Genomic DNA, 56,759 nt, shown 5'->3' on the forward strand with positions numbered 1-56,759 from the left:
GGTTGAGCGTGTTGGCGACGGTGGCCTCGATCAGTTTGGCCGCCTCGCCCAACTGCGCGAGGGACGCGGGGTCCGCGGGGTCGACCGTCACGCCCAGACGGGCGGAGAGCCCCTCCAGGAGCGCGGCCACCGGAGGCACGATCCGCACCGGCCAGCGGTGCGCGGCCAGCGCGGCGAGGGTGGCCGCCAGGGTGGCGACGGCGTTGTCCGTGTTGGGCCGGGAGCCGTGGCCCGCCGCTCCGCGTGCCGTGAGGTCCATCCAGGCGCTGCCGCGCTCGCCGACGGCGATCGGGTAGAGTCGGGAGGCGTCCGGCAGATGGACCGAGTAGCCGCCGGACTCGCCGATCGCGGTGGTGACGCCCTCGAAGAGGTCCGCGTGCCGGTCGACGAGGAAGCCCGCCCCCAGCTCGCCGGTGTCCTCCTCGTCCGCGACGAACGCCATCACGATGTCGCGTGCCGGCCTCACCCCGCGCCGCGCCCAGGACCGGGCGGCCGCGAGCATCATCGCGTCCATGTCCTTCATGTCCAGCGCACCGCGACCGAGGATCGCGCCGTCGCGTATCTCCCCGCAGAACGGGTCGAAGCTCCAGTCGGCGGGCTCGGCCGGAACCACGTCAAGGTGGCCGTGGACCAGCAGGGCCGGGGCCTCGCGGTCCTCGCCGGGGATGCGGACCACGGTGCTGGCCCGGCCGGGCGCCGATTCCAGCACGACCGGCTCGTAGCCGGACTCGGCGAGCAGTCCGGCGGTCCACTCGGCCGCCTCCCGCTCACCTCGGGAGTCGCCACCGCCGTAATTGCTGGTGTCGAAACGGATCAACCGGGCGCACAGCTCGGTGACTTCGGAGATCAGTGCGGAGTCCTCGGCGGGGGAGAGAGCGCCGCCGTCCTGGTAGAGGGTGGGGTCGTTCATGAAGAGGTACCACTTGCTTTCCCGGCGGCAGGGCGCGAGGACGGGGCCTCTGCCGTCGATGGCTCAGCGAGACGGACTCGCGGAAACGGGGAACAGGCGGGACGAGGGAGGGAGGAGGGCGGTCACCGCGCGGGCGGGGGCTCGTCCTCGGGAGCGGTGGGTAAGCCGGACGGGTTCGTGGCGGGGGTGCCGGGCAGTCCGGTGCCTGGAAGACCGGTGGCGGGAAGGTCTGCGGCGGGCAGTCCGGTGCCGGGAAGGTCCGCGGGGGGAAGTCCGGTGCCGGGAAGGTCAGCGGCGGGAAGGTGTGCGGCGGGTCCCTGGAGATCCGGCGCGCCCTCCGCTTCCTCGGCGGCCGTGACGGACGGTGTCCGGCCCAGGCCGTAGCTGCCCAGGGAGCGGAAGAGCTCCGCCCGGCGCCGGTTGCGCCGGGCCGCCCCCTTGGCGCCCGCGGCGGCCAGCGCCGCCAGCACATGGGCCGCCGCCGCCACCGCCGTCGGCGAGTGGTGCGGCGACTCGCTGCGGGTGTCCACCGCCAGGACGTGTGTGGCGAAGGAACACACCGGACTGGTGTAACTGTCGGTCAACGCGATCACCGAGGCACCCAGCGCGTGGAACTCCCGGGCCACGTCCACCGTCAGCCCGCTGTAGTTGCGGAAGCTGAACACGACCAGGACGTCCTCCGTGTGCGCGTCGCTGATCGCGTTGACGGCCGCGCCCGTCGCAGGCGGTACGAGGAACACGTCCCGCATGCTGCTGGTGAGGTCGCTGGTCAGCAGAGACGCGTACCCGGCCGACTTCAGGTCGCCGAGCACCCACCGCCGCCGCGCCCGCAACAGGGCCGCGGCCGCCAACTCCAGGGCGCCGTTGGCCTGGAGATCGGCCAGCGTGCGACGGAGGTTGCCCTCCTCCGCGGTGATCATCCGGCGCAGCGCCGACCGCTCGCGCGGCTCGGACTCCGGATCGCGGCTGGTGAACCGCAGATCCGGCTCGGCAAGGCGCAGGCCGCTCTCCCGGGCCGCCAGTTGACGCAGGTCGTCGGTGGAGGCGACTCCCGCCGCCGCCAGCAGTCCGTCGAGGTCCGCGGCGCTGGCGTCGGCCGCCCGCAGCAGTTGACCGGGGCGGCGCTCCAGCGAGGCCGGGTAGTCCTCCGCCAGCACCTCGAACAGGCGCTGCGCGGCGGGACCGCAGAGCTCGGCCGCGGCACGCAGCAGTTCGAGGGTCGGCGTAGGCGCCAGAGGACCGGTCACTGCTCACCCCTCCCACTCAGGGCAGCCCACACCCGGGAAACCGGGTGCTGAACTGCATCTCTGCTGACAGTTAAACGGCGGTGTCAGATTGCTTGATCTAAGCGATGCGTGAGTCTTACTGTCGCCGCATGACCTCGTCAAGAGCCACCGGCGCGGAAAACTCTTCGGCCGATCCGCCCTCCTCGCGGCAGAACTCGCGTCGCGCCGCCGACGATTCCGTACAGCCCGACGACGAATCGGGGAGCGGGGCGGGAGGGACCGCCTCCGCGGACGCGGGCCGGGGAGGGCAGTCCGACCGTGCGGATACGGGTCGGGGTGCGTCGTCGGTCTCCGCGGAGGCCCGTCAGGGCGTGCCGCCCGACAGCGCCGACGCGGAGCGGGGTGCGTCGCCCGAACGGGCGGACACCGGAGACGTGCTCGCCGCCTCCGTCGCCCGCGTCCGCCGGGCCGCCGGGCTCACACTGAGCGCGGTGGCGACCCGGGCCGGCGTCTCACCGGCCTACGTCTCGCAGATGGAGTCCGGCGCCGCCAACCCCACGGTCCGGACCCTCGCCCAGATCGCCGACGCCCTCGGCGCCACCCCCGCCGAACTCCTCGGCGGCACCACACCGGTCGCCGCCGCGGCCGCCCCGGCCTTCCCGCCGCGCTTCGCCCCGGCACCGCTGCTCGCCCAGGCCGACGGGCACCACGGCATCTGGGACCTCACGGCCCCCGGCGCCAGCCGAATCGGCGCCCGGCTGCTGCACGCCGACCTCGGCGACCACGACCACCCGACAGCCCACCCCGGCGAGGAGTTCGCGCTCGTCCTGGCCGGCTCCTGCCGGGTCTCGGTGGGCGGTGTCGTACGGCTCCTGCGCCGCGCCGACAGTTGCCACTTCGCCGCCACCGACGAACACCACTTCACCGACCCCAGCGACGACCTGCTGATGCTGGTCGTCCTCACCGAGGAGTAGCCCCGTGTCCACCGCTCCCTCCCTGCCCGCACCCCGGGCGGGGACCCCGCTGCCCGACGGACTGGCCGAGGCCGCCTCACCCGAGACGGCCCCCGAGGTGTGGCCGCTGACCGCCCGCACCGTCGAGGGCCGGCTGCACGTGGGCGGCGTCGCCCTGGACGACCTGGCCGACGCCTGCGGCACCGCGCTGTACGTGGTGGACGAGGCCGACTTCCGCCACCGGGCCCGGCTGTGGCGCGAGTCCGGCGCGGACCGGGTGCACTACGCCTCCAAGGCGTTCCTGTGCGCCGAGATGGTCCGCTGGGTCGACTCCGAGGGGCTGCACCTCGACGTGTGCAGCGGCGGCGAACTCCGGCTCGCCGTGGACACCGGCTTCGACGCCGCCCGGATCGTCTTCCACGGCAACAACAAGTCCGTGCCCGAACTGGAGGCCGCCGTCGCCCACGGCGTCGGTGTGGTGGTCGTCGACTGCCTGGAGGAGATCGACCGGCTCGCACGCGCCGCCGCGACGGCCGGCCGGGTCCAGGACGTCTACGTCCGGATCGCCCCCGGCGTCGCCGCCGAGACCCACGACTACATGGCCACCGGCGGCGACGACGTCAAGTTCGGCTTCCCGGTGCGCGGCGGCCACGCCGAGCGGGCCGTGCTGGCCGTCGCGGCACACCCCTCGCTGCGGCTGGCCGGCGTCCACTCCCACATCGGCTCACAGATCACCGCGACCGAGGGACTGACCCTCGCCGCCGAGCGGGTCGGCGCCTTCGTCGCAGCGCTCGCCGAGCGCCACGGCATCACCGTGGACGAGATCGACCTCGGCGGCGGCGCGGGCATCCCCTACCTGCCGGGCCAACCCCGCCTGGACCCGGCCGCGTTCACGGCCGCCCTGCGCGCCGGTCTGGAACGGGTCCTGCCCGGCTCGGCGGTACGGCTCGCCGTCGAGCCCGGCCGGTCGATGATCGGTACCGCCGGGGTGACGCTCTACCGCGTAGGCGCCGTCAAGGACGGGCTGCGCCGTCGGTTCGTCGCCGTCGACGGCGGCATGAGCGACGCCCTGCGCCCCTCCCTCTACCTCGCCCGTTACACCGCGTGGACCGCCAACCGTCCCGCCGAGGGCGATCCGGTGCACGCCGTGGTCGTGGGCCGCCACTGCGAGAGCGGGGACGTGGTCGTGCCCGACATCGCCCTGCCGGAGGACATCGCCGCCGGCGACCTCCTCGCGGTCCCCGCCACCGGGGCCTACCACCACGCCATGGCCAGCAACTACAACGCCCAGCCCCGGCCCGCCGTCGTCGCCGTACGCGACGGCAGCGCCCGTCTCATGGTCCGCCGGGAGACCCCGGAGGACCTGCGCCGCCGCGACGGGCACGGCGAGCCGGTGCGACTGACCGCCGGGTGACCTCGGCGGGGCACCGGTTCCCCTGGTCCCGAGCGCGCCTTCGGCGGGGCTCCGGTTCGCTTGACTCCGGGCGCGTCTCCGGCTGGATCCGGGCACACGTTTCGCTCATGCGGCATGTGTGCGCGGCTTACGGCGGGCAATGCCGGGTCGGCGCAACGGGCACCGGGACCACCTCCTACGAGACCGTCCTCCATGGGGCTTTCCCCAGGGGCCGGTGACCGCACCCACCCACAGCCCCGCCCTCAGCAACCCAACGGCAGTCCACCGCAGCCCATGGCAATGCTCGGCAATCCACCCCAGCCCAGGCGGTGGACCGCCCGCGCCACTTCCCCCCAACTCCCCCTCCCGTACTCGGAGTCACCCATGTCCACCGCGCCCCACCTGTCCTACGGCACTTGGCCGTCCCCGATCACCGCCGAAGCGGTCGCCGCCGCCTCCGGATCCACCTCGTGGCCCTCGGGGGCCGGCGAGGAGAACTGGTGGTGCGCCAACGACCCGGCCACCGCGACCGTACGGCTGCTGCGCAACGCCCCCGGCCACGAGGAGCCGGTCCCGGTGCTCGCCCCCGGCGTCTCCGTGCGCAACCGCTCCCTCGGATACGGCGGCAAGCCGTACTGGGTACGCGCGGCGGACCCGGCCACGGGCAGCCACCTGCTGGTCTTCACCGACCACCGCGACCAGCGCCTGTACCGAGCCGAGGTGCCCCGCCTCGGAGCCGCCGACGACAAGACGTTCCCCGTGCCCGTGCCGCTCACCCCGGCCGACCCGTCCGACCGGGAGACCTGCTGGGCCGACCCGGTGGCCGGCCCGGACGGGACCGAGGTGTGGTGCGTGCGGGAGACCACCCGCGCCGCCACCGGACCGCACGACGCCGACCCGGCACTCCGTACCGTGCGCGAGATCGTCGCCGTACCGCTGTCCGGTGCCGCCGCCGACGACCCCGGCGCGCTGCGCGTGGTGGCTCGCTCCCACCACTTCCTCTGCGGACACCGGATCTCCCCGGACGGCGGGCGACTCGCCTGGATCGGCTGGGACCACCCCCATATGCCCTGGGACAGCTCGGAGTTGATGGTCGCCGAGCTGCACGACGGCGTCGCGGGTGAGCCCGTCTGGCTGCTCGGCGGCAGCCACGACGGCACCGAGGTCTCCGTGTCCCAGGCCGCGTGGGCGGGTCCCGACACTCTCTACGCCATGGCGGACCCGGACGGCTGGTGGAACCTCCACCGCGTCGACCTGGACCCCGACCGGCCGACACCCACCGCGATCACCAACACCAACGTCCTTCCCCTCCAGGAGGATTGCGCGGGCCCCGTCTGGCGCGTCGGCGCGAGCTGGTTCGCCGTGACGCCGTACGGAGTGGTGCTGCCGCACGGCAACGGCCCGCAGCGGCTGTCCCGTTGGGCGCCCGAGAGCGGCGAACTGACCGAACTCGCCGACGGCTGGAGCAGCTTCCAGGGCGACCTCTGGTCGGACGGCGAACGGATCCTGGTCCGCGCCGCCGACCCGGCCCTCGGCTCCGCCCTGCTGTCGGTGCCGCTGGCCCCGGGTTCCGGCCCGGCCCGGCGTACCCGGCCCAAGTCCGAGGACCCGCTGGCCCCTTGGCAGCCCCGGCCCGAACGCCGTACCGTCCACGACGCGCAGGGCCGACCCGTCCACTTCGTGCTGCACCGGCCCACCCACCCCACCGCGACCGGACCCGAGGGCGAACTGCCGCCCCTGCTGGTGCAGGTCCACGGCGGTCCGACGAATTCCACCGGTGTCACCGCCGACCTGGAGTACTCCTTCTTCACCAGTCGCGGCTTCACCGTCGCGGACGTCGACTACGGCGGCTCCACCGGCTACGGCAGGGCCTACCGCGACCGGCTGCGCGGCCAGTGGGGAGTGGTGGACGTCGACGACTGCGTCACCGTCGCCCGCGCCCTGGCCGCCGAGGGGCTGGCGGATCCGGCCCGTACGGCCGTGCGCGGCGGTTCGGCCGGCGGCTGGACGACCCTGGCGTGCCTGGTCCACACCGACGTCTTCTGCGCGGGCACGGTCCTCTACCCGATCAGCGACCCGGCACGCTGGCGGGCCGAGCAGACCCACGACTTCGAGTCCCGTTACGTGGACACGCTTGTCGGCGTCCTCCCGCAGGACCGGGCCCTCTTCGACAAGATCTCACCCGCGGCGAACGCCGACCGCATCACCGCGCCGCTGGTGATGCTCCAGGGCGCGGACGATTTCATCTGCCGCCCCGACCAGGCCACGTGCATCGTGGACAATCTGGCCGAACGCGGAGTGTGGCACCGCTTCCTGCTGTTCGAGGGCGAGGGCCACGGCTTCCGCCGAGCCGACAGCGTCCGCCGCTCCCTGCTGACCGAAGTAGCCCTCTACCGCGAGGTCCTCGGCCCCCACATCGCCCCCGACGTCCCCGTGGACGCCGACACCTTGTGATCCGTGACGGCCGGGCGACGCCGTGTGCGTCCCCGGCCGGGTGGCCGGCCCCCGCAACCATGGTCAGCCGGGCGGCGTGTGATCCGGTGGGGCGGCTTTCGGCTGTTCCCGACCGGAGGGCGGGGGACCCGATGACACAGGAGCGGACCGGGGACACGACGGCGCGGACGACGCCGGGCACGAGGCGGACCAGGACCGTGCGAGGGCGCGTACTGCGCTGGGCGTTCCGCCTGGTCATGGCCGCCCTGATCCTGCTGCTCGCCCTGCGCACCTACGAGGAGACGGGCGTCGCGCACGCACAGTCGAACGGAACGCTGCACACAACCGGGGCCACCATCACGGGGCTGACGTCCCACACGGTGAGTGGGAGAGACGGCGGGGGCCAGGACGGCGGCAGCGGCGAATGGAACGTCAGCACCACGTACACGATCGGCCTGCGCATCGGTGACGGGACCAAGACGGTGAACGGCGTCCCGGACGATTCCGTGAACGACCTCCGGGAGGGGCAGCGGGTCCAGGCGGGCCTGTGGCACGGGCGGGTCGTGGAGATCGACGGGCGTGACGTGTGGCGCGGCTGGCACCCCGGAGGGTGGGACATGGCGCTGTTCATGCTCTACCCGCTGATCGCGGGCCATCTGATCGCCCTCGCCCTGGCCGCGGCCGCGAACCTGGCCGGCCGCGACGGCCGGGCACGGCTGGAGCGGAAGGAACGAGGCGCACCCTGGGTGTTCGGGTTCCTCGTCGCGATGACGGCGAGCTTCGCGCTCATCGGGTGTGCGGCTTTCGGGAACACCACCGTGTACTGGCCCCTTGTTCCGCTCGCAGCAGGAACCGCCGCCGGGCTCGCGGCGCTGAGGCGAGTCCACCGGCGGCCTCGTGCCCCACGTCCCGAGGACGCACCCGGCGGCAGCGCGCCGGCCCAGGCCTGACGGTCGGATCCCGGCGGCCCGGGAGGCCCGTTTTCGATACCCGAGGGGCTCGAGGGAACTCGCCGGGGGCGAGCGGTGAAGGAGGGATGAAAGCCCAACCCTTCGAAGCACGTTCCCCAAGACGAGAGGAGCCCCGATGACCGTCGAACCAGGCGTCCGCACGGGGGCGGAGAGCGATGCCTCGGTGATTGCACGGTCCCGGGATGAGCCCGAAGCATTCGCCGCACTTTTCGACCGGTACGCGGATGACGTCCATCGCTACCTGGCCCGCAGGCTCGGCGGCGAGCCCGCCGACGACCTCGTGGCGGAGACCTTCACCACCGCCTTCCAGCAACGGCACCGGTACGACCCTTCGCGCGCCACGGGCGACGGCGCCCGCCCCTGGCTGTTCGGCATAGCGACCAATCTGGTCGCCCGGCACCGGCGTGCCGAGGGTCGTCGCTTCAAAGCCATGGCCCGGGTCCCGGCTCCGGCCGATCACGAGGAGCCACTGGCCGACCGTGCCGCGGCCCGGGTGGGGGCACAAGCCGTGGGCCGCGAACTGGCGGAGGCACTGGCCTCGCTGCCCGCACGGCACCGGGACGTGCTGCTGCTGGTGGCGTGGGGCGGTCTCGGCTACGAGGAGGTGGCCCAGGCCCTCGGCGTCCCCATCGGCACGGTCAGATCACGACTGCACCGGGCCCGCAACAAGGTGCGCGACGCGTTGGGCGGATCCGATCCGACGACACTGCGAGAGGTACCCGGCCATGACTGACGAACTCGAACTCCTGCGGGACTGGGACGCGGACACCGTCCCGCTCGCCGACCCGGTCCGGGCGAAGGCCCGCCACCAACTGCTCAACACGATCGCGCGTGCGCAGCAGCACCCCGGTCCGGCCCCCAGCCGACGGCACGCGCTCCGCCTCGCGACAGCCGCGGTGGTCGCGGTGGCGGTCACGGGAACAGCGGTGGTGATCACCGAACGCGGCGCGGACGACGCCGACCGCTCCGGCCGGACCGGCCGCGCCTCGGGCACAGCGAGCCCGAGGATGGAGAACGTCAATGCCGTGATCGTGCTGAACGGGGCGGCGGCGCAGACGGGCAGGGACGAGAGGCCTGTCGCTCCGCGCGACGACCAGTTCATCTACTCGAAGCGGATCATCAAGGAGACGGAACGCGGGACGGGCGCTGTCAAGACCTACGTGGACGTCAACTGGGACTCGGTGGACGGTTCCAAGCGCTCCTTGACCATGGAACTCGGCCGCGTGATCTGGGAGGAGCCCTTGAAGAACGGCGAGAGCGTGTGGCCGCCTCGGGAATGGAGCAAGCTGAAGAAGCTGCCCACCGACCCGGAGAAACTCATTCCGGCCATCGCCGGCAGCGGACGTTCCGACAGGTCGACGAGCGACTTCACCGAACAGGACTGGTTCGACGCCTACTTCATGCTCGGTGAGCTACTGAAGTGGCCGGTCCTGCCCCAGGGACTGCGTCCCGCCGCGTACAAGGCACTGGCCCTCGTGCCCGGTGTCGAGGCGATTCCCGGAGTGAAGGATTCCGCCGGGCGCACCGGTGTGGGGATTTCCTGCCCCAAGAGTCCCTTCGCGAAGGGCAAGTACCTCATCTTCGACCCGAAGTCCTATGCATTCCTGGGCTTCCGCGACGAACGGACCTCGGCGTCCGGCGACAAGACGTACATCCAACTGTCACACGTGGTGGAGTGGGCCGTCGTCGACCGGCTGAAGCAGCGGCCATAGCCGCACTGTCGCGTGCGAGCGCGGCCGTTGCCGATACGAAAGCGTGAAGGTGCCTTTCCGACCCCGGACTTCCAGGCCGGAAAGGCACTTTCCACTCCGCCACCTGACTGGAGGAACACCGCGCTCGTGTCCATGATGGCCATGCTCATGAGGTCGGCCTTGATGGGCCACGTCACCTCCCGGATGCTGTAACTGCGCAGGTGGCGGGTCTGTTCTCGGTGCCGTGCCGTCCAGCCGGCATACCCTCTGGACGAGCCTAGGCAGAACAGGCGTCGTACAGAGCCGCCGTTGTGCGCCCAGTCGAGTACCGCCTGGAAGTAGTCCGAGAAGGCCGCGGACGAAGCGCTGAAGTCGGCTGGGGTTTCAAGCCGCATGTACCAGGCGTCCATGTGGCTGGGGCAGCGGTTGACGAGGTAGTCGACCTCCGCTTTGTAGAAGGCCGCCGCGTCCGGATAGTGCTCTATACGTGACGAGTTCACCTGGTCGAAGTCCCGCCGCAGCAGTTGGACTTCAGCGGAGCAGAGCACGAACACTGAGGTCGCCTTGCTCGCCCCGGCGTCAAGCTCGGGGCCCGATGAAACGTCTGAGCGTGGCCAGGGCCATTTTGTCCGTCACGGTGCTTCGGGCGGACAGGCGGTGGACGAGGATCCAGCCCTGCGGTGAGGCTCCCGCGAAGACGGACGCGCTGCCTGTCGCGCCGTTGTGCCACAGAAGGCTTCCCGCCTTCTGCCAGGCCGGTGCCGGTTCACCCAGTTTGCGGTCGACCAGCAGGTCGGTGAGGAGACGGGCGGCGGCCCGGGGAGTGGCCCACAGGCCGCCGGCGGGGAGAATCGCGCCGTCCATGGTCCAGTCCCGGCGAGGTCGGCCGAACAGCCCCGTGCGGCACAGTCGTCTGCCGGACGGCGGATCGGTGGCGACATCGGCGATGCCGAGGGGGTCGAGGAGGTGGCGGTGCAGCAGTTCCTCGTACGGGGTGCTGGTGGCCGCGACCAGAGCCGCGCCCAGGAGCGCGTATCCGAGGTTGGAATACTCCTCGACCGTCCCCGCGGGAGCGGCGACCAGGGTGTCGAGGTTCCGTACGACCGAGTCCAGTGCTCCGGCGTCGAACGCCACGTAGGGATCGCGCCCGCCGACGCCGGGAGGCAGGCGCGGAAGGCCCGAGGTGTGCTCGGCGAGTTGGCGCAGGGTGATTCCGGTGCCGCTCGGCGTCGGCAGGAACAGCTCCAGCGGGTCGTCGAGGCTCAGGACGCCGTCGTCGGCCAAGGCGGTCAGGACGGTCGCGGTGAGCGCCTTGGTCAACGAACCGATCTGCACGAACAGATCGGGGTCGTGGCCGTGGGAGACCTGAGGTGCCTGAAAGCTGCTGAGTACGCAGGTGGGAACTCGGATCATGATGAGCGCATCATCGCGAGGGCCCGCACGTTGCGACCGGCGGCTGTCAGGCGGTCTGCTTCCCTCTCGTCCGCAACCGAGTGTCGACTCCACAGAGAATCGTTCATCTGGGTATTCAACCGCCCGGCCCAGCCAGCGATGACACCACCCCGCGCGGCAAGCCGGCAGGGCCACTCCCCAACACCCCTACTGGCGAGGCCGTTCGGAACGCCGGCCCGAGCCGTGCCGGGTCGTCATCCATCCCCTGCCGGTGCCAGGAGTCCGTCCGCTGCTCGCCCTGCGACGGAGGAGGCGGAGTCCGAAGCCGCCCATCGCGGCGCCCGTGTCGCCGGGACGACTGCCACCGTGATGGCAGCCGAACCCGTGACCTGGTCCGTCCGTCAGTGGTCTCCTTCAGTGGCCAGTTCGTCGAGCGGGAACGGCGGGGACGGGTGCCATTCGCGGTCGGACGACGGGCCCGGGTGCGGGACCACGAAGTGGTGCCTGCCGCATTCGATCTCCTGGGGTTCGAGGCCCGGCAGGACGACCATCGCCACCGACCCGGTCGGCACGGTGACGTCGACGCGGAGCTCACCCTCGGCTCGCTCCCACGCCACCTCGGCCAAGCCGTAGGGGGTGCGGTGCGCCGTGCGTGCCCACGCGATCCGTCCCCCGGGGCGGGGCTCGATCCGCAGGGACCGGTAGCCCGGCGCGTCGGGCGCGAGCCCGGCGACCACGCGATGCATCCAGTCGGCCACCGCGCCCAGGGCGTAGTGGTTGAACGACGTCATCTCCCCGGGGTTGACCGAACCGTCGGGGAGCATGGAGTCCCAGCGTTCCCAGATCGTGGTGGCCCCCATCGTCACCGGATACAGCCAGGAGGGGCACTCGGTCTGGAGCAGCATCTGGTACGCGTCGTCGATCGCTCCCGCGGAGGTGAGGGCGTCGCAGATCAGCGGGGTACCGAGGAAGCCCGTGGCCACCTTGTGGCCCTTCTCCCGCACCAGCCGGACCAGTTGCCGCGCCGCCCGCGCGCGTTGTCCGGCGTCGGGCAGCAGGGCGAACTCGAGTGCCAGGGCATAGCCGGTCTGCCCGGAGCCGGCGATCCGGCCGCCCTGGGTCACGTACTCGTCGTGGAACGCCTGCCGGACCCCGTTGGCGAGTTCGCCGTACTTGGCCGCGTCCGCTTCCTCGCCGATCACCGCCGCGATCCGTGACAGCAGGCCGGCGACGTGCGCGCGGTAGGCGGTGGCCACCAGGTGCGCGTCGGTCTCGGCCTGCCAGGGCGCGTCCGGAGGTGCCGCCGGGTCGAGCCAGTCGCCGAGCTGCAACGCCGGCTTGTCGAACAGGCCGGCCGGCCCCAGCGACGCGGTCAGGCCGTCGACCCAGGCCCGCATGCTCGGGTACTGGTGACGGAGCAGCCCCGCATCGCCGAACCGCTGGTGGAGCACCCAGGGGACGATCACCGCGGCGTCGCTCCAGCCGGCCGTCGCGGCCGGTTCCGCGAACGGGCCCGGGAAGTCGATCCGCGGCACGAACAGCGGGACGACGCCCTCCGGCGTCTGGTCCGCGGCGAGATCGGCCAGCCAGGAGGTGAGCAGGCCGGCGCAGTCGAAGAGGTAGGCGGCGGTGGGCGCGAAGACCTGCGTGTCGCCGGTCCAGCCCAGGCGCTCGTCACGTTGCGGACAGTCGGTGGGGACGTCGACGAAGTTGCCGCGCATCCCCCACACGACGTTCTCGTGCAGACGGTTGAGCAAGGGGTCGGAGCACTCGAACCAGCCGGTCCGGCGCATGTCGGAGTGGTAGACGACCGCCGTCGCCTCCAGTGCGTCGTGGTCACCGCTCACCTCGGCGTAGCGAAAGCCGTGAAAGGTGAAGGAGGGCTCCCAGCTCTCGCCGCCGACGTCCCCGGCGAGCACGTACCGGTCCGTGGCCGTGGCCGTGCGCAGCGGTCGCACTCCGAGTTCGCCGCTCTCGAGGACCTCGGCATGGCGCAGGGTGACGGTCGCGCCGCGACGGCCGCGCACCCGGATGCGGAGTCGACCCACCAGGTTCTGGCCGAAGTCGAGGACCGTACGGCCGGACGGAGTGGTGATCGTGTCGACCGGCACGCGCTCCTCGACGGCCCGGACGGGCGGCCCCGAGGGAGCCACCAGGGTGGCGGGGTCGCGTTCGGCGCGGTGCACACCGTCCCACTCGACGTCGTCGAATCCGGGGGACGACCAGCCGGGGCGCGCCATCGTGGCGTCGTAGGTCTCGCCCTCGTAGAGATCCGCGGACCGGATCGGCCCGGTGGAGGAGCGCCAGCTCTCGTCGGTGGGGATGATCCGACGCCGGCCGTCGGCGTAGTCGATCTCGAGTTGGGCGAGCAGCCCCAGTGAACTGCCGTAGGTGTCGCGCCACTCGGGCACGAACCCGACCCGGCCTCGCCACCAGCCGTCGGCGACCTGCACCCCGATCGCGTTCTCACCGGCGCGCACCTGCCCGGTGACGTCGTAGGTCTGGTAGCGCAACCGATGGTGGTAGCTGGTCCACCCCGGGGCGAGGGCGTCGTCGCCGACCCGCTCGCCGTTGAGTTCGGCCACGTAGAGCCCGTGCGCCGTGATGTAGAGGCGGGCGCGGGCGATCTCGCCGTCGGTGACGAAGGAGCGTCGCAGGAGCGATGCCGGCCCTCGCTCGTCCCCGGCCGGCTCGATGAGCGTGGCCGTCCAGTCGGCGGCGTCGAGACCGCGTTCCACGCTGACCGCGTCGCTCCAGTCGGAGACCTCGCCGTCGGTGCCGACGACACGGACCCGGACCTCGCGCGCCTCGCGGGACGCCAGCGGCCTCGCGGGCCACGGCACCAGCACGGAGTCGGCCGAATCCACGTGGAAGAACTCGTCGCCGACGGTCAGTTCGTAGGCGGCCTGTCGGCGTCCCCGCTGCCGACTCGCGACCTGCCAGGAGAGCCGCGGGCGGTCTTCCCCGATGCCGAGCGGATCGTCGCGATGTTCGAAGCGGACGGCGGACACCTCATCCACGGCGCAGCTCCGCGACCAGGTCGCCGTAGCGGCCCGCGCTCGGTTTCGGTGTGCGCTCGAAGGTGACGGGGTCGACGCTGTGCAGCCCGAACTTGGGCCCGAAGCCGAAGATCCACTCGAAGTTGTCCATGAGCGTCCAGTGGAAGTAGCCGAGCACGGGGACGCCGCGGTCCATCGCCTGCTGGAGACCTGCCAGCGACGGCTCGATGAAACCGGCGCGCTTCGAGTCGTCGTCCGCCTGCATGCCGTGCTCGGTGACCAGGACCGGCACGCCGCTCACCGCGTGGGCGTATTCCGCGCAGCTCCCGAGCGACGCCGGGTCGGTGCGGTTCATCACCCCGCCCTCGGCGGGTGTGCCGTCGGGGTTCACCGCACGCTTCGCATCGTAGTAATGCCGCTCGTAGTTCTGGACGCCGATGAAGTCGTCCTCGCGAGCGAGCTCGAGCCAGGGCTGATAAACCTCGGCGCGCTTGCGGTCCCGCAGGGCGGGATCCGGGCCGTGGACGAGGTCGTCGACGATCGCGATCGACAGGCCGACGGGAAGATCCGCGCGACGCGCCTTGATCGCCGCGCGAGCCGCACGGTGCCCGGCCGCCTGGCCCGCGAGCAGGGCGCCGGCCTCCTCGGCGAGCGTGATGTTGGTGAGCCGGTAGCGCTCGACGCCGGCCGCCCGGGTGCAGGCCTCCAGTGTCGAGCGCTCCAGGTCCCGGACGAAGTCGGGCAGCCCGGCCCAGGCGAGCATCGGCGGAAGGTTGGGTTCGTTCATCGTCACCGCCACCGCGATCCGGTCACCGAAGGCCGTCATGATCCGATCGCAGAAGCGCGCGAACCGCTCCGGGGCTTCGGCGTCGAGCCATCCGCCGCGCGCGGCGAACCAGTGCGGGGCGACGAAGTGGTGGAACGTGACGACCGGTGCCAGACCCCGCGCGACGCAGTGGTCGACGATCGCCTCGTAGTGGGCCAGCGCGGCGGCGGAGAACTCGCCTTCGACGGGTTCGACGCGCGCCCATTCGACGGAGAAGCGGTAGGCGTTGAGGTTCAGGGCGGCGGCCAGGTCGACATCCTCGCGCCAGCGTTCCCAGCCGTCGCACGCCTTGCCCGACCGCTCCTTGAAGACGGTCGGTGTCACGTTCTCGGCGAACCAGCAGTCACTGGAGACGTTGTCGCCCTCGGTCTGGTGGCCGGCACTGGCCACTCCCCAGAGGAAGCCGGTGGGGAACTGGTGCATGGGATCTCCGTAAGGGGTGCGAGGGTCAGTGGGTGGCACGGAGCGCGGCGACCTCGTCGAGGCGATGGCAGGCCGCGGAGGTGTCACCGGTGCCGGTGAGAGGCGGCCGTTCGGTGTGGCAGAGGTCCCCCGCGAGCGGGCACCGGTGCACGAACGGACAGTCCGTCGGTGCGGCCGCCGCCGTCCCGGCCGCGCCGATGCCCAGCGCTTCGCGCGCGGCGCGGCGGTGCGCCTGCTCGGCCGGATGGGGCACGGGAGCCGCCGCGGTCAGCGCGACGGTGTAGGGGTGGCGCGGGTCCTGCGTCACCGACTCGACATCTCCCTGCTCCATCACCTGGCCGCGGTAGAGCACGACGACCCGCTGGGAGAGGAACCGGACGACACCCAAGTCGTGCGCGATGAAGAGCAGGGCCAGTTGCCGTCGGTCACGCAGATCGGCCAGCAGGTTCAGCACCTGCGCCTGGGTCGAGAGATCGAGCGCGCTGACCGGCTCGTCGAGCACGATCACCTTCGGGTCGCAGACCAGGGCACGGGCGATCGCCACGCGCTGACGCTGACCGCCGGAGAGCTGCGACGGAGAGCGGTCGATCGCGTCGCCCGGCAGACCGACCGCCTCGAGCGCCTCCCGGGCCCGCTGCCACTGCTCCGGCTTCGGGACACGCAGCACCCGGAGCGGCTCGACCAGGGTCCGGCCGATGCTCTGGGCCGGGTTGAGCGAGGAGTAGGGGTCCTGGAAGACCACCCGCAGGTCGATCGCGCTGACCCGCCGCTGTCGCAGCGAGGCCGTGGTGATGTCCGTCCCGTTCAGCGTGATCGACCCGGAACTCGCCGCCTGGAGTCCCAGGATCGCCTTGCCGATGGTCGACTTGCCGGAGCCGGACTCACCGACGAGACCGAGGGTCTCGCCCGGCGCGATGTCGAAGCTGACCCCGTCGACGGCGGGGGGCGTCCCGCGACGACGTCCGTAGTGGACGACGAGATCCCGCACGCGGAGGGCTGACTGGTTCATCGGACGACTCCGGATTCGTTCGGCGTGGCCGTGCTCGGCGCCAGGGTCAGCGGATGGATGCAGCGCGCGGTACCCGCGCCGTGCGCCGGCGCCGCCGCGATCGGCTCGTGACACGCGGGGGTGACCAGGGGACACCGGCTCGCGAACCGGCAGCCGGCGGGCCAGTCCTTCGGCGCCGGCACCGTGCCGCGGATCGAGGGCAGCCGGTCCGGGACCGCCTCGCCCCGCGGGATGTGGGGGTTCGCGCTCAGCAACGCGCTCGTGTAGGGATGCGCGGCCCGGTCCAGGACCGCGGTCACGGTCCCGGACTCGACCACTTGACCGGCGTACATGACGGCGACGTCGTCGCACAGGTCGGCCACCACACCGAGGTCGTGACTGACCAGAACGACCGACAGGCCGGTGCTGCGCACGAGCGAGCGCAGCAGGCTGAGTATCTCCGCCTGCACGGTCACGTCCAGGGCGGTGGTCGGCTCGTCGGCGATCAGGAGCTTCGGCGAGCCGGTGAGCGCGAGGGCGATGCAGACGCGCTGGGCCATGCCGCCCGACAGCGTGTGAGGGTGGCTGCGCAGGACGCGCTCGGGGTCGACGATGCCGACCTGGGCGAGCAGGTCCAGTGCGACGCGGCGGGCCTCGTCGCGGCCGACCTGGCGCAAGCGGCGGATGGGCCGGGTGAGTTGATGGCCGATGGAGAACATCGGGTCGAGCGCGACCATCGGCTCCTGTGAGATGAGCGCGATGTCCCGCCCGCGGACGGCCTCGTACTGCTTGTCGGAGAGCCCGACCAGATCCCGGCCCTCGAAGAGGATGGAGCCGGCGCCGACCTCGACGCCGTCGGGCAGCAGTCCGATCAGCGACCGCGCGGTCATCGTCTTGCCGCACCCGGACTCGCCGACCAGGCCGAGCACGGTGCCGGGCCGGACCGCCACCGAGACACCGGTGACCAGTTCCGTGCCCTCCACGACCTTGACGTGCAGATCGCGCACCTCGAGCAGGGCTCCGTCGGTCCGAGGAGATGCCTCGTCCGCGGCCGAGGCCGCTGCCACGGACCGACCCGTTCGTCGCACAGGGCGGTGGGCGGGGGCGGTCCGCTTCCGCTCACCGGCCAGGGCGTCGGCGATCTGGTTGGCCGCGACCACGGTCAGTGCGAGCACGACGCCGGTGGGAACCATCATCCAGGCGTCGTCGTAGATGTGCTGCTGAGCGTCGCCGATGAGACCGCCCCAGCTCGGCGCCGGTATGGCCGGTCCGTAGCCCATGAAGGCCAGGCCGGCCTCGATCAGGATGCCGAGCGCGAAGAGCTGCGCCGCCTGGACGGCGATCGTGGTCGCCATGCCGGGCAGCACGTGACGCACGTTCACCAGGAGGGAGCCGACGCCGTTCACCTTCGCCGCGTCGACGTAGAGGCGGGTGCGCAGCGACTGGGCGAGGGCGAGCAGGATCCGGTACACCGGCGCCGCGAGCAGAAGGCCGAGCACGGCCATGATGGCCCAGACATGGACCCCCACCGCGCCGACGAAGGCGAGCAGGATCACGGTGGTCGGCAGTGCCAGGAGCAACTCGGCGACGCGGCTGAAGGTCCCCTCGATCCTGCGATCGTGCTCGGCCGCGAGCAACGCCATCGGCACGCCGACACAGAAGGCGACCGCCACGGCCAGCAGCGCCGGGCCGATCGAGATCCAGCCACCGGTGACGATCCGGGAGAAGATGTCGCGGCCCAGTTCGTCGGTGCCGAGCCAGTGCCTGCCGGAAGGACCCGTCAGGGCGTGGGCGGGGTCTTGCGCGCCGACGGGGAACGGCACCCACCAGCGCGCGGTCGCCGAGGCGATCACGATCGCGGCCAGCCACGCGCTCGCGAGCACGGTGACGGGGCGGCGCAGGGGGGCCGGCAGTCGGCGCCGGCCGGACGCCGGTTCGGACGCCGCGGGCACCTGGACGGTTTCGGTGAAGGCGTTCACGCGGCACGAACCTTCGGGTCGAGGGCGGCGAGGACGAGGTCGAGGACCAGATTGGTGAGGACCACGACCACGGTGGCGATGACGACGACGCCCTGGACGGCGGGGAAGTCGTGGGTGTTGATCGCGCCCTGGGCGGCCTGGCCGAGACCGGGCAGCGCGAAGAGCTGCTCGATGATGACCGAGCCGCCGAAGAGGGCGATGAACTGGATGCCGATCACCGACACCACCGGCGCACCGGCGAAGCGGAGGGCGTGCAGGTAGCGGATCCGCCAGACCGGCGTGCCGAGGGCCCGCAGGGTGCGGATGTGCTCCTGCTGCAGTGCGTCGGCCATGCCGGCCCTGGTCGTGCGGGCGATGATCGCCGCTCCGGTCAGCCCCAGCGCGAGCACCGGGAGAACCAGGCTCCGGACGTACTGCGCCGGCGAGGCCGTGAACCCGACGTAGCCGGTGGCGGGCAGCAGATGGGCCTTCACCGAGAGCACGTACACCAGCAGGATGCCGAGCCAGAACTGCGGCAGGGAGAGCATGATTCCGCTGGTCACGGTGATCAGGCGATCGATTCTGCCCCGGCGCACCGCCGCCACGACTCCGGCCAGGATTCCCAGGACCGCACTGAACAGGGTCGCGAGGACCGCCGTCGAAGCGGTGACCGGTACGCGCTGCATCAGGTCCGGCCAGATGTCGTGACCGTCGATCAGCGAGACCCCGAGGTCGCTGCGGACCGCGTGTCCGAGCCAGCTCGCGTACTGGGCGACGAGCGGGCGGTCCCAGCCGAGCCGGGCGTTCTCCGCCGCGATCTGGGCCCTGGTCGCCCCCTCCCCGGCGGTGATGGCTCCTGGGCTGCCGCCGGAGGCGTGCACCAGGAGGAAGCTCAGGGCGGACGCCACCAGGACGGTGACGACACCGAGCCCGATACGACGGGCGACATAGGTGAACATGACATGGGGTCCTTTCCGGGATCACGGCACCGGGCACGCCGTCCCGTCGGCCGGCCGACGGTCATGAGGACCTCCGGCCGACCGCGGGGGAACGGTCAGGCGGCCGGCTTGAAGGAGCTCAGCAGCGGGTAGCCGTCGGTGCCGGGGTAGTTCGGCGCCTTGAGCGCCTTGGCGTCGTAGCCGACGTACGCGTACTGCTCGGCGACCGGGATCAGCCAGCCCTCGTCGATCAGCGCGCCGTTCAGCTTCTTCAGCGCGGCGGGGTGGTCCGCGCCGGAGGCGTTCGACGCCGCCCCGAGCGCGGCCCCGATCACCGGGTCCTGAGCCTTGTGCGGGTTGGCGAAGCCGCCCACGAGAACCCCTGCGGTGACGCCGATCTCGTTGCTCATCGTCAGCGGGAGGAAGCCGAGCGGCTGGGTGTTGACCGCGGCGAAGAGCTGTCCGGTCGAGGTGGTGACGTCGATCTTCATGTCGACGCCGATCGCCTTGAACTGGTTCTGCAGGAACTCCAGCGCGGCCTGATTCGTCGGGCTGGCGGTGATCTTGAACGAGAACCCGTTCGGGTAACCGGCCTTCGCCAGGGTCCGCTTCGCCTCGGCGACGTCGTGGGCGTACCGCGTGTTCAGCGCGGGGTCGTAGCCGGGCGAGGACTTGGGGAAGGCGTTGACCGTCGGCTCGGCGCCCTTGGCCACGGTCTTGACGAAGGCGTCCCGGTCGATCGCGTAGCTCAGTGCGCGGCGGACGTCCTTGTCGGCGAACGGCTTCGAGCTGACCCCGGTCTTGTCGAAGACCAGCAGGTCCAGCATCGTGCCGCCGTTCCTGGCCAGCGCGACGCCGTTGGACGCCGCCGTCTGCTTCGTGGACGTGTCGAGGAGCGACGCGTCGCTCTGGCCGGAGATCTGCGCGTTCAGACGGGCGTTCTTGTCCAGGTAGGGCTTGTAGATGATCGTCTGGAACGGGTAGGTGGCCTTGTCCGTGCCGGGCTGGCGGCTCATCGTGTAGCTGCTGCCCTTGACCGCGGTGCGCATCTTGTACGGCCCCGAGCCGTCCGGGCCCCGGTTGAGCAGGCTGGGGTCGCTGATCGCCTTCGCTCCGACGATCGCCCCGGGGACGCCCGCGAGGTTCGTCTGGAACGACCCCTGCGCGGTGGGGAAGGTGAGCACCACGGTGTCCGCGCTCGCGGCCTTGACGTCCTTGATCTCCGTCGAGCCGCCCTTGGCGAAGCCGGAGTAGGCCTGGAGCTTGGAGTTGCCGCGACGGTCGAGGTTCGCCTTGACGAGCTGGGCGGTGAGCTTGGAGCCGTCGGTGAAGGTGACACCGGACTTGAGCTTCAGCGTCATCTGCGTCTTGGCCTTGTTGTAGCTGAAGCTCGAGACGAGTTCGGGGACGGGCTGACCGTCGGCGCCCTCCGCGAAGAGCGACTGGTAGGCCGACTCGTAGAAGAGTCGCTGGCCACCGCCGTAGAGCAGGGGGTCGTAGCCCTGCGGTGCCGGGTCGGAGTCGTAGCCGATGGTGAGTGTGGTGCCCGAAGAGCGATCAGCGCTGTTCGTCGAAGAGCCGCACGCCGCCAGAGAGACGGTGGCTACCGCCAGAGCCAGCGTGCTGACTCCCAGACGCTTGAAGGTGAAGCCGGTCATCGAAGCCTCTCGGTTGTCCGGGTCGGGGCCTTGGCCCGACTTGGGGAGAACAATGAGTGGCGCCAGTCACACAAGTCAGCAATGATTGCCATTGATTGAAACGCGCGCTTAACCGGAAGGTGCTATTTGTGAGCGAAACGGCCGCCGCCCCGACCCGACGCCGGGGCAAGCGCCCACCGCAGGGGGAACCCGTCATCGACCGGGCGCTGTCGCTGCTCGACGCGTTCGACGCGACACGGCGGCATCTGACGTTGCGTGAGCTGAGCGTGCGTACCTCCATTCCGGTCAGCACGACGTTGCGGCTGGCCGGCCGGCTGCTCGACTGGGGCGCTCTCGAACGCGACGAAGCCGGCCGGTACTCGATCGGCCTGCGGCTGCTGGAGGTCGCCTCGCTCGCCCCGCGCGGACACGGTCTGCGCCAGACGGCTCTGCCCTTCATGAGCGACCTGGGAGCGGTCACCCATCAGCACGTGCAGCTCGCGGTCCGCGACGGTCTCGAGGCGACCCTGGTCGAGCGTCTCTCGGCGCACAGAGCGGTCGAGGTCCGGTATCGGGTCGGCGGCAAGATGCCCCTCCACGCGACCGGCATGGGGCTGGCGCTCCTCGCCTTCGCACCGGCCGAGGTGCAGGACGAACTCCTCGCACGGCCGCTGCACAGCGAGCCGGACAAGGTGCTCATTCCCGCCGCGGCGATGCGGCGCACGCTCGCCGAAGTGCGCAGGGAGCGGGTGGCCATCTTCCGTCGCACCGAGCTGGAGACGCTGGTGGCGGTGGCGGCACCGGTCTTCGACGAACGCGACGAGGCGGTCGCCGCGATCGGCGTGCTGCTCCCCGAACGCGAGGCGCAGCCACGCCGGCTCACCTACGCGGTGAGGATCGCCGCGCAGGGCATCTCGCGCGCCCTCGGCGCCCCCAGCGCGGCCTTGCCGCCGGCCGCTCTCAAGACGTGAAGGTGTGCCGGCCGGGTCCGACCACCTCCCCTCCGCCGCTCGGCATGACGACCTCGGCGGTCGTGCCCGGGGGCACGACGACCTCGAGAAGCAGCCGGTCGCCTCTGAGCCGCCACGCCGACTCGATGCGTCCATGGGGCGACTCGAGCGCCGCGCAGGCCGCGGTGAGACCGCCGCCGGGAAGCGGGGCCACCCGGAAGCGGCGGTAGGCCGGATCGACGGGCCGCAGCCCCGCGGTGTGACGGTGGAGGAAGCTGATCACCGCCCCCTTCGAGTAGTGGTTGAGCGACTCGTGGGGCGTGCCGTCGTCCGCGATCCCGTTCCAGCGCTCCCAGATCGTGGTCGCACCCCGATCGATCATGTGCAGCCAGGACGGCGGACCGTCCTGGAACAGGAGCTCGTAGGCGAGTTCCGCCTCGCCGTGTTCGGCCAGCACCGGCAGGAGGAAGGGCGTCGCCAGGAAGCCGGTGCCGACACGGGTGCCCGCGGCCCGGACGAGGCCGACGAGCTGCGCCACGGCGTTCGGCACGGCCTCCCGCGGGATGAGCCCGAAGGTCAGCGCCCGCGCGAGGGTGGCCTGTGTGGCCGGGCGCACCGTGCCGTCGGCGGCGAGGAATTCGGTGCGCCAGGCGGCGGTGACGCGGTCGGCGAGCTCGGCGTACCGCGCCGACTCCTCCGGCTTGTCGAGCACCCCGGCGATACGGGCCATCAGCCCCGCCGAATGCGCGAAGTACGCCGTCGCGACGTCGCTCTTGTCGGCGGCGACGAAAGCGCCGAAGTCGTCGACCTCGTCGCCCGGCTCCAGCCACTCACCCCAGTGGAAGCCCGTGTCCCACAGATGGCGCTCGTGCGCCGCGACCGGGCCGGTGCGGCCGGGGTGCCGGCCTTCGGCGGCCATCCGCTCGGCACGGCCGACCCAGCGCACCATGTTCGGCCACAGATCGGCCAGGATCCGCTCGTCGCCGTACGCGCGGTAGAGCTCCCAGGGCACGATGACGACGGCGTCACCCCACCCGGCCGAACCCTGCAAGGACGCGGTGGGACCGTGCGGGCCCTCCGCCGGGCCGTGCGGCGAGATGTTGGCGATCGTGCCGTCGGGCCATTGCTCGATCGCGACGTCGCCCAGCCATTTGGCCGAGAATCCGGCGACGTCGTACAGGAAAGCGGCCGTCGGCGCGTAGACCTGCCAGTCGCCGGTCCACCCCGCCCGCTCCCGGTGGGGGCAGTCGGTGGGGATGTCGCAGGCGTTGTCGCGGAAGCTCCACACGGCGGCCTCGTGGAGCCGGTTGATCCGCTCGTCGCTGCACGAGAACCATCCCGTGCGGCGCAGATCGCTGTGCACCACGACACCGGTGACGTCCTCCGGCGTCAGATCGTCGGGATGCCCCTCGACGGTGACGTACCGGAAGCCGTGGGTCGTGTGCCGCGGCTCGAACACGTCACCGGACCGGCCGGCGGAGAAGACGCGGTCCACCTGCCCGGCGGGAAGCGGCGCGGGCAGGAACGGCACCGCGGGTCTGAGGTGCTCGGTGGTGAGATCGCCGTTCGGATCGAGCGCCTCACCGTGTACGAGCGTCACCTCGCCGCCCGCCGGGCCGAGGTCGCTCAGCCGGACCCAGCCGTTGATGTTCTGGCCCAGGTCGACCAGTTGACGGTCGTCGCCGCGTCGTACCACCGACCTCGGACGTAGCTCCTCGATGCGACGCGTCGGTGGCGCCGGCGACCAGAACAGCGTGTCGAACCCGAGTCCGGCCGGCTCCACCGGGCGCCATCCCGCCGCGTCGGTGGCACGCCGGTCGTCGGACACACCGTCGATCAGGTCGGCGCGGACGAGGCTCGACCGCCGGGACTCCCAGCCCGCGTCGGTGCCGAACACCTCGGTGGTGCCGTCGGCGTACTCCACGTGCAACTGCGCGAGGAACGCGGTGCGTTCGCCCCACTGGTCGACCGCGCGGAAGATCCCGACCTGGCCGCGGAACCAGCCGTCGCTGAGCAGCGCCGTCCAGGAGACCGACCCCGGCCGGAGCAGCGGAGCGACGTCGTAGACCTGAACCGGTACCCGCGCGGAGTAGTGCGTGTACCCAGGGGTCAGCTCCAGATCGCCGACCCGGACCCCGTCGAGGAACGTCTCGTAGAGACCGTGCGCCGTCGCGTAGAGCCGGGCGCGGCGTACGGGCTGCCGGACGGCCAGGGGACCGCGCAGTTCGTACGCGGGGCGCGGGGCCTGCGGGAGCGGGTCCGGTTCGACCGGCCGGATCCACGCAGCGGTCCAGTCCCCGGTGTCGAGCAGGCCCGTCTCGAAGCTTGCCGCGGCCGACCACCCGGACTCCCCTCGATCGGTCCGCACCCGCACCCGCCAGCTCACCGGCTGCGCCGACCCGAGCGGCTCGAACGGCCATGCCTCCAGGACGGTGTCGGTGGACTCGACCCAGTCCGAGTCGTGTGCCACGCCACCGAACTCCGCTCGGATCCGGTACGCGGTCTGGGTGCGCGTGCCCTCCGGGAGCCGCCACGACAGCCGGGGCGCGGGTTCGCCGAGCCCGAGCGGGGAACCGAGATGCTCGACGGCCAGGGCGGTCGGCGCGCTCATGCGCCGGGCTGCACGGGCCGGCCGACCGTGCCCGCGATCAGGTCCAGCGCGGCTGCGGTCGGCCCCAAGGTGGCCGGGAGATTGAGGTAGCCGTGCATCATCGACCGCACCATCACCTGCCGCACGTCCACGCCGGCGGCCGCGAGCGCGGCCGTGAAGGCCTCGCCGGAGACCCTCAGGTCGTCGTACTCGGCGTTGAGCACCAGCGTCGGGCACATCCCCCGCAGGTCGGCCAGGATCGGGAACGCGTATCCGTCGGCCTTGCTGAGCGGACCACCGAGATAGTTGTGATTGAAGAAGCCGTGCGTCTCCGGTGGGAAGTGGAGCACTTCGGGCACGTGGCTCATCAGCTCGGTGTGTTCGGGACTCAGCGGCGGGAGCACCGCGTGGGCGACGCCGTAGGCGAAGATCAGGTGGGCGGGGGGCTGTTGGTCCTCGTCGCGCACCTTCAAGGCGGCTCCCGCGGCGAGGTTGGCACCGGCGCTGGCCCCGCCGACCGAGATCCACGCGGGGTCGACACCCAGCTCGGCCGCGTTCTCGCGGACCCAGCGCACCGCGGCCACGACGTCGTCGTGGGGCACCGGGTAGTGCACGCCGTTTTGGCACAGCCTGTAGTCGACCGAGACCACGACCGCGTCGGCACGTCGCGCCACTTCCCGCGAGGTCCAGTCCGCCTCGGGCATGTCCAGGTCGCCCATCATGAAGGCGCCGCCGTGCATCCACACCAGAGCGGGCCGTTCGGCCGCTCCCGGGCGCTCGCCGTAGATCCGTACCGGTACCGGGCCGTGCGGTCCGGGCGCCTGGGCCGTGCGAACCGCGACGTCGGGGACTTCGTAATCGGGCCAGGACTCGAACGCGACCCGCCGCTCGGCGTACTGGGGGTCCTCGAAGAAGGCCTGCATGCTGGGAACGCCCTCGATGTGCGCGAAGCGCCGGAGGGTCTCGGGATGAATCGGCATGCGTCGCAGCGTCGCGGTCGCGCTGATCCACGTCACCCGGCCGCTCCATTGAATGGAACCTCAAGCCCGACTGCGCAGGGAACCTCAGGACCGACCGTGAAGGGAACCTGAGGACCGGCTGATGTGATCGTCAGGACCGGCCCGAGTACCGGAGCCGGCGGACCCGGACCGCGCCCTCGGTCGCGAACGGCCCGACGACCCGGCCCGTGAACGCCTTGGCGGTCTCGAAGCACCAGTGCCGGCCGTCCAGTTCGACGAGCGTCACGTCGTCGTCGCCCACCCGGGCCGTCAGCCGGATCCGGTCGCCCCCGACCGCACCGGCGGCGAAGTCGGCCGGAGGTGGTTCCGTCGCGATGGTCAGCTCGACGTCTCCGCACGGCAGGGTGGCGTGCCAGGTCCGGTCGAATCCCGCCACCACGACCCGCGCCTCGACCTCGACCCCGGTTCCGGCGGCTCGGGCCTCAAGCGCGACCAGGTTGTCCTCCGCGTTGCGGAACGCGAGGCCCCCGCGACCTTCCCGGACGTCGAACACCGCGCTCACCACGGCGCCCAGATGCCGCTGCCGACGCCCGACGAAGGCCGGTCGTGGGCCGTCCAGCTCGGTCTGGCCGGAGGTGCGACGGATGAGGAGGCCGTCCGGTGTGGGAGCGGCGACCGCTGCCGGCAACTGGCGTACGGCGATCCAGACCGGGTCGCTCAGCGCGTCCGGCGCGCCGAGGTCGTACGTCACGTCCTCGTCCGGTGCCGGAGGCAGCTCGGTCAGCCGCGCGCTCGGCCAGTCGTCGGCCCAGTCGACGTCGGCCAGGAAGGTCTCGCGGCCGAGGGGAGAGAACGACTGCGCCAGCCCGACCGGCCGGACTCCTAGGCAGACGAGCGCCGTCCCCGAGTCGGTCTCGACCAGGTCGGCGTGGCCGAGGTTCTGCTCCGGCCGGCCGGTCCCGGCGGCGGAGAGGACCGGGTTCCCCGGGCAGCTCTCGAACGGTCCGTCCGGTCTTCGAGCCCGGGCCACCGTGACGGCGTGGCCTCGGTCCGTGCCGCCTTCGGCCACCACCAGGTACCACCACGCGCCACGGCGGTAGAGGTGCGGGCCCTCGGGGGAGTAGCCGCCGCTGCCGGCCCAGACCGCCCGGGGCGTGTCGATGGCCCGGCCGGTCGTCAGGTCGACGCGGACCTGCTGAATCGGGTCGGGATGGCGGGCGAACGTGACGATCGCGGTGCCGTCGTCGTCCCAGGCGAGGTCGGGGTCGATCCCGTCGACGGCGGGGATGCTCACGCCGTCGCTCCACGGGCCGGCCGGGTCGGTCGCCGTGAAGACGACGCAGCCCCGGCCGCCGAGGAAGACGGTGACGATGAGGTGGAAGAGGCCGTCGCGGTGGCGCAGCGTCGGGGCCCAGACTCCGCCGGGCGTCGGAATCCGTTCGAGCTCGACCTGCTCCGGCCGGGTCGCGACGTGGCCTATCTGACGCCAGTGCCGCAGATCGGTGCTGTGGTGGACGGGCAGTCCCGGCAGGTATTCGAACGACGAGGTGACGAGGTAGTAGTCGTCACCGACCCGCACCACGCTGGGGTCCGGGTTGAATCCCGGGATCACCGGACGGGTCATGGCGTGACGAGCGTCCGCAGGAAGGCGAGCGACCGCTGGTGCAGGGCGGTCACGTCCTCGGCGCCCTCCCAGAAGTGACTCGCGCCGGGCACGAGCACCAACTGCGCGGACCCTCCCGCCGCGGTCAGGGCCGCGGCGAAGTCGACGCTCTGCGCGGTCGGCACCATCGTGTCGCTGTCGCCGTGCATGACGAGGACGGGCGGCGCGTCGGCGCGCACGTGGCTGATCGGACTGGCCTCGCGGGCGAGGTCCGGGACCTTCGCGGCGGGCGCCCCCAGGAAGAGCGCCTCCCGCGTCTGTGGATCGGCGGGGTCGGGCATGGCGGTCAGGTCGGTGACCGGGAACCACGCGACCACTCCGGCCACGGCGGAGCCGGTCAGCGCGGCCAGCAGGGCGAGGTGCGCGCCGGCGGAGTCGCCCCAGAGGAACACCGGCCCCGCGTCGACCCCGTGGGGCGCCATGACCTCGGCGACGGCCGCGACCGCGGCGCGGACGTCGTCGGCCGCGGCCGGGTACGTCGCCTCGCCACTGAGGCGGTAGTCGATCGCCGCCACGGCGAAGCCCGCGCTCACCATCGCGGGGTAGAAGTCCTCACTCAGGCGCGGGAGCGGATGGCGACGGGAACCGCGTCGCCATCCACCGCCGTGCACGTGGACGATGACCGGCACCTCGACCGTGCCCGGCGCGGATACCGCGTCGGGCAGGTACAGGTCGACTTCGAGCGGACGGAAGCCCGGGATCACGGCGTACTCGACGCCGTCGACCCGCCTCACGCCGTACCGCGCGTGAGCTGCTCGGCGCCCTTGTGGAACCGGCCGCCCTGCACGATGGCGACGAGGTTCCCGGCGTCCTGCAACACGGTCACGTCCTGCGTAGGGTCCCCGTCCACCACGAGGATGTCGGCCAGGTATTCCGGCGCCAGCAGGCCGACCGGGAACTCCAGGACCTGACCTCCGTGGAAGGTGGCCGCCTTGAGTGCCTCGAGCGGGCTGTAACCGAAGAGGTCGACGAAGAGTTCGAGGTCGCGGGCGTTGCGGCCGATCGGGTTGTTGGGGAAGCCGTAGTCGCCGCCCGGCAGCACGCGCAGGCCGCGCCTGCGGAGCTCGGGGTAGAGCTTCGTCATCGCCTCGAGCGACTTCACCGAGCCCATCGTCCGGGCCATCGCGGTGTCGATGCCGAACTCCTCGCCCTCGTGGACGTTGGCCCACATGATGCCGACAGCAGGCGAGAGGAAGATCGAGTCCTTCGCCTCGTCGAGGAGGTCGATCGCCTCCTCGTCGGCGTAGGAGCAGTGATAGATCGAGCGGAAACCGCTGGTGACCGCCAGCTTGATCGACTCGGGATTCTGGGCATGGCAGTTGAGCCAGACACCGGACTCGCGCGCCTGCTCGCCGGCGGCCCGTGCCTCTTCGGCGCTGTACTGCGTCACCATCGACCCGCCCTCGAAGAAGACGTCGTCGTTGCTCATCAGCAGCTTGACGCTGTCGAAGCCGATCGAGGCCTGCTCGCGGATGAACGCGCGCACCGCGTCCGGCCCCGTCTTCTGCTCGCGCGGGCCGTCGGGGCCCATCTGCACCGGGTTGTTGTCGCGCTCGAACGACGCGGCACGCATCCGCGGTCCCACCGCGGCACCGGCCTCGATCTGATCGCGGAGGATCACCTCGGTCGGTACGGGGGTCAGCGAGCCGGCCGAGTAGGCGCTGGTGAAGCCCTGGTCGAGCAGGATGCGCGCGTTGCGCTTCGCGATCTCCAGGTGCTCGTCCGGCGTCGGCATGTGGTGGAAGAAGCTGACGTCCAGCGGCGGGTTGAAGGAGGTGTCGATGTGACCGACGGCCGAGGGGAAGGTCAGGTGACAGTGCGACTCGACCATGCCCGGCATGACCGTCCTGCCGGTGCAGTCGACGACCTGGTCGCCCGGCCGCGCCTGTACGCCACCGCCGACGACGACCGCCTCGATCGTCTCGCCGCGGACGACCACATCGGCGCGGACGGCCGGGGTGCCCGAGCCGTCGAAGACGTCGCCGCCGACGAAGAGGATGCGCTGATCGGACATGTCAGGCTCCGATCATGTTGTAGCCACCGTCAGCGACGAAGTAGCTGCCGGTGATGTGCTGGGCGTCCGCGGTCGCGAGGAGGAGCGCCGTGCCGGCGATCTCCTCGGGCTTCGGGATGTGGTGCATCGGTGTCATCTCCCGCAGCTTCTCACCGCGTCCGTTCTTGTAGTCCTCACGGTTGAGCATGCGCTCGGTCTCCATGAAACCGGGTGCGAACGTGTTCACCCGCACCTTGGGCGCGAACGCCTGGGCGTAGGACTTGGTGATGCCGAGAATGCCGTACTTCGCGGCCGCGTACTGCGGAGCCCGTGCGCTGCCGCGGACCACGACCGTGGAACCCACGTTGACGATCGAGCCGCCGCCGGGCTGCTCGAGCATCCGGGAGCCGAACTCGTGGGTGCACACCAACGTGCCCTTGATGTCGACGGCGAGCGTGTGGTCGATCGACTCCTCGGTGATCTCCCGCCACGACATCTGGTCGCCGGCCATGTCGCCCACGTTGTTGATCGCCACGTCGACCCGGCCGAAGCGGCCCCACACCTCGTCCGCCATGCGCGTGATCTGCGCCCATTCGACGATGTCGGCCTGGACGAGGAAGGCCTTGCGCCCCTCGGCCTCGACTCGGTCGGCCGTACGGCGTGCGCCCGCCTGCGAGCTGCGGTAGTGGATCGCCACGTCGGCACCCTCCTGTGCCGCCCGTACGGCGATCTCGGCGCCGAGGCCGGTGCCGGCACCGGTGACCAGGACGACCTTGTCGGTGAAGCGCTGCGGAAGATTCATGGTTTGCCTTTCAGACGAGGGTGCGACCGCCGTCGACGTACATGACGTGGCCCGTCACGAACGCGGACTGCGTGGAGCAGAGGAAGAGCAGGGGGGCGACGACGTCGTCGGCTGTGCCGAGCCGGCCGGCCGGAACGAGGCCGACCATGTCCTCGCGCACGCCGGGCTTGTCGAGGTAGGCGCGTGTCAGGTCGGTCTCGGTGTAACCGGGCGCGACGGCGTTGACCGTGACGCCGTGCGGCGCCCATTCGCGAGCCATGACGCGGCAGAGCTGGTTGACCCCGCCCTTCGTGGCGGCGTACGGAGCGTGGTCGGCGTGCGCCAGGAGTCCGGAGACCGAGGACAGCAGGACGATCCGGCCGTAGCCGCCCGACACCATCAGGGCGCCGGCCGCCTGAGCGCTCCACACGGCGCTCTTGAGGTTGACGTCGATGATCCGCTCCCAGACGTCGTCGGGAGTCTCGAGCACCGGGCGCCGGTCGTTGATACCGACCGCGTGCACGAAGACGTCGAGGCCGCCCATCGCCCCGGCGCTCTCGGCGACCGCGGAACGAGCGCTCAGCGGGTCGGTGAGGTCGGCCGCGCGGGTCGCGATCGAGAGTCCCGCCGCCACCGCCTGCTCGGCGAGCGCGGCAAGTCGCTCCTCGTCGACGTCCGTGACGGTCACGCGGGCGCCGTGTCGGGCAAGGCCGAGGGCCGCGGCCGCACCGATGCCGCCGGCACCGGCCACCAGGGCCGCGCGCTGTTCGAGTCCGAGCCAGTCATCCATGCGAGGGATGAAAGGCGATGGCGTGTGATCCGTACTACGTTCGTTTCAATCATTGGCACGTGCGGATGTACGGAAGTGCCATGCCATTGCTCGGCACGGCCCTGCGTGTACTCCGGCGCGCGCACGACACTCGACACCATGACTCGGTTGCCCCGCCTCACCCCAGGTGAACTCGCCCTCGACCAACGCCCCCTCTACGACGCGATCACCGGAGGGCCACGCGCCGGCGGTCCCCAGCTCTTCGCCCTCACCGACGCACAGGGAAGACTCAACGGCCCCTTCAACGCGATGCTGTTCGCACCAAGGGTCGGGGCGGCTCTCCAGGAACTGGGCTCGGCGATCCGCTACCGGACCTCGCTCAGTGATCGAATCCGCGAACTCGCCGTCCTGACGGTCGCGGCCCGGTGGGACTCGGCCTTCGAGCGCTACGCCCACGAGCCGATCGGCCGGGCAGCGGGCCTGACCGACGCGGAGATCGCCGCGGTGAACGCCGGCACGGCCCCTGAGCTCTCGGACCCGGCCGAAGCCGCCGCCCTCGAACTGGTGCGGGTCCTGGTCGCGAGGGGCGACGCCGACGACGCCGTCTTCGACCGGGCCGTTTCATTGAACGGCATCGAGGCGGTGGTGGAGCTCACCACCCTGGTGGGCTACTACGCGACGCTCGCGCTGCAGTTGCGCGTCTTCCGCGTCGGACCGCCAGGAGACTCCGCATGAAACTCGTGACCTTCGACGACGGCCGGGTCGGCCACATCGACGGCGAGACCGTCATCGAGCTCGACGTCCCGTCGATGCGCGCCTACTTCGAACAGGAAGGGAAGGTCGGGGAGACCGGGCGGCGATTCCCCCTCGGAGAGGTCACCCTGCAGGCGCCGATCGTGCCCAAGAAGTTCTTCCACACCGCCGGAAACTTCACCGACCACCACGACGAACTGACCGCCGTCGACTGGTCGCACCCGGTGCACAAGGGGATCGTCTTCTTCCAGAACGTCGACGCGATCATCGGTCCCGACCAGCCGATCGTGTACCCCGAGGGGCTCACCAAGGAACTCGACTACGAACTCGAGCTGGCCGTCGTGATCGGCAAGAGCGGCAAGTTCTTCGGCCCGGAGGAGGCCGAGGACTACATCGCCGGGTACACCGTCTTCAACGACATCACCGCGCGGGACATCCAGCGCCGCGAGATGCAGTCGGGCGTCTTCTCCTTCTCGAAGGGGATCGACACCTTCTGCCCCATCGGCCCCTGGATCGTCACGAAGGACGAGGTTCCCCAGCCGCACGCGCTCGCGATGGAGCTGCGGGTCAACGGCGAGCGACGGCAGACGGGCAACACCGAGAAGATGATCATCTCGATCCCGCACCTGGTCGCCTACCACTCGGCCCAGGGCTACACGGCCGGCGACATCATCACGACCGGCACCATCTCGGGCGTCGCCGCCGTGCAGCCGAATCCCTTCGACTTCTACCTTCGGCCGGGCGACCGCATCGAGGCGGAGATCGAGGGCATCGGCACGCTGCGGAACCACGTGGTCGGCTGGAAGGACGCGCACGACACCGAGCCGTTCTCCAGCGATCTCTACGGCCCGGCGAACTGAGGCGGAGCAGATGCGACTGGCCACGCTCTCCGACCGAGCCGTCCTGCTCACCGATGACGGCGCCGTCGACATCGCCGACGTCTCGTCGGGCCGCTTCGGCCCGGACCCCATGGACGTTCTGAACGACTGGACCGCGTTCCGGACCTGGGCCGCGAGCGCCGAACTGCCCGCGGCGAGCCCGTACCGGACCGCCGATCTGGACGCACCGGTCCCGCGGCCGCGCCAGGTCTTCGCGGTGGCGCTGAACTACCGCCCGCACGCCACCGAAGCCGGCTACGTCCCGCCCGAGGTCCCGCTGCTCTTCACCAAGTTCCCGAGCTGCATCACCGGCCCGACCGCGCAGGTCGAACTCCCCAGGGGCAATGTCGACTGGGAGCTCGAGATGGTCGCCGTCATCGGCGCGCCCTGCCATCGGGTGCCCGCGAGCGAGGGCTGGGAGGTCGTGGCCGGGCTCACCGTGGGGCAGGACCTCTCCGAGCGCGTCCTCCAACTCACGGGCAAACCACCGCAGTTCTCGCTGGGCAAGTCGTACCCGGGCTTCGGGCCGACCGGTCCGGCGCTGGTGACCCCCGACGAGCTGCCGGACCGGGACGACATCGCGATCGAGTGCCTGCTGAACGGCGAGAGTGTCCAGGCGGCACGCACCAGCGAGATGATCTTCTCCGTGCCTCGGTTGGTGGAGTTCATCAGCGCGGTGTGCCCGCTCCACCCCGGCGACCTGATCTTCACCGGGACCCCGGCCGGGGTGGGCAACCGTCGCGTTCCGCAGCGGTTCCTCGGCCCCGACGACGTCCTGGTCAGCCGGATCGAGGGCCTCGGCGAGATGCGCCAGACCTTCCGCTGAACGCGGCCTGCGCCGGCCGCCACCCGGGAGGTCGGCGCAGGTTCTGTGGGCGGATGCCGCCGGGTGTGGCCCGGGCCAGCCGGCCGAACGACTCGCACTGATCGAAGGCGATCGTGACCGCGCCGGCGCAAGCAGCTGTACTGACCGTCCCGAGGTCGTTTACGACACGGAAAGGATTCCATAAAACTTACGGCGTATGTACACTGTTTCCTCAAGTCAGGATTACGGAATAAGTCGTGTCAGGGTGGGAGGTCGTCGATGAAAGCCCGGCACGGGCGGCTCGGCCCGACGCAGGACAGGTCAACGAGGCCGCGGCGGCCATCGACCGGGACGGTCCGGACTTCTTCTCTGTGCGGAAACTCGTGGTGACTGGGCGTCGAGGGGACCTGGCAGGAGCGTGTGAGGGCGCAGGCCGTGGCTTTCGGGGTCACGGTCGTGCGGTATCCCAAGGCCTCCGCCCTGGTTCGTCCCGCCCGGCCCGCACAGTCGCCGGCGGCCATGGAGAACGCCCGTTGCGCCTTGGCCGGCTTCCCCGAACCCGGGCTCCCGCCCCAGGAACCCGTCCCAGCGTTGCGGAGCTTCGCCGGTTCACAGTCGGCGTGATCATGTGGGAACTGGGCTAGGCCATCACCGTGGGCACGGTCGAACCGGACCAGGTCGGGCGGAGGGTCGACGAGATGGTCGCCCTGGGTGTTCCGCGCCCGTCCGCCGCCGCGTCCTGTCTCGCGGTGAGCGACCATCAGGCCGGGTTTCAGCACGGCATCGAAACTGCTGATCTTCGGCCCGGCGGCGCGGGTGGGGGTGGCGTACGACGGGGCCGGCAAGGGGAGTGCGCATGAATCCGCAGGCAGAGGCCAGGAGGCGACAGTGGCGCGGTCTGCGCCGTGCCGAGCAGATCCTGGACGCGGCAGAGGAACTCGTCGCGGCGGTCGGTGTCGAAACCGTCGGCATGAACGCCGTCGCCCGGCACGCAGGTGTATCCCCCGGCACCCTCTACCAGTATTTTCCGCACAAGCAGGCCGTCGTGGAGGGGCTGTTGCAGCGGTTCGCGGAACACCTCCGCGCGGAGACCGCGGTCGCGCCCCGAATCCTGGACGAGAGGACCGGCCCGGCGAACGCATTCGCCGTCTCGGCCATGGACGAAGTGCTTCGTGCGGTCCTGGTTCTGGCGGAGGGGCGTCCAGCCCTGCTGCCTCTGCTGTGCGATCCGGGCCCGGTCGGCGAACCCAACGCACTCTTCGGGGCGCTCGCGGCTCGTCTGACCCTCGTCCTGGTTCCCGAGTCGGCGCCACGTCCTGTCGACTGCGCCATCGGTGAGCTTGCGACCCGTTTCCTGGTCCAAGGCGTCGCGGTCGCCCTCCGGTGCGAGGCCCCCGAGGCTCGGAACGCCGTACTCGCGCAGACACGGGCGGCGACCCTCGGTGCCTTGCGGGGCTCTTCGTACGGGGACTCCTCGTAACGCTTGAAACTTATGAGATAAGTTGATACAAGGCGCAGGGGCGCGCCGCTGATCGGAGGGATGGGCGATGGCGCAGAGGATGACTCGCCGGGGGCCGCTGACCAGGCAGGAAATCGTGCGTCAGGCGCTGGTGTTGGCCGAGACGGAGGGCATGGAGAAGCTGTCGCTGCACAAGATTGCCGCGGCGGTGGGAGTACGGACCATGTCGCTGTACAACCACGTCGATGACAAGGCCGACGTGCTCGACGCCATGGCGGACGTGATCCTCCAGGGCATCGCCGTTCCCGACGCCGAAGAGTTGCCGTGGGAGGACGGACTGCGCGCCATCGCCCGTTCCTTCCGGGCCGCAGCCCTGGAACACCCCCGTTCCGCGTCCCTGGTGCTGACCCGGCGGCTGAACGCGCCCGCCGTCATGCCCGTCGTCGAGGCCGCGCTGCGTTTCCTGAACCGTGCCGGCTTGGAAGGCGCTGAAGCCGTACACGTTCTGCGGGCGTTCATCGCATTCCTGGTCGGGACGCTCTCGCGTGAGGTGGGGATGGCCCCGACGTATGCCGGCGCCATCCCGGGGGTGACCGCAACGAGCGAGCAGGAACTCGTCGACAGCGGGCTGCCGGCGGTGGCCGCCGCGGCGGGCGAACTGGCCGTGATCGACCACGAGGCGGAGATGGAGTTCGGCCTTGAGCTCCTCCTCGACACCGTCCGCCGCCGGGCAGTGGCTCCTTCCTGACACCGGCGTGCTCGGGAGGCACGTCACCCGACCCGACTCGTCCCTCTCCGCGAGCCGCACCGTACGGCGAGGGCGTCGATCAGGACGCCCACGGCGAGCGCGAAGCCGATGGACTTGAGCGCGTGCGCGGGCGGTGAGAGAGGGGCCGCGTCAAAACCCTGCCGCCGGGCTGTTCGCCCGCCTGGAGTGCGACCCGGTCGCCACACTCCCAGCCGTCCACGTCGGGGCCGAACGCCGCAATGGTGCCGGCCACCTTCGTTGCTCAGGACCAACGACTCGGTGCGCCTACCAAGCATCCCGCCGAGCTCGCCCGAGATCAGTGCCCGTCGGACAGGGGGGGCGCCGGCCGCCTCGACCTCGACCAGGACTCCAGCCCTGCCCGGGGCGGGCTGGAGAACCTTCTCCACCCTCAACTCACGCTCGGGAAATGCACACACGCACGGTCGTCTTTCCTTTACTCCTCGGCTACGCACTCGCCCGTGCCTTCTCGTACAGCACGGGATCGTGGGCGTTGACGATCATGAGGCCCGGGTCGGCCTGCCGGTGCAGGTCGGCGAGGCGGGCGTGGTTGTCGCGGACCTTCCTTCCGTCGTACGCGACGACGGCCTCCATGCCGCGCAGCGAAGGCGGGACGGGGGAATGACCGTCCAGGGTGCCGTGGTGGTAGAAGGCGTCACCGGCGTGCAGGATCCAGCGCGCACCGGCGTCGACCGCCACGGCGGCGTGCCCGCGGGTGTGGCCAGGCAGGGCGATCAGGACGATGCCGGGAGCGATCATGTCGAGCTCCCTCGCCGCCGCGAATCCGCGCCACTTCTCGCCGTCGGGACGGTGTTCGACGAGCTTCGGGCCATGATCCCATTGGGGTTTCCGGTAGCGGATCCGCTCGCGCCACGAGGGCGAGTGGACGGCCCCGCGGGCCTCGTCCGCCGTCAGGTGGACCTGGGCGTCGGGGAAGTCGGAGAGGCCACCGATGTGGTCGGCGTCGAAGTGGGTCAACACGATGTGGCGGACGTCGTCCGGGCGGAACCCCAGCCTCTCGACCTGCCGGACCGCCGTCTCGTCCGGGTCGAACGCCGGCCGCACGAAACGGCGCGCCGGTCCGACACGCCGCTTGGGGGCGGCGATGTCACCGAGACCGTAGCCGGAGTCGACGAGGGCCAGGCCGTTCGCGGTCTCGACCAGCAGGACGTGGCAGACGAGAGGGGCCCCCGGCGGACGCATGGTGCCGCAGTTCAGGTGGTGGACTTTCATGGCAGATGTCCTTGAAGAAAGTAAGGGTGGGTGGACGCTGACGCACGTACGGCGTACATCTATCCCGTTTCCCCGTGAACTTACAGCATAAGTTTCTTCGAACGTGCGCCACCTTGCCCGACGGCGAATCACCGGTCAGGACGGCCACGGGTCGGCCCGCCGGCCCACCACGGGCAGCGTCAGTGCGACTCCCGTGCGTTCGGCCTTGCGGGTCAGGAAGCTCATGGTGGCCGTGAAGTCGTCGAAGAAGGCGGGGAAGGGCCGCAGTGGCCGATCGAGCGGGCGAGTGAAGTCGTCCCAGTGAATGGGTACGACACGTCGGGCACCCGTACCCGTGACCAGCAGGTCCCAGTACTCCTCCCGGAACGCCTCGTCCTGCTTGCCGAGCGCGCCGATCCCCAGGTACACGGTGTCGGCACGGTGACCGTCGAGAGCGCCGGGCAGGCTGTGGGCGCTGGCGTGGACGAGGAGTTGGCGTTCGCCGTGGCGGACGTGGAGGGTGTAGCAGTCGCCGGTCCGGTAGTCCGTCGCGCGGGCCGGCGGACTCAGAGGGCGATCGATCCGGCCGGGAGCCAGGTCGCCCGGGCTGTGCCGGGCGGGCAGGGCGGTGAGGGTGAAGCGCCCGATCATGAACGGCTCGCCGGTGACGGCCGGTTGGAAGCGGTCGACGGGGAAGCCGTGCCCGGCGGCGATGTTGCGGGTGGAGGCGGAGCCGATGAGACGGGCGCCGGTGGCCGCGGCCACCTCGGGAGCGTCCAGGGCGTGGTCGTAGTGCGAATGGACGACGAACACGGCGTCGAGTCGATCGATACCGGCCCGGCGCAAGGCTGCGGTGATGCGTGTGCGGTCCGGTCGAACCCGGCCGAACCGCACACGCAACAGGCCAGGACGGCTGAAGAACCCGTCGGTGAGGATCGCCGTGTCACCGTCGTCCAGCAGAATCGTGGACACGCCGAGGAACAGGGTGCGGGGCGCCCCCGGCCGAAGCGGTGCCGGCGGCTCGTACAGATGCGTCCAGGGGGCGAGGCTGGGCGCCCGGAGGCCCCGCAGTATGGCTGCCACACCCGGGCCACGGCGTTCGACGCCGACATCCATGCCTCACTCCTCGCTCAAGTGGATAACTGAACAAAACACATGACGAACCGTCAGTAATCATCACGACCGATGATCTGCTCGATCGCCTCCGTGAGCTGCTTCCCGGCGGCCGTCGCCGCATCGGCCGACCGCCAGCCGACGTATCCGTCCGGCCGGATGACGACGGCCCCGTTGGAACCGATTCCGTAGCGGCGCAGGAACAGGCCGCCGAGGTCGGTCAGTCCGGGAGAGCCGACGGTGTAGCCCGCCACCGGGAGCCGCAGCCGGTGTGCGGCGACCGCGGCCGCCTCCCGCCAGGCGGTGCCGTCCGGGCCGGTGAGCACGGTGAAGCCGGGGCCGAACAGGTCGAGGGTGGACAGCGTGTCGTCGGAGCCGAGGCGGACGTGTGGTGCCCGGCAGCCCGGCGTGGCGCTGGGCGCGTAGTCGGAGTAGTCGTCCTCGACGGGCGGCGGGCGGGTGCCGTCCGGGACGATTGCGGCGGAGTCGTAGACGGTGCCGAACTCGACGCCGAGATGGTTGCCGTAACGGCGGGTCTCCCGAAGGATCGTGTCCGGATCCAGATCGTCGCCCAGACCGTAGGCCGCGGCGCCCATGCGGGAGACGTTGCGGTAGTTCTCGTACGACTGGTCGGCCGTCCGGCGGGCCGGAGGCCGGCGCTCGGTGTCGTACGTGTCGAGCAGCGACCAGTCGGCGAGGCCCTGCACGCACAGGGCGAGCTTCCACATGGCGTTGTGCATGCCCTGCAGACCGGTGTTGACGCCGAGTCCGCCGGTGGGCGGGAACTGGTGGGCCGCGTCCCCGCACAGCACGACCCGTCCGAGCACGAGCCGTTCGGCCACGGTCACGTTCATCCGCCACACGCCCACACTCCGGACGTCCACCTCCAGTCCGGGCACGCCGACAGCGGCGCGGACCCAGTGGCGCACCCTGTCGTCCGTCCACGTCTCGCTGTTCCACTGCTCCGGCGGGACGGAGATCTGGCACAGCCAGCGGCCGTTCGCGTCCAGGGGCTGGAGCACGCCGAGCGCATCGGAGCCGGCGACGTACAGGAGCACTCCGGTCCGCTCGCCGACGTACTGCTCCACGGGCGAGTGGAAGTAGCAGTTGACGAAGTGATGAATGCCCTGTTCGCCTTCGAGCCGCACGCCGAGCGTCTGCCGTACGAAGCTGTCGACGCCGTCGGCCGCCACCAGGGCGGCGCCGGACAGCGCGTACGACTCACCGGTGCTCTCGTCCAGGACCCGGACTACCGCCTCGGCATCCAAGTCGCCGGCGCCGGAGGTGACTTCGGTGACCCGGTGGCCGAACCGGAACTCCACCAGGCCGGTCGCTGCAGCCGCGTCCCGCAGGATCTCTGTGAGCAGGTCCTGCGACGACATCACAGGGAGTGCCGGGCTGACCTCGGGGCCCGGCCCCTCGAAGCCCTTGGAGTCGATGTGGCCGAACTCCTTGCCGACGACGGTGTCGAAGAAGCGGATGGGACTCTTCCAGCCCTCCGGGGTGTCGATGCCGCGAAGCCGCCCGTAGACCGCCGGGCCCCAGCCCCTGGCGATCTCCATCGTGCGGGTGTTGAAGTTGCGGGTCTTCGGGTGCCGTGACGGCGCCATCCGCCTCTCCAGTACCACGCTCGGAACGCCGAAGCGCGCGAGTTCCAGCGCGGCTCCGAGTCCGACGGGGCCGCAGCCCACGATGATCACAGTCCCAGAGGTCATGACAGGGGCTCCGTCCCAAAGCCGATGACTTATGCCGTAAGGCTGACTGCAGTAGAATGCTTATGCTGTAAGTCTGTCAAGGGATGCGAGGTCGGAGCGATGTCCTCGAAAGGGTCAACTCGCGGAGGGTCGTCGGCGGGACGTCCCGCGGCGTGGGGCGTTGCGCAGGTTGTCGCGGACTCGGGTGAGGATGTCCGCCATCGCCGTGACGTCCTGCTCGCTCAAGGGGCCGAAGAGTTCTCGCGCGACGAGGTCGATATGCCCAGGGAGTACGCGCGTCAGGACCTCCCGGCCGGCCTCGGTGATCGCCACGGTCACCGAGCGTTCGTCGTCGGGTGACGGGGTGCGGACGATCAGGCCGTTCTGTTCCAGGCGGTCGGCCTGGTAGGTGAGTCCGCTGCGGCTGTAGACGACGCCGTCGGCGAGATCGGTCATGCGCACGCTCCGGTCGGGAGCCTCCTCGAGCTGCGCCAGCACGCGGAACTGGATGTAGCTGAGGTTGCCCTCGTCGCGCAGCTGCTTCTCGACCAGTTGTTGCAGTAGGGCTCCGGCCTCCATGAGGGCGAAGTAGGCCGCGACGTGTCGGGGGGTCGGCTCCATGGTCCACCGTCCTTGCTTCGAGTTCGAAGTATGCTACCGTTTTCAAGTGCTTCGAATTCGAAGCACTTCGCCCCTTTGCTTCGAATTCGAAGTAAATGGTCCAAGAGGGTCCGAGTGGACCCTGGAGGAGGAGAATCATGAAGATCGTCGTACTGGGTGCCACCGGCAACATCGGTTCACACGTCGTGAAGGAGGCGTTGTCCCAGGGGCACGAGGTCGTCGCGTATGTCCGGAACCCCGACGCCGTACAGCGGCAGACAGGGCTGACCGTCGTGCGGGGCCCCCTCGATGACCGTGCCGCACTGGCCAAGGCCTTCGCCGGCGGCGACGCCGTGATCTCCGCCATCGGCGTGGCCCTGCGCGCGAAGAAGCCCATCGACCTGATGCAGCGCACCCTGCCGGTCATCACCGCCGCCGTGCAGGACGCCGGTGTCGAGCGGTTCGTGCTCGTCTCCGCTTTCGGTGTCGGGGACACGGCCGCGAAGGCATCGTTCCTCGGGCGGCTGGTCTACAAGACGGTCGTCGCCGCGATCTTCAAGGACAAGGCGCTCTCGGAGCAGAACCTGCCGGTAACTGGTCTGAACTGGACGATCGTCAACCCGGTCAACCTCAAGGAGGCCCCTGCCGTCCCCGCAGCCACGGTCAAGCCTCTCGACCAGGTCGGCAGGGTCCCCGGCCTGCCCACCCTCCCCTTCGCGAACGTCGCCCGCGCCCTGGTCGAGATCGCAGCCGACCGGGGCCTCGCCGGGCAGCGCGTGCTGGTCACGACCGAGAAGGGATGGAAGCCTCAGAAGCACGCGGCGGCTTGAGATCGGGCCGCGGCAGGGGCGGGCGGTGGTCGGCCCGTCGTCGGGGGCGGTTTCGTCGGTGGGCGTGGCGGCGGTTTCGCGGCGACGGCTCACGGCCCGTAGGGCCGCATCGATCGCGCGTTGCGGCGCCGCAGGCGCTCTGTCGGCGTGCCGGGCGGTGGGTGTGTACTGGGTGCTTTCCGCATCGAGGGGGACGTATGCCGCGAACGCCGGATCCGGGAGTGCCCGAGTCGGAGCAGGAGGAGGAGCCCTGGCTGGACAGTCGCGAGGTCGCCGCGCTGTGGCCGGTGCGTGACGAGTGGCTGCCGGGTGCGGCTGGGCGTATGGATGTCCGCGTCCGCCGGTACGGCGGGGAGAGCCGGGGCACGTACGGGGCGGCGCCGACCTTCTACTCGTACCACCCCCGGGATGTACGACGGGCCGCGACGGCAATCGCCGAAGGGCGCGTCGACATCCCCTCGGTCTGGCGTACCGATACGGCCGACGGTCGGCGGGCGGAGTACTGGAGCAGGTTCCGGTTCCGTCTCACCTGCGGTGTCCTCCTGGCCTTCGCCCTCTGCATCCTGGGGTTGGCGGTCTACGCCCTGGTGACCTGATTCTGGAGCCGACGGGCAGCGGGTCTCTACGGGACTCGCGCCTGGCCCGACAGCGCCAGGTGGCGGGTCTCTACGGGACTCGCGCCTGACTCGACAGCGCCAGGTGGCAGGTCCAGAGGGCTATGCCTCCAGCGTCACCCACGCCCCCGACCCCGCCGAGCGGGCCATCGCGTCCAGCGCCGTCGCGCTGCTGACCGCGTCGGCCGGCGTGGCCCCGTACGGCTTGTCGTCGGCGATGGAGCGCAGGAAGGCGTGCGCCTCGATGACCTTGAGGTCGTCGTAGCCCATGCTGTTCGCCGCGCCCGGTTGGAAGGACGCGTAGTCCCCGGCGCCCGGACCGACGTACACGGTGCTGACCGGCTGGTCCTGGTACGTCGTGCCCCGGCTGACGCCGAGTTCGCCCATGCGGCGGAAGTCCCAGAAGACCGCGCCCTTGGTGCCGTGGATCTCGAACCCGTAGGCGTTCTGTTCGCCCACCGAGACACGGCACGCCTCCAGGACGCCGCGCGCGCCGCAGGCGAAGCGCAGCAGGCAGTTGACGTAGTCCTCGTTCTCCACGGGGGCCGGCTCGCCGCCCGCCGCGCGCGTGTGGCCCGCGGTCGCGCCGGCCGGCCGGGGCCGCAGCGGTACGAAGACGGCGGTGTCCGCCGCCAGCGCCTCGATCTCGCCCACCAGGAAACGCGCCAGGTCCACGCCGTGCGAGGCCAGGTCGCCGAGGACGCCGCTGCCGCCCCGCTCCCGCTCGTAGCGCCACGTCAGCGCGCCCTCGGGATGGGCCGCGTAGTCGCTGAAGAGGCGGACGCGTACGTGCGTCACCTCGCCGATGTCCCCGGAGGCGATCAGCTCGCGCGCCGCCACGACTGCCGGTGCGCCCCGGTAGTTGAAACCGACGGTGCCCCGCACCCCGGCCTCGGTCATCGCCTCCGACACCGCCCGGGCGTCGTCGGCGGTCAGTCCCACCGGCTTCTCGATCCAGATGTGCTTGCCGGCCGCGGCCATGGCCACACCGATGTCACGGTGCAGGAAGTTCGGCGCGGTGATGCTCACGGCCTCGACGCGCGGATCGGTGGCGATCTCCCGCCAGTCCCGGACAGCGCTCGCGAAGCCGTACCGTGCGGCGGCCTCCTCGGCGCGGCCGGGCGCCTCGTCGGCGACGACGATCGGTTCGGGGCGCAGGGCGAGTTCGGGGAAGTGGTGGAGAACGCGCGCGTACGCCTGTGTGTGCACCCGCCCCATCCAGCCGAACCCCACGACAGCGACACCGAGCGCACGCACCACGATCGCCCTCCTCAGCACCGGACCGAACGCGAACGGACCAGACCAGGCTCACATGAAACCGGCTCGAAGTGATGTGAAGGGACAGGAACCGCTACGAACCGTGATCGACTTGGGTCAAGACCAGGTTGGTGCGAACAGGGCGCCTTCAGCGGGCCCGCGTCGCCCGCTGTTCCAGGATCCTCAGCGCCCGCTCCGCCCAGTCGATGATCGCCTGCTCGAAGGCGCGCCCTCCCAGGAGTGTGAGATACGGGCCCACGCGCTCCGCCTCGGCCAGGTACGCGTCCTCGGTGCGCCCGTCGAGCAGGCGGGCGCCGATCCGTTCGTAGTGCGCCAGTTTGGCGCGCGACCACTCCAGCCGTTCGGCGATCGCCGCGCGGACGGCGTCGGCGTCCCCCATGTCGAGGGCGTACACCTTGACCATCAGCTCGTCGCGGATCGCGGTCGGCTTCGCGGGTGCCGAGGTGAAGGAAGCGAGCGCTTCGAGGCCGGTCGTGGTCAGCGAGAAGAGCCGCTTGTTGGGCCGGCGCTCCTGCTGGACGACCCGGGCCTCGATCAGCCCCTCGGACTCCATCCGGTCGAGTTCCCGGTAGAGCTGCTGCGGGGTCGCCATCCAGAAGTTGGCCACCGAGGCGTCGAAGCCCTTGGCCAGGTCGTACCCCGACGCCTCACCCTCCAGGAGCGAGGCCAGTACCGCGTTGCGCAATGCCATCCGGCAAGGCTAGACGCCCCGCACTCACAGGACTAATCTTATCCACACCTAATCAACTAATTGAGTATGAGAGGCGGGCGCAATGAACTCCTTCCGCAAGGCCGTGGAGGCCGGAGACCTCGACGCGGTCGAGGAGCTGCTGGCCGACGACGTCGTGTTCACCAGCCCCGTCGCCTTCAAGCCGTACCCGGGCAAGCCGATCACCGCCGCCATCCTGCGGGGCGTCTGGCGTGTCTTCAGCGACTTCCGCTACGTCCGTGAGATCGCCGGTGCCGACGGCCGCGACCACGCGCTCGTCTTCACGGCCAAGGTGGGCGACAAGGAGATCAACGGCTGCGACTTCCTGCACTTCGACGAGGAGGGCCGCATCGACGAATTCACCGTGATGGTCCGCCCGTTGTCGGCGGCGCAGGCTCTCTCCGAGGCCATGGGGGCTCAGTTCGAGCAGATCTCCCGGGAGGCGGCCGGCGCCTGAGCGCGTGGCCTCGCGCTGTTTGAACCGACTCCCTCCGGCTACCCGCCTGTTGTGACGACGACGCCATCACAGCAGGAGCTCTTCCGGTACCTGGAGGACCGCTTCGAGTGCGCCCGGGCCTGCGCCGAATGCGCCAGGACCTCCACGCTGCGCGCGAGCCTCATGGATCCCGACGGGCCCAAGCAGCAGGAGGCCGCGCGGCGGTCGGGCATCCTGTGCGCGGAGGTCTGCGAGGCGACCTGCCATGTGCTGTCCCGTCATCCGGGGCTCAGCGACCGGGAGCTCCGCGCCCGGCTGGAGTGGTGCCGGGACGTCTGCCTGGAGTGCGCCGAAGCCTTCGACGCGTGTCCGGGGTCGGAGGCCGCCGCGCGGAAATGCCGCGAATGCGCGCGCTCCTGCACGGACTTCATCGCCACGTTACGGTGAGGCCTCGCGGGCCCACGTCGGGCGGCCCCGGATCGTCGCCCGGAGCAGCGCAGACCCGGCCCACCCGGATCAGGCAGGCCCGACGAGCGGGCGTCCGGCGCGGAGGTTCCAGCGTCCGGCGCGCCCGCTCAACTCCGTCACGGTGAGCGGCGGCACGTCCACACGCCAGAACGCATGCTCCGGCGCCCCCAACACCCGTACCACCAGCGCCCGTACGACCTCGGGCTCCACCACGGCGACGGTGCGGCCGTCGAAACCGGCCGCCGTGTCCAGGCGTTCCGTCACCCGGTCGCAGAACGCCACCACAGACTCGCCGTCGTGCGGCGCCGCCGTCGGATCGGCGAGCCAGCGTGCCACCGCCTCCGGCTCCTTCGCGCTCACCTCGGTCAGCGTCGCCCCGCGCCAGCGGCCCACGTCGAGCGGGGCCAACTCCGGTGTCTCGGCGGCGCCTTCGAGTCCGAGTGCCTCGGCGGTCTGCCGGCATCGCGCGGTGGGGGAGACCCACAGGCGTCCGCCCGCCGGAACGGCGCCCGCGTCGGCGGCCGCGCGTGCCGCCCGCAGGCCCGAGGCGTCCACCGGACTCCCGTCGTCGAAGCGGGCCTCGCGCAGCGCCTCGCTGATCGCCGCGGAGATCAAGATCACTCGGCTGGTCATGCCTTCACTCTCATGTGTCGCGGGCTCGGACCGTGTGCCATGGTCCAGCCCGCTCCGTCCGTCGTGTGGTGCGGATCGTGCGGCGTACCCGTGGACAGAGGCGGAATCCCCGGGCCCATCAGGCACGTTACTGTCCCACCGTCATGCTCCACGAACCGCAGGGCGCACGGAGCGCCGGGGTGTGCGCCCTTGGCCGGGCCGACTGCTTCGCGGTACGGTCACATGGATATTGACGACGGTTCGACGGAAGCCCGGTGGAAATCCGGCACGGTCGCGCCACTGTAAGCCCGGCACATGTCACTCCGGCCAGGGGTGACAGACGCGGGCAAGTCAGACCCGTGGCTGTCGTCCTGTGCACCACCGAGACGGGACGCGAGTTCCCCAGGAGGTTCTGCCCATGGCGCAGTCCGTCGTCCAGCCGACCGCCACGCCCACCGCCGTTCCCGCCAAGCTGCCGATCGGCGCGATCGTCCCCTGGGCGGCGTTCTTCGGCATCCTCATGCTGGTCCTGCTCTACTTCGTCGGTGCCGAACAGGGCGCCACCTCCCTCGTCTCCGGCGAGAACGTCCACGAGTGGGTCCACGACGCCCGGCACCTGCTCGGGTTCCCCTGCCACTGACGGCGACAGGGGACGTACGAGCCACGCTGTTGCGCGAGGGCCGGGAAACCGGCCCGCACGAGGGGGCGGTGCCCGGGAGACCGGACACCGCCCCCTCGTGCGCACCCCGCAGCCACACCCGCATCCCACGCCTCGCCCCGACGCCTGCACCCCACACCCTCGGCAGGTCATCTCCCCGTAGCCGTCCGCGTCATCGGCATTCCCAATTTCTGGAACACGTTCTACGGTGTGCGCCGTCAGGTCGGGCTCGGGGAGCAGGAGGCGCCGTGCATCTCGAATACACGCCGGAGCAGCAGCGGTTGCGGACCGAACTTCGTCTCTACTTCGCCGAGTTGGTGCCGGACAACGCCTACGCCCGCTACGGCGATCCCGCGGCGCAGAAGCGCTTCTACCGCGAGACGATCCGACGCCTCGGCACCGACGGCTGGCTCGGGGTCGGCTGGCCCAAGGAGTACGGCGGGCGGGGCCTGAGCCCGATGGAGCAGTTCATCTTCTTCGACGAGGCCGCCCAGGCCGGGGTGCCGTTGCCACTGATGGCGCTCAACACGGTGGGGCCGACGATCATGCGGTTCGGAACGGAGGAGCAGAAGTCGTACTTCCTGCCGAAGATCCTGGCCGGTGAGATCGACTTCGCGATCGGCTACAGCGAGCCCGGTGCCGGGACCGACCTGGCCGCGCTCCGGACCCGGGCCGTGCGGGAGGGCGACGAGGAGAGCGGCCACTACACGGTCGACGGCCAGAAGATCTGGACGACCAACGGCGACACGGCCGACTGGGTGTGGCTCGCGGTCCGCACCGACCCGGACGCCCCGCCGCACAAGGGCATCACCATGCTCCTCGTCCCGACCTCCGACCCCGGCTACTCCTGCACCCTGATCAACACGCTCGCCTCGCACGACACCACGGCCAGCTACTACGAGAACATCCGCGTCCCCGCCACGCGCCGGGTCGGCGAGGAGAACAAGGGCTGGCGGCTGATCACCAACCAGCTCAACCACGAGCGCGTCACCCTCGCGGCACACGGCACCATGGCCATCCGCGCCCTGCACGACGTCCAGCGCTGGGCGATGGAGACCAAGCTCGCCGACGGCCGCCGCGTCGTCGACCTCCCGTGGGTGCGCCGCCTCCTCGCGCGCACGCACACCCGGCTGGACGCCATGAAACTCCTCAACTGGCGCATGGTGAACGCCGTCCAGGAGGGCACGCTCACCCCGCAGGACGCCTCCGCCGTCAAGGTGTACGGCTCCGAGGCGCGCCGGGACGCGTACGCCTGGCTGATGGAGATCGTGGCGGCTCCCGGTGTCCTCAAGGAGGGCTCGGCCGGCGCCGTCCTGCACGGCGAACTCGAACGCGGCTACCGCTCGGCCGTGATCTTCACCTTCGGCGGCGGCAACAACGAGATCCAGCGGGAGATCATCTCGTGGATCGGGCTGGGGATGCCCCGCGTGCGGCGCTGACGCGATGTGACGAAGCTTTTCAGTTGGCACAAAAGCGGGATAGTTGGCACCGTACACAGGGCGCGGACCTGAGGGTAGCGGGCCCGGCTTGCAGCCTGTCCGAGGCGGCTGACCTGTTGCTTCCTCAGGGCTGTTGAGCTTCCGGCGTGCTGCGCGTTCGTGTCAACTACTCAATGATTGTGCGTACGGAGACGCGGAGGTGCAGATTCTGGTCGCAGGGAGTCCCGAACCGTGTCGAGTCTCAGGTGTCCCTCGCCGTTCGCCCCGGGGCGTCGGCGGATGACCTGCCACCGAACCCTGGTGTGCCCCGTTTCTATGGAGATTGGGCCTTGCGCAGGTGCGCCTCGAGGTCGCCTGTCTGCACCGAGGCAACGGGCCGGTCGCAGGCGGTGGCGAGGACGTCGGAGCAGCGCCGTTCTGTCCTTCACCGCAGCGACCAACGAATTGATACGGAGCCGGCACGACTGGTGGCACCGTCAGGACGAGGAACGTGACGGTCCGGCGCACGTGGCGGCCAGAACGGAAGCTTTGCGGATCCGTGGTCAGGCCTTCCAAGCTGTTCACCGACTGCGCCTGCTCGTACCCGATGACGACCTGCATGCACAGGCGGAGCAGACCATCGGGATGATCGGCGCGCTTCACCGCGCAACAGAGCGCGAAGAACTGCGGACGAGGTCGGCTGAGGCGCGGACATTCCTCAACACTTCGTCGCGCACGCCTCGGCCCGGATCAGGTAGACGGCCGACGCCTCTCGCACCAGTGACACCCAACGTGGTCGCTGCAGGTCGGCGACGCGACGGCGACCGGCTTCCCTGTCAATGGACAGCTCCTGCCCGGCACGGTTTGCGCCGAAGTGGGTTACCGGTTCGGGAAACGCGGAACCTGCGGGGACTCAGATCGCTCCTGGTAGGTGAATTTCGTGTCCAACGTGAGGGCGCGGCGGGCTTGTTCTGTCCTTTGCCACGTCGGTCCGGCGCCGTCTCCTGCCTGCTCCGTCGTGTGCCCGTTCCGCCTTGGCCGCAAGAGGGGGCAGATAACGCACCGTTCTTCAACGCTCGAGCCGGTGTCGGCCTCAACCTCCTCCAGACTGCGTCTTGTCCGGGTTCAGGCAGTCGCGGTCAGCGAGGGCCGGCCTGAGCCGGCGTGACGACCACCGACCACCGATTGCCGGGCAGTTGCTCCCGCTCGTCCTGTCCTCCACATGAGAAGGCTCACCAGTGATCCATGAGAAAACGCCCGTGTTGGTCGACGAGTCAGGGGAGGGGGTGAATGGCCGGCCGGCCTCCTGGGAGCGGCGGCTGCGGGACTTCGGGCACGTCGGGCGTCCGTCTGTGTCCGTGCGCGAGCGCCTGGTCGTGCCGTTTCCCGAACCCGGGTCATGGCTTTGGCGCACGCTCGGGTTCTCCCCGGCAGCGGGGCGCCGGCTGGCGCGCTGGTCGCAGTGGGGCGGGCCGCTGCTGGTGGCGCTCCTGGCCGGGCTGCCGCGTTTTTGGCGCCTGGGCAGCCCGCGGGCGGTCATGTTCGACGAGACGTATTACGCCAAGGACGCCTGGTCGATGCTGCGGTTCGGCTACGAGGGCACCTGGCCCAGCAGCAAGATCTCCGACCCGCAGATCCTCGCCGGTCCGCAGGTGATCCCGCTCTCCGACACCGGGTCCTTCGTCGCGCACCCGCCGACGGGCAAATGGGTCATCGCCCTCGGCGAGTGGATCTTCGGCCTCACCCCCTTCGGCTGGCGTTTCATGACGGCGCTCCTTGGCACGCTGTCGGTGCTGATGCTGTGCCGAATAGGACGCCGCCTGTTCCGTTCGACCCTGATGGGCTGCCTGGCCGGAGCGCTGATGGCCGTGGACGGTCTGCACTACGTGATGAGCCGCACCGCGCTGCTGGACCTCGTCGTCATGTTCTTCGTACTGGCCGCGTTCGGCTGCCTGCTCATCGACCGCGACAGCTCGCGGGCCCGGCTCGCGGCAGCTCTGCCGGTCGACGAGGACGGCCGGGTGCGCCCGGACGGACACACCGGCGACCGTGCCGGGACGGGAGCGCGACCCTGGCGGCTTGCCGCAGGCCTGTGCCTGGGCCTGGCGGCCTCGACCAAATGGAACGGCCTGTACTTCCTCGCCTTCTTCGTGATCCTCACCCTGCTGTGGGATGTCGGCGCTCGCCGCGTGGCAGGAGCGCACCGCCCCTACCGCGCGGCGCTGCGTAAGGACCTCGGCTGGTCGGTGCTGTCCCTCGCCCCGGTCGCTGTCCTGACGTACCTGACGGCATGGACCGGCTGGTTCCTGTCCGACAACGGCTACGCACGCCACTGGGCGGACGCCCGGGGTGGCACCTGGTCGTGGATCCCGGCACCGTTGCGCAGCCTGTGGCACTACGAGCACGCCGTCTACCAGTTCAATGTGGGACTGAGTACTCCCCACAAGTACCAGTCGAACCCCTGGAGTTGGCCGGTCCTCGGTCGCCCTGTGCTGTTCCACTACCAGTCGCCGGCACCCGGGCAGGACGGCTGCCACGCGACGGCCGGCTGCGCACAGGCAATCCTCGCCCTGGGAACACCGCTCCTGTGGTGGTTGGCGTGCTGCGCACTCGTGTACCTGCTCTACCGATGGGCGCTGCGCCGTGACTGGCGCTCCGGCGCGATCCTCTGTGCGGTAGGTGCCGGCTATCTGCCCTGGTTCCTCTACCAGGACCGCACGATCTTCTCCTTCTACGCGGTCGTCTTCGTGCCCTACCTGTGCCTGGCCGTGACGATGATGCTGGGAGCCCTGTTGGGTCCTGCGGGAGCGACTCAGGGGCGCCGCATACGAGGCGCGGTGGCCGCGGGCCTGCTGGTCCTGCTCATCGCCTGGAACTTCATCTACTTCTTCCCGGTCTACACCGGACAGACGATCCCGTACGCCGACTGGCACACCAGAATGTGGCTCGACACCTGGATCTGAGCCCAGCCACCCGCCACCCAGTACGCGGCGCTGCGCGCGTCCTCTACCTGACGGGAGCCGATCCGGCGTCCGTCACCGGGGCTGCGAACGATGCGAACGCTCACGCCATTCCGCACTGCCGGGGGACCGGGCGGCGGCCCCCCGGGCAGTCCGTTCGCGTCCAGAGGACGCGCGCTGTGGATACGGCCTCGGGAGGCACCGTCGAACCGCCTTACGGGTGGGCATCGTGGAGCGATTGCTCCAGCATTGGCCGGCCGAGCCAGCGCAGGACCTGCCCACCGTGCTCCATCGGGGAGAAACACGGCAGGAAACGGATGGCCACCCTGGGAGCCGTCTGCAATGCCGAACCCGCGCCACGCACAGCCGACGCCTTCGCCACCTGGTTGCGGCATTGAGTCAACCGACGCTCGCCCACCGGCTGAACAGCCTCATCACCTCTGATCAGGCCGTACCCGATCTCCGACGCTATTTCGGCATCGGCCTGCTCGATGAGGCAGTGCCGTTCACGGGTAGTCGCTTCGAGCATCTGGCCGGCGGAGGGGACCGTCAGGCGGTCGCGAACGTAGTGACCGCCGACGACCTGATTGCCGTGCAGACTCTCTCGGTCAGGATTCCTGCGCAGGTCGCCGTCGATCTACTCGAAGGCGACCTTGGAATCCGGTTGTCCGAGCTGCTGAGCAGCGTTCGCTTCGACATCGACATGGTCGAGGCCGAGGCTGCCGACCTGGCCGAAGGGGCTCCGGCCCACACTGCCTGGCGCGTTCTCTGCGACCAGCCCGGATTCGGGTGGGTGACGGCAGGCAAGCTCCTTGCCCGAAAGCGCCCGCGGCTGCTGCCGGTCTACGACCAAGTCGTTCGGTGCGTTCTCGGCCGGCCGAAGTCGTTCTGGCTCGACCTGCATGGCGCATGGCGTGCCGACGACCATGCGCTGCATCGCGATCTGACCGCCCTACGGCATTCCGCCGATCTCCCAGTAACCGTCAGCACGTTGCGAGTCTGCGACGTGGTGCTCTGGATGCATCACCGTGCGGATCATCAGCAGAGAAGCTGCGTCGGGACCTGATGTCCGTCGGCCGCACCTGAGCGGGCCCTTCGCCCGGAGTGCGGATGGCCCCCAGTGCCCTCCGCGAAACACCCCGTGACCTGCGGTGTACCGAAATGCCAACTATCTTGCTGATTCCGTGTCTCCAGTTGCTGGAGCTACTTGGCATCGGTGCAGGTCGCGAACGTTGTCCAGTGCCAACCACCGAGCCTGGTCACACGACGATGTCACCAAGGCAGGCCTGTCGTCACTTCGCCGGCGGTCACAGGGCGGTGGCGGCGCGGACCAGCCCCGCGACCGCCGTCGAGCGGCTGTGCGGGGGCCAGGCGATGACCGTGGTGACGTGGGGGGCGTCGCGGACCGGTACGGCGGTGAGGTCCTCGCGCAGGCCGGTGCGGCCCGACTCCGGCACGACCGCGCAGGCGCGGCCGAGGGCGATGAGCTGGGTGAGTTGCGTGTGGTCGCGCACCTGCGGTCCGGGGCCGTCCGGGAACGTGCCGTCAGGGTGGGGCCAGCGGGGCAGGGGCAGGTCGGGAAGGTCGGTGACCTCGGCGAGCCGCACGTGGGGGCGGGCGCCGAGAGGGTGGCCCGCCGGGAGGATCGCCACCTGACCCTCGGAGTGCAGCTCCTCGGTGTCGAAGCCGGCCGTGTCGTCGAACGGCCGATGCAGCAGGGCCACGTCGGCCCGGCCGTCGTGCAGCAACCGCGTCTGCTCACCCGGCCCGCACAGCACGACGTCCACCGCGACGGCGCCGGGCTCGGCGGCGTAGGCGTTGAGGAGTTTCGCCAGCAGTTCACCGGAAGCGCCCGCCTTCGCGGCCAGGACCACGGCGGGGCTGCCGGTCGCCGCGAGCGCGGCCCGGCGGGTGCGCCGTTCGGCGGCCTCGACGGCGTCCAGCGCCGCCCGCGCCTCCCGCAGCAGCACCGCCCCCGCCCCGGTCAGGGAGACACCCCGGCTGCCGCGCTCCAGCAGGAGCGTGCCCAGGCGCCGTTCGAGTCCGCCGATCGCCCGTGACAGCGGGGGCTGGGCGATCCCGAGCCGCCGCGCGGCCCGGCCGAAGTGCAGCTCCTCGGCGACCGCGACGAAGTACCGCAGCTCACGTGTCTCCACCCCGCCAGCCTAACCGGGAGGGCCAGGAGCGATACCCGGGCGGTATCGCCGTCCACCCAGTCGGTCTTGGACGCCCTGTCCGGCAGGGGAGAAGTATCGGTGTCATGAGTGAGACGAACACCGTGAACCACCACAAGGTCGCGCTGGTGACCGGGGCCAACAAGGGCATCGGGTACGAGATCGCCGCCGGGCTCGGCGCCCTCGGCTGGTCCGTCGGAGTCGGCGCGCGGAACGAGGAGCGGCGCGAGACCGCCGTGGACAAGTTGCGAGCCGCCGGAGCCGACGCGTTCGGCGTGCCGCTGGACGTGACCGACGACGCCGGCGTCACCGCGGCGGCTCGGCTGATGGAGGAGCGGGCCGGACGGCTCGACGCGCTCGTCAACAACGCGGCGATCACCGGCGGCGGACCGCAGGAGCCCACCACGGTCGACGTGAACCGGGTACGGTCGGCCGTGGAGACCAACGTGATCGGCGTCATCCGTGTCACCAACGCCCTGCTCCCGCTGCTGCGCCGCTCGCCGTCGCCGCGGATCGTGAACGTCTCCAGCAGCGTCGGCTCCCTCACACTCCAGACCACGCCCGGCACCGAGACCGGCCCCATCTCCATCGCCTACGCTCCGTCGAAGACGTTCCTCAACGCCGTCACCGTGCAGTACGCCAAGGAACTGGCCGGCACCAACATCCTGATCAACGCCGTCTGCCCCGGTTTCACGGCGACCGACCTCAACGGCTTCACGGGAGTGCGCACTCCCCAGCAGGGCGCGGCCGCCGCGATCCGGCTGGCCACCGTGTCGGACGACGGGCCGACGGGACGCTTCTTCAACGACGAGGGAGAGGTGCCCTGGTGACGTGCTCTCGGTTCGCGCCACCCTGGGCAGACGGAGCATGCGGGCCCTCGTGACCGGCGCCGTCTCGGGGACGGGCGGGGTGGACCCGGCTGGTTCGCTCCGGGCTGACGGCTGATAGAACGTTGCAGGTCAGGCTGGAAAACCCCGGGGCGTCCGGTTGCCCGGTCGGTCCGGGGTGTTCACCGAAGGATCGAGCATCGTGTCTTCTCGTCGAGTCGTCGTCATCGGTGGCGGGGTCATGGGCTCGTCCGCCGCATGGCGGCTCGCAGCCCAGGGTGACCGCGTCACCCTGCTGGAGCGGTTCCCGCCCGGCCACGACCGGGGCAGCTCGCACGGCACCTCGCGGATCTTCCGGCTCGCCTACCCGGACCCCTTCTACGTCGGGCTCGCCGCGCGGTCGCTGCCGCTGTGGCGGCGGCTGGAACAGGAGACGGGACGGCAGGTGCTCACCCTCACCGGAGCCCTCGACCACGGCCCGGCCGCCACGACCGAGGCACTGTACGAGACGCTGACCGCCGCCGGACACCCCGCCGAGCGGCTGGCCCCGGAGGAGGTCGCCGAGCGCTGGCCGGGGCTGCGCGCCGACACCGGCGCGGTGTTCCACCCGGAGGCCGGACGCCTGCACGCCGACGAAGCGGTCACCGCCTTCCAGCAGGCGGCGCGGGCACACGGCGCGGAGGTCCGGCACGGCGTCCGGGTGACCGGGCTGTCGGTGCACGGCGACGCCGAGGTCCGGGTGGTCACGGACACGGAGGAGGAACTGCGCGCCGACGCGGTCGTGGTCGCGGTCGGCGGCTGGGCGCCCGGAATGCTGGGCGGCGGTACCGCTCCGCCGGTCGGCGGCGTACCGGTGCTGCGTGTCACCCAGGAGCAGCCCGCGCACTTCCCCGCGGCGGACGCGCTCACCTGGCCCAGCTACATCCACCACCCGGGCGCCGCGCTGCCCGTGGACGGCCTCACCGCGGACGGGGTGTACGGACTCGGCAGCGTCGACGGCGTGAAGGCGGGCTTCCACGGCGTCGGCCCGGTCGTCGACCCCGACCGGCGCGACCGCACCCCGGACCCCGCGATCCTGCGAGAACTGGCGGCGTACGCCGAGCGCTGGCTCCCCGGCGTGGACCACACCGCGCCCGAGGCCGTGACCTGCCTGTACACCACCACCCCCGACCATGACTTCGTGATCGACCGGCAGGGCCCGGTCACCGTGCTGGGAGGGTTCTCCGGGCACGGCTTCAAGTTCGCCTCGGTCATCGGCGAGTTGGCGGCCGCGCTGGTACGCGGAGAGCCCGGACCGAGCCGGTTCGCGCTCGGCCGCCCGCGTCCCACGAGTCACTGAGCCGTCCCCGCAGTAGGAACACCCCCAACCCATCAATCGCTTCACGCTGTCGACGGACATCGGCCGGTCGGCGCCGGGCCGCCGCTCAGCCGGAGAGTCCCGACGCCCTGAGCACGGCACGCACCGTCTCGTCGTCGATCCGGTGTCCCAGACGGTCGAGGAGCTCGGCTCCCTGGCGCAGGGTGCCGCGCTCGACGGAGCGGCGCACGCCGGTGTCGAGTTCGTGCCAGATCAGCGGGTTCGCGGTCAGGACACGGGGGTCGAGCTCCAACCGGTGCCCGCTCGCGTCGCGCAGTACGAGGTGGGAGGAGACACCGTCGTACTGCCGCACGCTCGTCAACGCGTCCGTGCGGACGACCCGTCGGCGCCACGGCGTGCGGACCGCCAGCCAGCCGGGACCGGCGCTCACCCGGGGCGGCAGCAGGACGACGCCCACCGCCGCGGACACCGCGAGCCACAGCAGGGCGCGCAGGGACGTGACGCTCCCCGCGTCCCAGTCGACGAGCAGGGCCAGGCCACAGAACAGCAGGGCGCAGGTCACCGCGAGCCGCACGCTGCCACGCCAGTTCCGGTCACCGATCGAGCCGACGGGTCCGTTTCCTTCCACGCGACCGACGCTATGCGGCCCTGCCGGGTCCGGCCATCGTCGCTGACGGACCTCTGACGCCGGAGAAGCGGATGCTGACGCGTCTCATACGCGTGTACCGGCGCGACTCGCGTCGTGGCAGGCAGGCCGAACCAGGCCGGTGATCCCAGGGCCTGGCCCGGATCTCCGCCCTCCTTCCCGTCAAGGTCCCGTCAAGGCAGGCCGATCGGGCGCGAAGAAGGCGCAAGGAACGGCCGCCGATCCGGGTTCCGGACTGAACCTGGGTGCACCCGCGCGCCCGTCGGCCGTCGTGCGGGGCTGAGGAACGAAGGAGCACGCACCCATGTCCGTCCTGACCCCCACCGAGCGACCGGACGCCGTCCCCTCCGGTGAGGAGCCCCCCGATACGGGCGAGCGGCATCGGCTGACCGCCGTCACCGGGCTCGCGGCCCTGTCACTGGACGCGATGGCGTCGGTGGCGTACGGCCCGGAGGCGATCGTCCTCGTCCTCGCCGCCGCCGGCGCCCACGGACTGGGCTTCACGATGCCGGTGACACTGGCCATCGCCGGCCTGCTGGCCGTTCTGGTGGCCTCCTATCGGCAGGTCATCGCGGCCTTCCCGGACGGCGGTGGCTCCTACGCCGTGGCCAAGAGGCACCTGGGCCCGCGCACCAGCCTGGTGGCCGCGGCCTCGCTGCTGCTGGACTACGTCCTCAACGTCGCGGTCGCCGTGACGGCCGGCGTCGCGGCCCTGACCTCTGCCTTCCCGGCCCTGTACGAAGACCGGCTGTGGCTGTGCCTGGCGGTGCTGGCCTTGATCACGGGCGTCAACCTGCGCGGGATCGTGGAGTCGGCGAGAGCGTTCATCGTGCCGACGGTCGTCTTCGTCGGCTCGATCCTCGTACTGATCATCGTCGGGCTCTTCCGGTCCCACCCCGTGAGCACGGTGACCGCGGACGGGCACGCCTCCGTTCTCGCGGACAACGCCTCGACCGTGGGCGCGCTGCTCCTGCTGAAGGCGTTCGCCTCCGGTTGTGCCGCGCTGACGGGTGTGGAGGCCATCGCGAACGCCGTCCCGTCCTTCCGGGTGCCGCGGGTGCGCCGAGCACAGCACGCCGAGGTGGCCCTGGGCGCCGTACTCGGACTGATGCTGGTCGGTCTGTCGGTGCTGATCGGCCGCTTCCATCTCCAGCCGGTCGAGGGCGTCACCGTCCTCGCCCAGCTCGCGGACGCCTCCCTCGGCCACAACTGGGCCTTCTACGTCATCCAGTTCGCCACGATGATCCTGCTGGCGCTCTCCGCGAACACCTCCTTCGGCGGGCTCCCCGTCCTGATGAAACTGCTCGCCCGCGACAACTACGCCCCGCACGTCTTCGCCCTGAAGGCCGACCGGCAGGTCCACCGGCACGGCGTCCTGGCGCTGGCCGTCGTCTCGGCCGCGCTGCTCGTCTTCTCCGGCGGGGACACGAACACCCTCGTGCCCCTGTTCGCCATCGGCGTCTTCGTCGGCTTCACGATCGCTCAGGTGGGCATGGTCAAACACTGGCTGACGGACAGGCCGCGCGGCCGGCGAGGGAAGGCACTGCTCAACGGCTTCGGCGCACTCCTCACCGGTGTCGCCGCGGTCGTCGTCACCGCGAGCAAGTTCACGGACGGCGCCTGGCTGATCGTGCTCGCACTCCCGGCACTGGTGGTGGGCTTCGAGGCGGTGCACCGCGCCTATGGCCGGATCGGCGAGCGGCTCGGACTCGGCCGCGTCCCCGAGGCTCCCCGTCGCGAGCGCTCTCTGGTCGTCGTGCCGGTCTCCTCGCTCTCCCGGCTCACGTCGGAGGCGTTGACCGCGGCGGCCTCGCTCGGCGACGAGGTCCGCGCGGTGACCGTCTGCTACGCGGATCCCGAGGACCAGGCGGCGACGCTCGCCTTCGAGCGTGCGTGGGCGCGGTGGGACCCGGGGGTGGAGCTGGTGCGGCTCGCGTGCGAACGGCGCGGCCTGGGGCGTCCCATAGCCGCGTACGTCCGCGAGGTGGCCGCCGCCGCACCCGGCACCCGGGTGACCGTGCTGATCCCGGAGACCGAACCGGAGCGGCTGTGGCAGCGCCTCCTCCAGAACCAGCGGGGAGCGGTGGT

The 56,759-nt window shown here is 71.0% G+C and carries 48 protein-coding genes and 1 riboswitch (2 of these 49 running past the window's edge); of the genes, 23 read left to right on the forward strand and 25 right to left on the reverse strand.

The window, feature by feature from the left end:
• Together ACZ4TO_RS17680 and ACZ4TO_RS17685 are read right to left on the reverse strand one after the other, a co-directional pair.
• Positions 1–910, reverse strand: partial view of a M20/M25/M40 family metallo-hydrolase gene (locus ACZ4TO_RS17680; RefSeq protein ID WP_468024643.1) — the 5' portion only. 470 nt of this gene lie to the left of the window's left edge; only the first 910 of its 1,380 coding nucleotides appear in the window; it begins with the start codon at positions 908–910; the stop codon falls past the left edge of the window.
• 122 nt (positions 911–1,032) lie between these two features.
• Positions 1,033–2,157: a MurR/RpiR family transcriptional regulator gene (locus ACZ4TO_RS17685; RefSeq protein ID WP_468024644.1), complete on the reverse strand. Its 1,125-nt coding sequence runs from the start codon at positions 2,155–2,157 to the stop codon at positions 1,033–1,035.
• A 350-nt stretch (positions 2,158–2,507) separates the two neighbouring features.
• On the opposite strand from ACZ4TO_RS17685, the gene ACZ4TO_RS17690 reads away from it, so the two are divergent.
• From ACZ4TO_RS17690 to ACZ4TO_RS17715, 6 genes are all read left to right on the forward strand, one after another.
• A complete protein-coding gene (locus ACZ4TO_RS17690) occupies positions 2,508–3,110 on the forward strand; it encodes a helix-turn-helix domain-containing protein (protein ID WP_382786125.1) in 603 nt (200 codons plus the stop codon).
• A 4-nt stretch (positions 3,111–3,114) separates the two neighbouring features.
• Positions 3,115–4,503, forward strand: a complete 1,389-nt coding sequence (gene lysA / locus ACZ4TO_RS17695) for a diaminopimelate decarboxylase (protein ID WP_468024645.1) — start codon at positions 3,115–3,117, stop codon at positions 4,501–4,503.
• Between the two features lie 363 nt (positions 4,504–4,866).
• Positions 4,867–6,936 carry a prolyl oligopeptidase family serine peptidase gene (locus ACZ4TO_RS17700; protein WP_468024646.1) on the forward strand — a complete coding sequence of 690 codons (2,070 nt, stop codon included), beginning with the start codon at positions 4,867–4,869 and terminating at the stop codon, positions 6,934–6,936.
• Positions 6,937–7,133: 197 nt separating this feature from the next.
• The gene (locus tag ACZ4TO_RS17705) at positions 7,134–7,865 is read left to right on the forward strand and encodes a hypothetical protein (RefSeq protein WP_468024647.1); all 732 of its coding nucleotides are present in this window, start codon (positions 7,134–7,136) and stop codon (positions 7,863–7,865) included.
• 136 nt (positions 7,866–8,001) lie between these two features.
• Positions 8,002–8,619, forward strand: coding sequence for an RNA polymerase sigma factor (locus tag ACZ4TO_RS17710; protein ID WP_382786114.1), 618 nt, complete (start codon positions 8,002–8,004; stop codon positions 8,617–8,619).
• The gene (locus ACZ4TO_RS17715; protein WP_468024648.1) at positions 8,612–9,598 is read left to right on the forward strand and encodes a CU044_5270 family protein; all 987 of its coding nucleotides are present in this window, start codon (positions 8,612–8,614) and stop codon (positions 9,596–9,598) included. The genes ACZ4TO_RS17710 and ACZ4TO_RS17715 overlap by 8 nt, the downstream gene beginning before the upstream one ends.
• Before the next feature lie 558 nt (positions 9,599–10,156).
• On the opposite strand, the gene ACZ4TO_RS17720 is transcribed toward ACZ4TO_RS17715, so the two are convergent.
• From ACZ4TO_RS17720 to ACZ4TO_RS17750, 7 genes are all read right to left on the reverse strand, one after another.
• Positions 10,157–10,990 carry a serine hydrolase domain-containing protein gene (locus tag ACZ4TO_RS17720; protein WP_468024649.1) on the reverse strand — a complete coding sequence of 278 codons (834 nt, stop codon included), beginning with the start codon at positions 10,988–10,990 and terminating at the stop codon, positions 10,157–10,159.
• Between the two features lie 380 nt (positions 10,991–11,370).
• Entirely contained in the window at positions 11,371–13,989 is a 2,619-nt protein-coding gene (locus ACZ4TO_RS17725; RefSeq protein WP_468024650.1) for a glycoside hydrolase family 78 protein, read from the reverse strand.
• The gene (locus tag ACZ4TO_RS17730; RefSeq protein ID WP_468024651.1) at positions 13,982–15,217 is read right to left on the reverse strand and encodes a family 1 glycosylhydrolase; all 1,236 of its coding nucleotides are present in this window, start codon (positions 15,215–15,217) and stop codon (positions 13,982–13,984) included. Before ACZ4TO_RS17730 ends, ACZ4TO_RS17725 begins: the two co-directional genes overlap by 8 nt.
• Positions 15,218–15,242: 25 nt before the next feature.
• Entirely contained in the window at positions 15,243–16,226 is a 984-nt protein-coding gene (locus ACZ4TO_RS17735; protein ID WP_468024652.1) for an ABC transporter ATP-binding protein, read from the reverse strand.
• Positions 16,223–18,184, reverse strand: a complete 1,962-nt coding sequence (locus tag ACZ4TO_RS17740) for a dipeptide/oligopeptide/nickel ABC transporter permease/ATP-binding protein (RefSeq protein WP_468024653.1) — start codon at positions 18,182–18,184, stop codon at positions 16,223–16,225. Before ACZ4TO_RS17740 ends, ACZ4TO_RS17735 begins: the two co-directional genes overlap by 4 nt.
• Positions 18,181–19,122: an ABC transporter permease gene (locus tag ACZ4TO_RS17745; RefSeq protein WP_382786090.1), complete on the reverse strand. Its 942-nt coding sequence runs from the start codon at positions 19,120–19,122 to the stop codon at positions 18,181–18,183. Before ACZ4TO_RS17745 ends, ACZ4TO_RS17740 begins: the two co-directional genes overlap by 4 nt.
• Positions 19,123–19,217: 95 nt before the next feature.
• The gene (locus tag ACZ4TO_RS17750; protein ID WP_468024654.1) at positions 19,218–20,759 is read right to left on the reverse strand and encodes an ABC transporter substrate-binding protein; all 1,542 of its coding nucleotides are present in this window, start codon (positions 20,757–20,759) and stop codon (positions 19,218–19,220) included.
• Positions 20,760–20,887: 128 nt separating this feature from the next.
• On the opposite strand from ACZ4TO_RS17750, the gene ACZ4TO_RS17755 reads away from it, so the two are divergent.
• Positions 20,888–21,709 carry an IclR family transcriptional regulator gene (locus ACZ4TO_RS17755; RefSeq protein ID WP_382786083.1) on the forward strand — a complete coding sequence of 274 codons (822 nt, stop codon included), beginning with the start codon at positions 20,888–20,890 and terminating at the stop codon, positions 21,707–21,709.
• Here ACZ4TO_RS17755 and ACZ4TO_RS17760 read toward each other — a convergent pair.
• From ACZ4TO_RS17760 to ACZ4TO_RS17790, 7 genes are all read right to left on the reverse strand, one after another.
• Positions 21,699–24,299 (reverse strand): family 78 glycoside hydrolase catalytic domain, encoded by a 2,601-nt coding sequence (locus ACZ4TO_RS17760; RefSeq protein ID WP_468024655.1) that lies wholly within the window; start codon positions 24,297–24,299, stop codon positions 21,699–21,701. The two genes, ACZ4TO_RS17755 and ACZ4TO_RS17760, sit on opposite strands and share 11 nt — an antisense overlap.
• Positions 24,296–25,258, reverse strand: coding sequence for an alpha/beta hydrolase (locus tag ACZ4TO_RS17765; protein WP_385043995.1), 963 nt, complete (start codon positions 25,256–25,258; stop codon positions 24,296–24,298). Before ACZ4TO_RS17765 ends, ACZ4TO_RS17760 begins: the two co-directional genes overlap by 4 nt.
• A gap of 130 nt (positions 25,259–25,388) precedes the next feature.
• The gene (locus ACZ4TO_RS17770) at positions 25,389–26,861 is read right to left on the reverse strand and encodes a glycoside hydrolase family 43 protein (protein ID WP_468024656.1); all 1,473 of its coding nucleotides are present in this window, start codon (positions 26,859–26,861) and stop codon (positions 25,389–25,391) included.
• A complete protein-coding gene (locus ACZ4TO_RS17775; protein WP_468024657.1) occupies positions 26,858–27,634 on the reverse strand; it encodes an alpha/beta hydrolase fold domain-containing protein in 777 nt (258 codons plus the stop codon). The genes ACZ4TO_RS17770 and ACZ4TO_RS17775 overlap by 4 nt, the downstream gene beginning before the upstream one ends.
• On the reverse strand, positions 27,631–28,914 hold the full coding sequence (locus tag ACZ4TO_RS17780) for an amidohydrolase family protein (protein ID WP_468024658.1): 1,284 nt from the start codon (positions 28,912–28,914) through the stop codon (positions 27,631–27,633). The genes ACZ4TO_RS17775 and ACZ4TO_RS17780 overlap by 4 nt, the downstream gene beginning before the upstream one ends.
• Position 28,915: 1 nt before the next feature.
• Positions 28,916–29,695: an SDR family NAD(P)-dependent oxidoreductase gene (locus ACZ4TO_RS17785; protein ID WP_468024659.1), complete on the reverse strand. Its 780-nt coding sequence runs from the start codon at positions 29,693–29,695 to the stop codon at positions 28,916–28,918.
• A 10-nt stretch (positions 29,696–29,705) separates the two neighbouring features.
• Complete coding sequence (locus ACZ4TO_RS17790; RefSeq protein ID WP_468024660.1) at positions 29,706–30,464, reverse strand: SDR family NAD(P)-dependent oxidoreductase; 759 nt, start codon at positions 30,462–30,464, stop codon at positions 29,706–29,708.
• A gap of 138 nt (positions 30,465–30,602) precedes the next feature.
• Between ACZ4TO_RS17790 and ACZ4TO_RS17795 the strand changes: the two genes are divergently transcribed.
• From ACZ4TO_RS17795 to ACZ4TO_RS17815, 5 genes are all read left to right on the forward strand, one after another.
• The gene (locus tag ACZ4TO_RS17795) at positions 30,603–31,178 is read left to right on the forward strand and encodes a carboxymuconolactone decarboxylase family protein (RefSeq protein WP_468024661.1); all 576 of its coding nucleotides are present in this window, start codon (positions 30,603–30,605) and stop codon (positions 31,176–31,178) included.
• Entirely contained in the window at positions 31,175–32,056 is an 882-nt protein-coding gene (locus tag ACZ4TO_RS17800; protein WP_385044007.1) for a fumarylacetoacetate hydrolase family protein, read from the forward strand. Before ACZ4TO_RS17795 ends, ACZ4TO_RS17800 begins: the two co-directional genes overlap by 4 nt.
• 10 nt (positions 32,057–32,066) lie before the next feature.
• Positions 32,067–32,900 (forward strand): fumarylacetoacetate hydrolase family protein, encoded by an 834-nt coding sequence (locus ACZ4TO_RS17805; RefSeq protein ID WP_468024662.1) that lies wholly within the window; start codon positions 32,067–32,069, stop codon positions 32,898–32,900.
• A gap of 835 nt (positions 32,901–33,735) precedes the next feature.
• On the forward strand, positions 33,736–34,359 hold the full coding sequence (locus ACZ4TO_RS17810) for a TetR/AcrR family transcriptional regulator (protein WP_468024663.1): 624 nt from the start codon (positions 33,736–33,738) through the stop codon (positions 34,357–34,359).
• Between the two features lie 67 nt (positions 34,360–34,426).
• The gene (locus ACZ4TO_RS17815) at positions 34,427–35,086 is read left to right on the forward strand and encodes a TetR/AcrR family transcriptional regulator C-terminal domain-containing protein (protein ID WP_451075836.1); all 660 of its coding nucleotides are present in this window, start codon (positions 34,427–34,429) and stop codon (positions 35,084–35,086) included.
• A gap of 465 nt (positions 35,087–35,551) precedes the next feature.
• Here ACZ4TO_RS17815 and ACZ4TO_RS17820 read toward each other — a convergent pair whose 3' ends face one another.
• From ACZ4TO_RS17820 to ACZ4TO_RS17835, 4 genes are all read right to left on the reverse strand, one after another.
• Positions 35,552–36,337: an MBL fold metallo-hydrolase gene (locus tag ACZ4TO_RS17820; RefSeq protein ID WP_468024664.1), complete on the reverse strand. Its 786-nt coding sequence runs from the start codon at positions 36,335–36,337 to the stop codon at positions 35,552–35,554.
• A 135-nt stretch (positions 36,338–36,472) separates the two neighbouring features.
• Positions 36,473–37,432 (reverse strand): MBL fold metallo-hydrolase, encoded by a 960-nt coding sequence (locus ACZ4TO_RS17825; protein WP_382786040.1) that lies wholly within the window; start codon positions 37,430–37,432, stop codon positions 36,473–36,475.
• Between the two features lie 50 nt (positions 37,433–37,482).
• Positions 37,483–39,144, reverse strand: coding sequence for an FAD-dependent monooxygenase (locus ACZ4TO_RS17830; protein ID WP_382786037.1), 1,662 nt, complete (start codon positions 39,142–39,144; stop codon positions 37,483–37,485).
• A 114-nt stretch (positions 39,145–39,258) separates the two neighbouring features.
• Complete coding sequence (locus ACZ4TO_RS17835) at positions 39,259–39,744, reverse strand: MarR family winged helix-turn-helix transcriptional regulator (RefSeq protein ID WP_385044019.1); 486 nt, start codon at positions 39,742–39,744, stop codon at positions 39,259–39,261.
• Between the two features lie 137 nt (positions 39,745–39,881).
• On the opposite strand from ACZ4TO_RS17835, the gene ACZ4TO_RS17840 reads away from it, so the two are divergent.
• Positions 39,882–40,553: an NAD(P)-dependent oxidoreductase gene (locus ACZ4TO_RS17840; protein ID WP_468024665.1), complete on the forward strand. Its 672-nt coding sequence runs from the start codon at positions 39,882–39,884 to the stop codon at positions 40,551–40,553.
• 197 nt (positions 40,554–40,750) lie between these two features.
• Positions 40,751–41,149 carry a hypothetical protein gene (locus ACZ4TO_RS17845; RefSeq protein WP_468024666.1) on the forward strand — a complete coding sequence of 133 codons (399 nt, stop codon included), beginning with the start codon at positions 40,751–40,753 and terminating at the stop codon, positions 41,147–41,149.
• A gap of 120 nt (positions 41,150–41,269) precedes the next feature.
• Here the strand turns inward: ACZ4TO_RS17845 and ACZ4TO_RS17850 are convergent, their stop codons facing one another.
• Both ACZ4TO_RS17850 and ACZ4TO_RS17855 read right to left on the reverse strand, forming a co-directional pair.
• On the reverse strand, positions 41,270–42,427 hold the full coding sequence (locus ACZ4TO_RS17850; protein WP_468024667.1) for a Gfo/Idh/MocA family protein: 1,158 nt from the start codon (positions 42,425–42,427) through the stop codon (positions 41,270–41,272).
• A 145-nt stretch (positions 42,428–42,572) separates the two neighbouring features.
• Positions 42,573–43,136, reverse strand: coding sequence for a PadR family transcriptional regulator (locus tag ACZ4TO_RS17855; RefSeq protein ID WP_382786021.1), 564 nt, complete (start codon positions 43,134–43,136; stop codon positions 42,573–42,575).
• Positions 43,137–43,218: 82 nt separating this feature from the next.
• Between ACZ4TO_RS17855 and ACZ4TO_RS17860 the strand changes: the two genes are divergently transcribed.
• On the forward strand, positions 43,219–43,611 hold the full coding sequence (locus ACZ4TO_RS17860) for a nuclear transport factor 2 family protein (protein WP_382786018.1): 393 nt from the start codon (positions 43,219–43,221) through the stop codon (positions 43,609–43,611).
• Positions 43,612–43,662: 51 nt separating this feature from the next.
• Positions 43,663–44,037, forward strand: a complete 375-nt coding sequence (locus ACZ4TO_RS17865; RefSeq protein WP_382786015.1) for a four-helix bundle copper-binding protein — start codon at positions 43,663–43,665, stop codon at positions 44,035–44,037.
• 69 nt (positions 44,038–44,106) lie between these two features.
• On the opposite strand, the gene ACZ4TO_RS17870 is transcribed toward ACZ4TO_RS17865, so the two are convergent.
• Entirely contained in the window at positions 44,107–44,691 is a 585-nt protein-coding gene (locus ACZ4TO_RS17870; protein ID WP_468024668.1) for a histidine phosphatase family protein, read from the reverse strand.
• A 220-nt stretch (positions 44,692–44,911) separates the two neighbouring features.
• A riboswitch (cobalamin riboswitch) is annotated at positions 44,912–45,051 on the forward strand.
• Between the two features lie 37 nt (positions 45,052–45,088).
• Between ACZ4TO_RS17870 and ACZ4TO_RS17875 the strand changes: the two genes are divergently transcribed.
• The 4 genes from ACZ4TO_RS17875 to ACZ4TO_RS17890 all read left to right on the forward strand — a co-directional run bounded on the left by ACZ4TO_RS17875 (position 45,089) and on the right by ACZ4TO_RS17890 (position 50,772).
• A complete protein-coding gene (locus ACZ4TO_RS17875) occupies positions 45,089–45,310 on the forward strand; it encodes a CbtB domain-containing protein (RefSeq protein WP_382786009.1) in 222 nt (73 codons plus the stop codon).
• 266 nt (positions 45,311–45,576) lie between these two features.
• Entirely contained in the window at positions 45,577–46,767 is a 1,191-nt protein-coding gene (locus ACZ4TO_RS17880; protein WP_467847709.1) for an acyl-CoA dehydrogenase family protein, read from the forward strand.
• A gap of 1,265 nt (positions 46,768–48,032) precedes the next feature.
• Positions 48,033–49,709: a dolichyl-phosphate-mannose--protein mannosyltransferase gene (locus tag ACZ4TO_RS17885; protein WP_468024669.1), complete on the forward strand. Its 1,677-nt coding sequence runs from the start codon at positions 48,033–48,035 to the stop codon at positions 49,707–49,709.
• A gap of 226 nt (positions 49,710–49,935) precedes the next feature.
• Complete coding sequence (locus ACZ4TO_RS17890) at positions 49,936–50,772, forward strand: DUF6308 family protein (protein WP_468024670.1); 837 nt, start codon at positions 49,936–49,938, stop codon at positions 50,770–50,772.
• 241 nt (positions 50,773–51,013) lie between these two features.
• Here ACZ4TO_RS17890 and ACZ4TO_RS17895 read toward each other — a convergent pair whose 3' ends face one another.
• A complete protein-coding gene (locus tag ACZ4TO_RS17895; RefSeq protein ID WP_468024671.1) occupies positions 51,014–51,862 on the reverse strand; it encodes a LysR family transcriptional regulator in 849 nt (282 codons plus the stop codon).
• Positions 51,863–51,966: 104 nt separating this feature from the next.
• Here ACZ4TO_RS17895 and ACZ4TO_RS17900 point away from each other — a divergent pair, with 104 nt between their 5' ends.
• A complete protein-coding gene (locus tag ACZ4TO_RS17900) occupies positions 51,967–52,710 on the forward strand; it encodes an SDR family oxidoreductase (RefSeq protein ID WP_468024672.1) in 744 nt (247 codons plus the stop codon).
• Between the two features lie 199 nt (positions 52,711–52,909).
• Entirely contained in the window at positions 52,910–54,046 is a 1,137-nt protein-coding gene (locus ACZ4TO_RS17905) for an FAD-dependent oxidoreductase (RefSeq protein WP_468024673.1), read from the forward strand.
• An 85-nt stretch (positions 54,047–54,131) separates the two neighbouring features.
• On the opposite strand, the gene ACZ4TO_RS17910 is transcribed toward ACZ4TO_RS17905, so the two are convergent.
• On the reverse strand, positions 54,132–54,653 hold the full coding sequence (locus ACZ4TO_RS17910) for a hypothetical protein (RefSeq protein WP_468024674.1): 522 nt from the start codon (positions 54,651–54,653) through the stop codon (positions 54,132–54,134).
• A gap of 322 nt (positions 54,654–54,975) precedes the next feature.
• Between ACZ4TO_RS17910 and ACZ4TO_RS17915 the strand changes: the two genes are divergently transcribed.
• Positions 54,976–56,759, forward strand: the 5' portion of a protein-coding gene (locus tag ACZ4TO_RS17915; RefSeq protein WP_468024675.1) for an APC family permease. It continues 64 nt past the right edge of the window; the window shows 1,784 of its 1,848 coding nt (coding positions 1–1,784); its start codon is at positions 54,976–54,978; its stop codon lies beyond the right edge, outside the window.

This window comes from Streptomyces sp. NPDC028298 (assembly GCF_055565895.1).

Excerpts from the sequence above, each read along its gene's own strand:
- ACZ4TO_RS17700 (WP_468024646.1), top strand. The coding sequence starts at position 4,867 with ATGTCCACCGCGCCCCACCTGTCCTACGGCACTTGGCCGTCCCCGATC.
- ACZ4TO_RS17710 (WP_382786114.1), top strand. The coding sequence starts at position 8,002 with ATGACCGTCGAACCAGGCGTCCGCACGGGGGCGGAGAGCGATGCCTCG.
- ACZ4TO_RS17715 (WP_468024648.1), top strand. The coding sequence starts at position 8,612 with ATGACTGACGAACTCGAACTCCTGCGGGACTGGGACGCGGACACCGTC.
- ACZ4TO_RS17720 (WP_468024649.1), bottom strand. The coding sequence starts at position 10,990 with ATGATCCGAGTTCCCACCTGCGTACTCAGCAGCTTTCAGGCACCTCAG.
- ACZ4TO_RS17730 (WP_468024651.1), bottom strand. The coding sequence starts at position 15,217 with ATGCACCAGTTCCCCACCGGCTTCCTCTGGGGAGTGGCCAGTGCCGGC.
- ACZ4TO_RS17735 (WP_468024652.1), bottom strand. The coding sequence starts at position 16,226 with ATGAACCAGTCAGCCCTCCGCGTGCGGGATCTCGTCGTCCACTACGGA.
- ACZ4TO_RS17745 (WP_382786090.1), bottom strand. The coding sequence starts at position 19,122 with ATGTTCACCTATGTCGCCCGTCGTATCGGGCTCGGTGTCGTCACCGTC.
- ACZ4TO_RS17750 (WP_468024654.1), bottom strand. The coding sequence starts at position 20,759 with ATGACCGGCTTCACCTTCAAGCGTCTGGGAGTCAGCACGCTGGCTCTG.
- ACZ4TO_RS17760 (WP_468024655.1), bottom strand. The coding sequence starts at position 24,299 with ATGAGCGCGCCGACCGCCCTGGCCGTCGAGCATCTCGGTTCCCCGCTC.
- ACZ4TO_RS17765 (WP_385043995.1), bottom strand. The coding sequence starts at position 25,258 with ATGCCGATTCATCCCGAGACCCTCCGGCGCTTCGCGCACATCGAGGGC.
- ACZ4TO_RS17770 (WP_468024656.1), bottom strand. The coding sequence starts at position 26,861 with ATGACCCGTCCGGTGATCCCGGGATTCAACCCGGACCCCAGCGTGGTG.
- ACZ4TO_RS17780 (WP_468024658.1), bottom strand. The coding sequence starts at position 28,914 with ATGTCCGATCAGCGCATCCTCTTCGTCGGCGGCGACGTCTTCGACGGC.
- ACZ4TO_RS17785 (WP_468024659.1), bottom strand. The coding sequence starts at position 29,695 with ATGAATCTTCCGCAGCGCTTCACCGACAAGGTCGTCCTGGTCACCGGT.
- ACZ4TO_RS17790 (WP_468024660.1), bottom strand. The coding sequence starts at position 30,464 with ATGGATGACTGGCTCGGACTCGAACAGCGCGCGGCCCTGGTGGCCGGT.
- ACZ4TO_RS17795 (WP_468024661.1), top strand. The coding sequence starts at position 30,603 with ATGACTCGGTTGCCCCGCCTCACCCCAGGTGAACTCGCCCTCGACCAA.
- ACZ4TO_RS17800 (WP_385044007.1), top strand. The coding sequence starts at position 31,175 with ATGAAACTCGTGACCTTCGACGACGGCCGGGTCGGCCACATCGACGGC.
- ACZ4TO_RS17805 (WP_468024662.1), top strand. The coding sequence starts at position 32,067 with ATGCGACTGGCCACGCTCTCCGACCGAGCCGTCCTGCTCACCGATGAC.
- ACZ4TO_RS17810 (WP_468024663.1), top strand. The coding sequence starts at position 33,736 with ATGAATCCGCAGGCAGAGGCCAGGAGGCGACAGTGGCGCGGTCTGCGC.
- ACZ4TO_RS17815 (WP_451075836.1), top strand. The coding sequence starts at position 34,427 with ATGGCGCAGAGGATGACTCGCCGGGGGCCGCTGACCAGGCAGGAAATC.
- ACZ4TO_RS17820 (WP_468024664.1), bottom strand. The coding sequence starts at position 36,337 with ATGAAAGTCCACCACCTGAACTGCGGCACCATGCGTCCGCCGGGGGCC.
- ACZ4TO_RS17825 (WP_382786040.1), bottom strand. The coding sequence starts at position 37,432 with ATGGATGTCGGCGTCGAACGCCGTGGCCCGGGTGTGGCAGCCATACTG.
- ACZ4TO_RS17830 (WP_382786037.1), bottom strand. The coding sequence starts at position 39,144 with ATGACCTCTGGGACTGTGATCATCGTGGGCTGCGGCCCCGTCGGACTC.
- ACZ4TO_RS17835 (WP_385044019.1), bottom strand. The coding sequence starts at position 39,744 with ATGGAGCCGACCCCCCGACACGTCGCGGCCTACTTCGCCCTCATGGAG.
- ACZ4TO_RS17840 (WP_468024665.1), top strand. The coding sequence starts at position 39,882 with ATGAAGATCGTCGTACTGGGTGCCACCGGCAACATCGGTTCACACGTC.
- ACZ4TO_RS17845 (WP_468024666.1), top strand. The coding sequence starts at position 40,751 with ATGCCGCGAACGCCGGATCCGGGAGTGCCCGAGTCGGAGCAGGAGGAG.
- ACZ4TO_RS17855 (WP_382786021.1), bottom strand. The coding sequence starts at position 43,136 with ATGGCATTGCGCAACGCGGTACTGGCCTCGCTCCTGGAGGGTGAGGCG.
- ACZ4TO_RS17860 (WP_382786018.1), top strand. The coding sequence starts at position 43,219 with ATGAACTCCTTCCGCAAGGCCGTGGAGGCCGGAGACCTCGACGCGGTC.
- ACZ4TO_RS17870 (WP_468024668.1), bottom strand. The coding sequence starts at position 44,691 with ATGACCAGCCGAGTGATCTTGATCTCCGCGGCGATCAGCGAGGCGCTG.
- ACZ4TO_RS17875 (WP_382786009.1), top strand. The coding sequence starts at position 45,089 with ATGGCGCAGTCCGTCGTCCAGCCGACCGCCACGCCCACCGCCGTTCCC.
- ACZ4TO_RS17900 (WP_468024672.1), top strand. The coding sequence starts at position 51,967 with ATGAGTGAGACGAACACCGTGAACCACCACAAGGTCGCGCTGGTGACC.